We start from the raw sequence: 53,826 nt of genomic DNA on the forward strand, positions 1-53,826 counted from the left end.
AGCCGGCGGTAGAGGAGCTGATCGAAAAGACGGGTGACGGCTTCGGACTGAAACTTAAATCGGGCCGGCATCTGGCCGTGAAAGGCAGCTTCGAATCAGGCGGCCGAAAGCTGCTCGTCGAGTTCGGCTACAACCGCACTTTTTCAGCCGACAAAAGGCGCACGAAAGAGGGCTCCTGGACGAAGAACATGCGGCCGGACTACACCCTCAGTTTGTGGCCGGCAGAATTCGAGCCCGAGGCTGCCGAAGCCCAGGAACTGATGGTGCATGTGCACTTCGACGCCAAATACCGGGTGGACCGGCTGACGGAACTGTTCGGCAGTGATGATGCGGACGCGGAAGAGCGTCAGGAGCAGCGCGGCACCTGGAAACGCGCCGACATGCTCAAGATGCACGCCTATCGCGATGCCATCCGCCGCACCCATGGTGCCTACATTCTCTATCCCGGTAACGACGCTCCTGCCAAATTTGCCGGTTTTCGCGAAATTCTGCCTGGGTTGGGTGCCTTCGTGATGAAGCCGGGCAACGGCGATGCGGACCTCTGCAAATTCCTCACCGACGTTGTGGAGCACGTCTGCGACCGCGCCACCTCACGAGAGCGCGAGACGTATCATGTCTATCGAGTGCATGAAGAACCCGCCGAATATCAAGTGAGTCAACTGATACCGGAATACGAAACGAAATCTAAACGCCGCCATGCTCCGCCGGTTGAGACTTCCGTTTTGGTTGGCTGGTGTAAGGATGAAAAACATTTGAAATGGATTCGGCAGAGCAAGCTCTACAACTTCAGAATGGATACGGCACCCGGTTCATTGCGGTTAAAACCGGAAATTGCCGGGGCGAAATATCTGCTGCTTCATGGTGCAGGGTCTAACGCGCTGCCGGGGCTGTACCGCATTACTTCCGAAGGCCCACGCGTCATTTCGAAAGATGCGCTTGTCAAAAAGGGCTATCCCCATGAGCCCAATCACGATCACTATTTGATATCAGATGTTGAACTGGCTGCAGAGTTTGAAGGTTTTGAATGGGATTTCACGAAACTGGCCAGCCGGCAGAAAGGCAGAGAATCGGCATGGCCGTATCATGTTTCGCTTGCTGAGTTGATGACGGTAAAGCGAAAACTATGACCGATCTCACCACCACTATCAAACACTTCGCCACCCTCAACCGCGCCCCCGGCCCAACCTGGACCGACCCCACCAACGCAAGCGCCGCACAGGTCGCTCCTGTTGTTGGCGGTGCTGGACCTGGTTCACCGTGGTTTCATCACTTCGCCGTTCATCGCCGTCACCAGCGATCTGGTGGAGCTGAACGAGCTGTTCAACTCTACTGCGGCGGATCATCCCCCGCGGCCAAACCAGCAGCATCGCCGGATTCCATGAGGTACGTGCATGACCACGACAGATAACGCAATAGTCCTGTATCAAAGTCCGGATGGGGCGGCTTCTCTTGAAGTCCATCTTGATCATGAGACAGTTTGGTTGTCTCAAAAGCAGATGGCGGAGCTGTTCCATCGTGAACGAAGTGTTATTACCAAGCACCTGCGCAATGTTTTTTCAGACGGAGAATTGGATGAAAAAAGCAATGTGCAAAATATCCACTTTGGAATTCGGGGGACATCTTACTTAACTCCTTTGGCGAATTCGGGGGATATTGCAACTACTCGTTGTTGCCTTGACCTTACTGACGCAGAGAGGTATACTCCTCGCAACACTCCGAAATTTAAGGATTTATATACTGTTTGCCCTTAATGCAACTTATGGATTGAACCAAGATGAGGTGCTCAAATGATTGACCGTAACAATCCACTCATCCGCGAGGCAACCAGTCTTCCCCCGCTCGACAAGCTGCGACTGGTTGACTATCTCCTTGAATCCCTTGATATGCCCGATACTGAGCTTGAAAAGCTGTGGGCCGAGGAATCTTCCCGTCGATGGAAAGGGTATAAGGGCGGAGAGATAGGCTCTGTTTCTGCTGCCGAGGTCTTCGAAAAATACAAACCATGAATATCCGCTTCCTTGAACCTGCCCGGAACGAACTTGATGACGCGTTTGACTGGTACGAAATGGAGCAGAGCGGTCTTGGCCAACGCTTCCTTTCAGAGATCCAGTCTGCCCTGAAGCGGATCACCGTCTTTCCTGACAGTTGTGCTGTCATTGCTCCCGGCCTGCGGCGCTGCATGACCCGGAAGTTTCCTTATATGTTGGTTTACGGTTTGGAAAACGATACTGTTGTCATAGTTGCTGTTGCGCATATGCATCGTACGCCCCATTACTGGCAGGGCAGATAATTGAACCGGTTTCATCGCAGCGGCCAAGATATCGCCGTTCCATGACCTCACTAACCACCTCCATAAAACACTTCGCCTCCCTCAACCGCGCCCTCGGGCCCAACCTGGACCGACGCCACAAGCGCAAGGCCCTGCACAAGCCTCTCCTGCTGCTGGCGGTGCTGCTGGACCTGGTGCAACGCGGCATACTGGCGGCGGATCATCCCCCTCGGCCAGAACAGCAGTTTCACCGAAAATTAAGAGGTTAATGCATGGCCACGACAGATAACGCAATAGTCCTGTATCAAAGTTCGGATGGCGCGGCTACCCTTGAAGTTCGCCTTGACCATGAAACCGTCTGGCTGACCCAGGATCAGATGGCGGAACTGTTCGGCAGGGAGCGTTCAGTAATCACCAAGCATCTGCGCAATGTATTCAAAGAGGGGGAACTGGAGGAAGATTAAGTTCGTGCAAAATATGCACATACTGCCCTCCTTTATATTTCACTACAAACTGTCCGTGCTATCACCTTACCGTCATAATCCCATGACTATCCGAGCCATGCGATGCAGTTCCGTATTGGCCAGGGCAACGACCTTCTTCTTGACGGCCCGCGAGTAATACTCCTTTTCTGTTTTTGTCAGCGGAAGGCCATCCAGCTTTTTTCTGAATAACTCCTTCTGTTTTGGAGAAAAGAGTTGCGACAGGGCATATTCAAGCGACAGTTCTTCGTAGGTATCCTTACGCTGCCGATTCTTTTCGGCATCCTTCTCGAAGTACAACTCAAACGTTCCCTTGAGTCGTTCCGGCTGAAACTCCCTGCCCCCGAGAGAGAAAGACAAGTCATGGGCGAGTGCATTTCTCACTTGTTTCAGCCGTGATTTGTCCTGATCGGAAAATTTGTCCTGCATCTGCTTCATCCAGAAAAAGGAAAGATGATAGGATTCGTAGAGAGCTGCAGACAGGATCAGCAGCGTCCGGAAATCGTCTTTTTCCTCGTCGGTTGTCAGATTGTCGCATGTCCGCTGATAATCGAAGCGCAACTCCCTGGCGGCATTTGCGAGCAAGACCGGAAAAGCTTCCCAGAAGCGGGTTTCCGGGCTTTTCACGACTTCGGCAAGGGTCTGGTTGACATCGAACTCCTTACTGGTTTCCATAAGGGGTAATCCAAGTCGGGATAATCGCTCCAGCAGGTTTGTGTCATTCATACAGATTCTCCTCGCGAAGCAGTGCGACAAATCGGTCGATATGTACGCCAATACGGTCTACTGCTATATCGTAGCTGACCAGTTCGCGGTAATGGCTCACTAGTCGGTCGACATCAATCTGATCACGATGGGCCTTCACCAGGATCAGACAATCTTCAAAATCGACCCCCGTGCCACGCATCAGCTTGCTGGAGATCAGATCATAATAATTGAGTATCCCGATGTAGAGTCGGGAATACTCTTTCAACAGGTAATGATTATTTGGTGCCAGCGGCGTCTCAAGCAGTTCGGTTGTATGAATCTTTTTGCCGGGAAACAGGTCAAAGCGGAATATGTCTCCTTTCCGCAGCCACCCCCAACTGGTCTCCGGTTCGTAATCCAGACTTTTCAGCATCTTAATCAGATAGGCATACTCGGAGACGTTGGGAACCATGAAATCGACATCCTTGGTGGATGCCTTGACATCCAGCAGGGTCATTGCCGTTCCACCGCAGGCGATGAGGTGAACCTTCCTTTTCAGGAATCGGTTCCATTGTTCCAGAATATCAAGCAACTTTTGTTTGTTGAGCCGGTATTCCATCATTATCCTTTTTTTTAACAATTAATTGTATTTATTTATACAATTAATTGCATTTATTTGTACATATTTTTTAAATACGACAAGAGGTGAGAATATGGTAGGGCAGATCTCCTTGAATCCCTTGATATGCCCGATATTGAGATTGAAAAGCTGTGGGTTGAGGAATCTTCCGTCGGTGGGAAGGGTATAAGGGTGGAGAGATAGGCTCTGTTTCTGCTGCCGAGGTCTTCGAAAAAAACAAACCATGAATATCCGCTTCCTTGACAGGGTAGATAATTGAACGGTTTCATCGCAGCGGCCAAAAGATCGTCGTTCCACAACCTCACACGCCCTCCATAAACCCGTAACCCCACCCCCGGACAAGCCAGAAGAGACGCTCCAAACGCCTGATCCCGCACATAATAACGTCCCGCTGGACATAGTTTCCACTCGTCTGATAAAGTACGCAACTCATGAAGATCAAACGCCTCGAAATATCAGGGTTTAAATCCTTTGCCGACAAGGTCGTGCTCGATTTCCAGCAGGGTGTGACCGGTGTGGTCGGCCCCAATGGCTGCGGCAAGTCCAATATCGTGGACGCTATCCGCTGGTGCATGGGGGAGCAGTCCGCCAAAAATCTGCGCGGCAAGGCGATGGAAGACGTTATTTTCGCCGGCAGCGAGACGCGCAAACCGCTCGGCATGGCTGAAGTATCGCTGATCTTCTCCACCGAGGATGGACGCGCGCCGGCAAAATACCTGGATTACGCTGAGATTCAGCTTACCCGCCGGCTGTACCGCGACGGCGAAAGTGACTATCTGATCAACCGGACCCCCTGCCGTCTGCTTGATATTACCGAACTATTCATGGACACCGGTGTCGGTACCCGAGCCTATTCGATTATTGAACAGGGCAAAATCGGACAGATCCTGCATTCACGTCCGGAAGAACGGCGCTTTCTGATTGAAGAGGCGGCCGGGGTGACCAAGTTCAAGTCCCGCAAGCACCTGGCATTGAAGAAGATCGAAGGGACCCGTCTTAATCTGGCCCGGTTGGGGGATGTGCTGGGAGAAATTCGCCGCCAGCTGGCTTCTTTGCAGCGGCAGGCCCGTAAGGCTGAAAAATTTCGTGAATACCGGGATGAACTGCGGGAGATAGATTTATTTTTCACCACCCGGGAGTACCTTGAAACCAGGAAACGAAGAGAGTCGGCAGAGCAGGAACTGGCTAGCCTCAATGAACGATTCCGCGAAACATTTGCCGCTTCCAGTGTTGGTGAATCGCGAGTGGAAGAGGCGCGGCTTGCGTTGGTGGAGGCTGAAAAAGTTCTTGCTGTGACCCAGGAAGAAATCTTCAAGATCAGGAGCGAGTCGAGTGCTGCCGAAAGCGGTCTGGAATTCCAGCGCAAGGAGCTTTCTTCGCTGACTGCCAGGTTGGCCCGCCTTGAATCTGAAAGCAGTGAACTGGGAGGACGGCTGGCAGAATGCATCGAGCAGCGCGCCCAACTGGAGCTGCGGCGTGATTCGACTGGAACTGGCAGTGTTGACCTGCAGACGGAACTGCTTCAGGCAGAAGAAGAACTGGTTGGTTTTCAGCAGGGAGAGGTGGAGGTCAGTCAGAATCTGGAAGCCCGGCGTAAAGAACTGTTTGCCGCTTTGTCTGAATCGGCTCAATTCAAGAGTCGTTATGAGAATGCCCGCAAGAGACTGGCAACACTTTCCGAACGTCTGGAACGGCATGGCCGAGAGGGGATTCAGCTGGCAGAACGCCTTGAACTGGCCCAAAGACGTGCTGCAACAATCGATGCAGATTATGGCGGAGCCATTGGGGAGCAGGAATCTTACAGGGTTGAGTTGGCCGGGTTGCGGAAACGGGAAGATGAACTGAAATCTCGGCTGCCCGAAATGGAAAAAAAATGGCAAACCGCCCGGGATGATCTGAGCCGAAGTACATCACGCCTGCATTCACTGCGTGAGCTGGAAGCCCAGTTTGCCGGTTACGGGCAAGGGGTCAGGAATCTAATGAAAGCTTCTGAGCTTCGCCACCGTTTCAGTGGCGTTCTGGCTGATGCCGTGATTGCTCCCCCGGAGTTGGAGGCGGCACTTGAAGCAGTCTTGGCCGACCGTCTGCAGTGTGTGTTGTGCAGCAATGAAAGTGATGCTCTGGAATCTCTGGAATTCCTCAAGAAGAGCAATGGAGGCCGGGTTAGTCTGGCACTGTCGGTTGAGTTTGAACCTCAAGCAACCTCTGCAGTGGAGGGTGGGCAGCAACTTGATTCTCTGGTAGAGGTCTCCGGGCCATTTAGCGGCTTGATGCTGCGGCTTCTGACCGGCGTAATACTCGTGGATGGTCTTCCTGAGGCGCTTTCTCTTGCCCGCATACATCCCGGGCTGACTTTTGTTTCTCGGGACGGGGATGTGGTCAGCCTTGGCGGTGTTATTTCCGGCGGTTCTGCGGAACAGGTCAGGACAGGGATCATTCATAAAAAGCGCGAAATACGCGATCTGGAAGAGCGGGTGGAACTGCTTGAGCAGGATGTGGCGGGACTGGGGAGTGAACGTGATCAATTGCGCAGCCAGTCCCAGGAGGTGGCCGAAGGGCTGAAAAGCGTCGGGAGTCTGCTGCACCAGGCCGAATTGCGGCTGGCTGGATTAATCAAGGATCGCCAGCAGGCAGCGGATGAGATTGTCCGCACGGAAGAGCGGTTGGCTGTACAAAGTCTGGAGGCTGAAACCCTGCGTGAGGAGCACGAAGCTCTTGTGGGAGAAGAGACGCTTTCTCTGGAACAAATGAATACGACAGCTGCTGCCTCCCAGGGACTGGAGCAGGAGGTTAACAGGTTCAAAGAGGAGCTGGATGCCGGGCGGAGCAGGCTGGGACTCGCTCGTGAGCGGGTTACGGCACTGCGCGTGCGGGTTGCTACGCTTAAAGAGCAGCATGAAGCCCATCAACGGGGTCTTCTTGACCTGGAGCGGCAGGTGGATGACCTGCAGCGGCGTATGACCGCTGACCGGGAGGAAATGGAAAAAGGGGCTCTTGAGCGCAACCGCTTGCAGACTTCCATTGCTGAACAGAGCGAGCGGCTTGAAGCATTGGTGCTACGACAGGTTCGGGCTGAACAACAGCTGGCTGACGCACGATCTGGCTATGAAGCTGCCGGAGCTGTGCTGGCCGAAACCGAGGCAACCGTGAAGCTTTCCCGTGAAAACCATGATGCAGTGCGCCAGGCTCAATCGGATCTGAAGGTACTTTTTTCGACTCTCAGTATGCAGGCAGAGCATCTCGAACGAGGGGTAATGGAGAAAAGCCGCATTACCATCAGTGAGGCGATGAGCAGTTTCGAGTCTGTAGAGTTTGATGAAGCTGAGCGGAGAGGGCGACAAGTTGAGCTGCAGCGTCTTTTAGATGAGCTGGGTGAAGTTAATCTGATGGCAATTGATGAATGTGCGGGCATGGAGGAGCGCTTCACGTTCCTTGCGGCCCAGAAAGAGGACCTCGAGGAGTCGCTGCGTGGTCTGCAGCAGGCTATTCAGCGCATCAACCGCACGACACGTCAGCGATTTCAGGAAACCTACGCTTTGGTTAATGCAAAATTCCAGGAAGTCTTTCCGCGCCTGTTCTGCGGCGGGCGAGCTGAACTACGTCTGACCAATGAGGATGATCTGCTGGAGACCGGCATCGACATTATTGTGCAGCCTCCCGGCAAAAAGCTGCAGAACGTGACCCTGCTTTCCGGCGGGGAAAAAGCGCTGACCGCGGTGGCGCTGATTTTTTCGATTTTTCTGATCAAGCCGACCCCCTTCTGCTTGCTGGATGAAGTTGATGCGCCTCTGGACGATGCCAACATTGGTCGCTTCAATGACATGGTACGGGAAATGAGCGCGATCTCCCAGTTCATTATCATTACCCATAACAAGGCCACCATGCAGGTGGCTGACTCGCTGTACGGTATTACCATGGAGTCGCCTGGCGCTTCCAGAGTGGTGTCGGTACGGCTGAATTAATCAAGTATCGGGGGCCAGGAGCCAGGGACATGGGACTGGACAAAATTTTCCGATCCCCAGTCACTGTCCCTAGTCCCCTTTATCGGAGGTTTGATGCCGTACAAGCAGATTATGAAAGATCTTGTCGAAAAAGTCCCTGGGGCGACCGGTGCCATAGTACTCGATTGGGAAGGGGAGGCAGTGCAGGAATACTGCTACTGTGAACCGTATGAAATTCGTTTTGTGGCCGCCCACCAGGGGCTCGTTTTAAGCCAGCTTAGAGAGCTGCAGCAAACGGGACAGGGAGGAGCTATAGAGGAAGTTGTGGTAACCTCTTCAGATAGATCTCTGATTACCGGCTGTATCAACCAGGACTACTCGCTTATGCTGAGCATAGATCGCAGCTGTCCTGTGGCTTTAGCTCTACATCATTTTCGCACCACGATTACCGTACTCAGGAAGGAGATATGATGGAGCAGCAGGAGAAAAAAGGATTCTTTCGGGGTCTGTTCAACAAAATCAGTGGAAAACCCGAAGAAGTGCCTCCGGAGAATCAGCCGGTGGAGGAGGAACAACAGGTAGAGCAGCCTCAGGAGGTTCGACCCGAGCAGGAGGAGCTCCATCCTCCCCTGCCAGTGGTTCCCGTGGTTGAAGAACCGCCCGCGGTTGTGGAAACACAGGCCAAGCCCAGTTTTTTCGAACGGCTTAAACAGGGATTGCAGAAAACCAAAGATGGTTTGGTAGGACGCATAGATACTCTGGTGTTGGGGAAAAAAGAGATAGATGCCGATACTCTGGAAGAGCTTGAGGAGATTCTGATAACCTCCGATATGGGGGTAAAAACTACCCTTGAGTTGGTGCGCACGTTGGAGCAGCGTTTGAAGCGCAACGATCTCAAGGATGGTGCGGCCCTGCGAGCCGCTCTGAAGGAAGAAATTCTGCAGCGACTTGAGCTGCATCATGCTCAGTTGAATCCTTCAACCCGCCATCCTTTCGTAATACTGGTGATCGGTGTTAATGGAGTCGGCAAAACCACCACGATCGGGAAACTGGCCTCGCGTTTTACGAGTGAGGGCAAGAAAGTTTTGCTTGCGGCAGCAGATACATTCCGCGCTGCCGCAGCCGAACAGCTGGTGGCTTGGGGTGAACGTGCCGGAGTGGATGTCATTCGTCACAAAGAGGGGGCCGATCCTTCGGCAGTGGTTTTTGATGCCTGCAAGGCTGCCCTGGCGCGTAATGTTGATATTTTAATTGTTGACACGGCGGGACGGTTGCACACAAAAGTTAATCTGATGGAAGAGATGAAAAAAATTCGCCGGGTGATCGACAGGGAAATTCCCGGAGCACCACATGAGACCCTGCTGGTAGTGGATGCAGCTACAGGTCAGAATGCCATCTCGCAGGCCCGTCTTTTCAAAGAAGCGGCCGGGGTAAGTGGCATTGCATTGACCAAACTGGATGGTACGGCCAAGGGGGGCATCGTGGTCGCTGTCAGTCATGAATTTGCCCTCCCGGTGCGATACATCGGGGTTGGCGAATCAATAGAAGATTTGCGCGATTTTGATCCACGAGAATTTACGGACGCACTCTTTCTCGCCTGACAGAGGGGGCGCCAGGGTGCCATGAAAGGGGCTATGAAGCCCGCAATTTCACGTAATTGGCCTTGACTTCATCCTGGTTTACACGTATATTCAGCACCCCGAAAGGAGTCTTATTTATGAGTTCTGAATTGTTTCATGCCCTTGATGAAAAAGTCAGCGGCTTGTTGGAAAAATATGTATCATTGAAAGATGAAAATGCACTTTTGCTTGAAGAGATTGCTTCTCTCGAAGAGGCAAACAAGCGATTGCAGTCAGAGCGTGAAGGATTCAAGGCTGGTGTGGATGCCATTCTCAGCAAGTTGGAAGGCGTATGATAAGCCCGGGCGGTGACGCAGCATGAAGACATCTCACTCGGTCACCATTCTCGGAAGAGAGCTTTCGGTCAAAAGTTCTGCGTCAGCAACAAAAGTTCAGGCGGTTGAAGCATTCGTAAATGGCAGGCTTCAGGAGATCGGTGCCGCTCTCAAGAGCGGCGATGCTCAGCTGGTACTGATGCTGGCGCTGCTCAATACCGCTGAACAATATCTGGATTTAAGAGCATTGCAGGAGGCCCAGGCTCCGCTGCTGGAAGAGCGGCTGAAGGTGCTCCTTGAGAAGATAGATGCTGCCTGAAAAGGCTGGCAGAGGGACAGCGGCCGACACCTAAATGGTCAGGCCGAGCATGACGGAGATGTGCATTGGCCTTGCTGGTGCGAAGGTTCTTCAGGAAGACTTGATATATATTCGCAATACAATAATCAGCCCCGACAGGTATGGCTGCTTTTAGCCTGCTTGCTGAATCTGAGAAACAGAATATATCTTAAACAGAAAGGAAGGAATAGCTCCCCGAGCTCAGGAACCAGGCATAACCTCATTCCACCGCATCTTGCGAGCCATTCCCGCGACCTTTCTCCCTCCCTGACCATCCTTTCCAGCACTCTGCCGGACTCCCCACTATTTTAAAAAAGAAGTTCATTCGGAAGCTTTATGCCCAAGCGTACGCTTCGCCAACAGGTACTGGCACGACGCAAATCGCTTAGCCAGGAAGAATGGCGTGCTTCAAGTGATCTGGCCCAGTTGAACTTCCTTTCTCTGGAGGAATTCACCGGGGCGGAATGTGTCGCGCTCTATTCGCCGGCTCATCATGAACCTGATACGACGATGATTCTTGGTGCAGCGATAGCGGCTGGAAAGAAGGTACTTTACCCGGTCGTGTGTGGAAACCACATGGTTTTGCGGCAGGTAGAGGGGGCAACATGTCTCACCCGGGGGTGTTTCGGCATTCTTGAACCCTGTTCCGGACCGGATCACCAGGCGGATGAGGCTGATCTTATTGTTGTTCCCGGAGTCGTATTCGACCTGAATGGTCACCGTATCGGTTATGGGAAAGGCTTTTACGACCGCTTCCTGCAGCACCCCGGCAGGCATGCTCATCTGGTCGGGCTCTGCTATGATTTCCAGGTAATGGACGAAATGTCTCTGCCTGTCGATCAACACGATATTCAAATGGAGGTACTAGTTACAGATAAACGAATAATTCACTGCGGAAGTAACCGGCGCCATTAAATGGTCCGGATTCACATAGAGGAGGTTACAGATATGGAAAACGTAATAATGATTGTAATAACCCTGGTGGCAGCTGTCGGTGCGTATATCGCCGGTAGCAGGATAAGCAAGAAAGACTCCGGCTCCATCGTCCGGCAGGCAGAAGAACTGGCCAGCAAAGTACTTGATGATGCCCGTCGTGAGGCAGAGACCATTGCCAAGGAGGCAGAGCTCAAGGCTAAAGACGAAGCGCTGCAAATCAAGGATGAGTATGAGCAGGAACTTCGTGAGAAAAAGAAGGAGCTCCAGGGTCTTGAGAAGCGGCTTGGACAGAAGGAAGAAAATCTGGACAAGAAAGTAGCTCTGTTCGATCAGAAAGAGCTTGATATTCTTAAGAAGGAACAGATTTTTACACAGAAAGAACAGTCTCTTCAGCAACGTGACGAGGAGCTGAAGCAGGCTGCTGATGTCCAGCGGGCTAAACTGGAAACAATCTCCGGCATGTCAGCATCGGAAGCCAAGAAGGAGCTGATGGATGCCATGGAGGATGAAGCAAAGCATGATGCCGCTAAATTGATTAAAATAATTGAGGAAGAAGCACGCGAGACAGCCGATAAAAAAGCCAAAGAACTCATCTCCCTTGCTGTGCAGCGTTATGCCGGCGAATATGTGGCAGAGAAGACCGTCTCGGTCGTGCCATTGCCGTCTGATGAGATGAAAGGGCGCATTATCGGACGCGAAGGGCGCAATATTCGTGCATTGGAAGCAGCTACTGGTATCGACCTGATTATTGATGACACTCCGGAAGCGGTAATTCTTTCCGGCTTCAACCCTGTTCGCCGTGAAGTGGCACGTTTGTCCCTTGAAAAACTGATTGCCGACGGTCGTATCCATCCTGGCCGCATTGAGGAAGTGGTAGCCAAATCAACCGAAGAGGTTGAGCAGACCATCAAGGAAGCAGGGGAACAGGCAGCTTTCGACCTCGGTGTCCACGGAATCCATCCCGAGGTCCTCAAGCTCATTGGTCGTCTTCGTTACCGCACATCCTACACGCAAAACGTATACCAGCATTCTCTGGAAGTCGCCTTTCTCTGCGGCATCATGGCCGCCGAGCTTGGCGTCAACGTGAAGCAGGCCAAGCGTGCCGGACTGCTGCATGACCTTGGCAAGGCTGTTGATCATGAAGTTGAAGGTTCCCATGCCGTGATCGGTGCCGAGCTGGCCCGTAAATATGGTGAGTCTCCAAAGATCGTGCATGCCATCATGGCCCACCATGAAGATGAAAAACCGACCACTGTCCTGGCTGTTCTTGTTCAAGCTGCTGACGCCCTCTCCGGCGCCCGCCCTGGTGCCCGGCGTGAGATGATGGAAACTTATGTAAAACGACTGGATGATCTGGAGCGCATTGCCACCTCTTTCAGCGGGGTGACCAATTCTTTTGCCATCCAGGCCGGCCGTGAAATTCGTGTAATGGTGTCAAGCGATCAGATAACCGATGACCAGTCTCTGATCATGGCACGTGACATAGCCAAGAAGATCGAAGCCGAAATGACTTATCCAGGTCAGATCAAAGTTAACGTAATCAGGGAAACCAGGGCAGTGGAATATGCCCGTTAAAATTCTCTTCATAGGGGATATTATCGGCAAACCGGGACGTCAGGCGCTCTCACGCGAGTTGGACCGCCTGGTTGACCGGCACTGTATCGATCTGGTGATCGTTAACGGTGAAAATGCTGCCGGTGGTTTCGGGCTGACTACAGAAACAGTCAAAGAGTTGTTTGACATCGGTGTTCATGGCATCACCAGCGGCAACCATATCTGGGACAAAAAAGAGCAGGTGCCCATGGTGCTTGCTCACCCGCATGTCATCCGCCCGGCCAATTATCCTGATGGAGCAGCCGGTCGGGGCAGCATGATTCTGACCACACCGGGTGGAGTAAAGGTTGGGGTCCTGAATCTTGAAGGGCGCATTTACATGAAGAACCTTGAGTGCCCCTTCCGAGTTGCCGACCGGGAGATTGAATCCCTGCGACAGGAGACGGCTGTCATCTTCGTGGATTTTCATGCGGAAGCCACTTCGGAAAAGTCAGCCTTGGGATGGTACCTGGATGGTCGGGTCAGTGCGGTGATCGGCACTCACACCCATGTGCAGACTGCGGATGAACGGATCCTTACCCAAGGTACAGCTTACATGTCCGATGCCGGCATGACCGGTAGCTTTGATTCCGTGATTGGCATCGGCAAGGAAGAAGCTATCCGCAAGTTTATGACCCAGCTGCCGGTAAAATTCGAAGTGCCAAAGAAAGATATCCGTCTGAATGGTGTGGTTGTGGAAGTCGACGAAGCGACCGGCAACGCACTGGCAATAGAGCGTATCGCTGTAACCTGCTGAACTATATCACCCGAGGTTTCCAATAATGTCCGTAGCTGAACAGATGGCTGTAATCAAGCGTGGCTCCGTTGAAGTCCTTATAGAGAAGGAACTTGAGAGCAAACTGGAAAAATCACTTGCTGCCGGCGTTCCTCTCAAAATCAAGGCCGGGTTCGATCCCACCGCGCCTGACCTGCATCTGGGACATACGGTACTGATTCACAAACTGCGTCAGTTTCAGAAGCTGGGTCACGAAGTCAATTTCCTGATCGGTGACTTCACTGGCATGATTGGCGATCCCACCGGCAAGTCTGAAACCCGTAAAGTGCTGACCCGTGAAGATGTGCTTCGCAATGCGGAAACCTACAAGGAACAGGTTTTTAAAATTCTGGACCCCGAGAAAACAAAGGTAGTCTTCAACTCAACTTGGCTAAACGAGCTGGGCGCTGGTGGTATGATCGGTCTGGCCTCAAAATATACGGTTGCCCGCATGCTTGAACGCGACGATTTTCATAAACGGTTTTCTACCCAGCAGCCGATAGCCATTCATGAGTTCCTGTATCCTCTGATACAGGGATATGATTCCGTGGCACTACATTCGGATGTGGAACTGGGGGGCACGGATCAGAAATTCAACCTGTTGATGGGGCGTGAGCTGCAGCGTGAGTGGGGGCAGACACCCCAATGTGTTCTAACGATGCCTCTTCTGGAAGGTCTGGATGGTGTCAACAAGATGTCCAAATCTCTGGGGAATTACATTGGCATCAACGAACCTGCTGACGAGATATTCGGAAAGGTCATGTCTATCTCGGACGAGTTGATGATCCGTTATTACGAACTGCTTTCCGACATGCCGCTGGCTGATCTGGAGAAACTGAAGCAGGGTCTTGGCGATCGAACGATGCACCCCATGGCTGCCAAGAAGGCACTTGGCCGGGAAATTGTCTCACGCTTCCATGGTGCCGGCGCCGGTGAGATTGCAGAAGAAAATTTCGTAAAACGTTTCAAGCAGAATGAGGTGCCTGATGAGATGCCGCAGGTCAGTTATCGCCTGGCCGACGGCAGTGTATTGCTGGCCAAGGCAATGACAGAGGCAGGTCTGACAAAATCTAACGGTGAGGGTCGCCGCTCTATCGATGGCGGCGGGGTTAAGTTGAATGGTGAAAAAGTCAGTGATGTTAATTTGGAACTTTCCAGCGGCGGAGAATATATTGTTCAGATCGGCAAGCGTCGCTTTGCCAGAATAATGGTGGCCTGACCCGAATGATTCACCTTTCCAATATTACCAAGCAACATGGTTCACACCTCCTTTTCCGCGAAGCAAGTTTTCAGATTCTCCCAGGAACCCGCAGCGGCCTGGTTGGTCCTAATGGCGCAGGGAAGACCTCTCTTTTCCGTATTATAACCGGCGAGGAGGATGTTGATGGCGGCGAAATTTCCTGCTCGAAGAAAACAACCATTGGTTACTTTTCCCAGGACGTAGGCGACATGTCCGGCCGTTCCGCCCTCGATGAAGTTATGGCGGGCTCGGCTGAAACTATGCGTCTGGCGGGTGAATTGAAGGAAATGGAAGCAGCCATGTGCGAGCCGCAGTCGGACGATGAGATGGCTGCCTTGCTGGAACGCTATGGCAGTGCCCAGGAAGACTTTGAGCACCGTGGCGGCTACGATCTTGATACCCGTGCACAGACAGTGCTGACGGGGCTCGGCATTGGGCCCGACCGTTTTCATCTGCCTGTGGAATCCTTCAGCGGCGGGTGGAAAATGCGCATTGCCCTTGCCAGGATTCTGACCCTGAAGCCGGATGTGCTTCTGCTGGATGAGCCGACCAACCACCTGGACGTGGAGTCAATCATCTGGCTGGAAGAATGGCTGGCCAATGAATTTGATGGCGCACTGCTGATGACTAGCCATGATCGCGATTTCATGAACCGCATAGTAACCCGCATCATCGAGGTTGCTAACAAAACGGTAACCACCTATGGCGGCAACTATGATTTTTACGAGCGGGAGCGCGATATCCGCCTCGAACAATTGCTAGCCAGTCACAAACGTCAGCAGGACATGCTGGCTAAGGAAGAAGAATTCATCGCACGTTTTGCCGCCAGGGCTTCCCATGCTGCCCAGGTTCAGTCACGAGTGAAGAAGATCGATAAGATTGAGCGCATCGAGATTCCACCTGAGGAGCGTGCCGTTCGTTTTGAGTTCAACGAACCACCTCGCAGCGGAGATGATGTCGTGGTTCTGGAGGACTTGGGAAAAACCTGGGAAACGCATGACGGGCGCCAGCATCCTGTTTTCAGCGGTGCATCTGGAGTCATTCGTCGAGGAAACAAGATTGCCGTTGTCGGGGTCAACGGTGCCGGAAAGTCTACTTTTTTGAAAATGATAGCTGGACAGACCGAGCCTACCCAGGGCCAATTCAAGTTAGGTGCGAACGTGGAGCTCGGCTACTTCAGCCAGCATGCGATGGAGTTACTCGATCCACGCAAGACGGTTTTCGAAACCTTGCAGGACGCCATGCCTCTGGCTACCATTGGTGTGATCCGCAATCTGCTTGGAGCTTTCCTGTTTTCGGGCGATGCAGTGGATAAACGTATTGAAAATCTTTCAGGCGGTGAAAAGAGCCGCGTGGTACTGGCAACTCTTCTTGCGCGGCCGATTAATTTTCTGGTGCTGGACGAACCGACAAACCATCTCGATATCCGTTCGCGTGAGATCCTTCTGGAAGCGCTGAAGAATTTCAGCGGCACAGTGGTGCTGGTGAGTCATGACCGTCACTTTCTGCGCCTGTTGGTTGACAGGGTGTTTGAGATCGATCACGGTGAAATGCGCACCTATGAGGGCAGCTACGAATATTACTTGAGCAAGTCTCATCATGCTTAAGTCGATGAAATTTCCTCGACCCAGTTTTTCCAGCTGTATACAATTTATATTGCTACCCCATTTAATTTGTTGACATCCATTCGTCACATATGTATTTTCTAGTAATACCGGTGTTTCGCCGGAACATTAAAAGATTGTATCAGGAGAAGGTAAGCAAATGGTAAACGGAACAGTAAAATGGTTCAACGACAGCAAGGGGTTTGGGTTTCTTGAGCAGGAGAATGGCGAAGATGTTTTCGTACACTTTTCAGCTATCACTGGCGACGGCTTCAAATCACTTGCAGAAGGCGATAATGTAACTTTTGAACTGGTCAAAGGTCCTAAAGGCCTGCAGGCTGCCAACGTAACCAGAGTTTAATTTTAAACTCTTTTTTACGGTTTAAGAGCCTCGGAGAAATCCGGGGCTTTTTTTGTTGAACAGACTGCAGTCACAAAGGATGTTTTAAGCAAACTATGAGGTAGTAATGAGCGATTATATAGTTCGAGCACTGAGTACGTCGGGTGGCATCAGAATTCTGGTATGTACTGCAACTGATTTAACACGAGAAATTTGCACATTGCAGGGCGCTTCTCCCACTGTCAGCATAGCCATGGGACGTGGCTTGGCAGGAGGTGCGTTGATGGGAGCGCTGCTGAAGCAGAACCAACGGGTTGCCCTGAAGTTTGAAGGCAACGGCCCAATGCGCAAAATGATAATAGAAGCTGACAGTGATGGTGCAGTACGAGCCAGCGTTGGTGATCCTGCTGCAGATGTGGAACCAGTGGCGGGCCGTTGGAATGTGGCGGGTCTGCTGGGAAAAGCAGGATTTCTGACAGTATCGAAGGATTTGGGAGTAGGCGGAGAACCGTATCACGGTATGGTGCAGCTGCGGTCAAGTGAGATAGGCGATGATCTGGCATATTATCTGACGGATTCGGAGCAGGTACCATCTGCAGTAGGATTGGGTGCAAGTCTTGACGAATCGGGAAATATTTCGGTTTGCGGAGGGTTTCTGGTGCAGGCGCTTCCTAAAGCTGATCCAGCTGAGATCGATGAAATAATGGCGAATATAGGCTCTCTGCCACCAATTTCAGATCTTCTCAGAGAGGGAGGGCCAAAAAAGATCGTCGAGCAGCTCTTTGGTTCAGTTGCCTCAGTACTGCTTGAGACCAAAGAGATATTCTTTCGTTGCGGATGTTCTAGAGAAAAGGTTGATCGGGCCTTGATGACGTTCGGAAATGATGAATTGCGTGATATGTCCATCAATGAGAAAGGTGCCGAGATAACCTGTGAGTTTTGTCGCAAAACATACAGTTTTGATGCAGCTGACCTTGAGCGTATTATTGATGCGTCTGTACAAATGACTGCTGAAAAATAATGAGAAAGGTGCGATTGACCATCGAATACGAAGGGACCAGGTATGCCGGTTGGCAGGTGCAGCCAAACGGATTGGCCATTCAACAGGTCATGGAAGAGGCTTTAATGAGTCTACTGGGTGAACAGGTGAGGCTTCGTTCCTCAGGTCGGACCGATGCCGGAGTCCATGCTCTGGGTATGGTGGCTGTTTTTTCAACGACTAGTCATCTCCCCTTACGTGCATTCGTCGATGGTACCAATCGGTTTTTACCACCGGACATTGCTGTGCGTGAGGCAACAGAGGCTTCTTCCGATTTCAATCCGATTGCTCATGCTGTGAGCAAACACTACCGTTATACAATCTACAATACCTTCGTCCGTTCACCTTTGAGGCGATTCTCAAGTTGGCATGTCAAAGAGCCGCTTGATCTGGCAGCTATGCAGACCGCGGCCAGCAACTTTGTGGGGCGTCATGATTTTGCCTCATTTCGAGCATCAAATTGTGCGACAAAGACTACCGAGCGCAGGGTCGATGCTGTACATGTCAGCCGAGATGGTGCACTGGTTTATATTGATGTGATCGGTGAAGGTTTTTTGAAGAACATGGTACGGGTAATGGCTGGGACATTGGTTGACGTGGGCAGAAAGCGTTTCGCCCCGGAGTATATAGCTTGGCTGCTGCTTAATCCGGACAGAAAAAAGGCCGGCGTTACGGCGCCGGCCTGTGGTTTGTGTCTGATGGAAGTTTCATACGGTGAAAAAGTCGATCGTCTCGAGTAGCCTTATTTTTCCAAGAGCAGATTCTTGATCAGCCGCTCCATTGAACGGCCCATTTCATCGGAAAATCCCCTGTAAATCTCAACAACTTTTCCTTTCTTATCTATGAGGAACATGACTGGTACGGAACGAATTCCAAAATCTGTCTGCACAGTTTCACCAGCCAAAGCCACTGGATAATTTATGTGATGCTCGTCGCAAAAGCTTCGAAGAAGGCGTTCGCCATCTTCGTCAGCACTTAGACCTAATACCTGAAGTCCCTGTTTCCCATATTTGTTGTTCATTTCCACTAGGTGAGGAATAGATTTGCGACATGGAGCACACCAGCTGGCAAAGAAATCAATCACCAGAACGTGGTTGCGGTAATTATCCAGTGTGACTGTTTGCCCAGAGGTTGTTACTACTTTGAAATTGGGTGCCGGCTGACCTGTTCGCACAACTGCATGAGCCGAATTCGGCAGCTGAGAAAAAACTGCCAGCAGTATTAAAAGGACAAGTTGTATGGTTAGTCGGACCGGTTTCATGTTATTTATTGAGCTTTGGCAATCAGTGCTTCCAATTGAGACTTGGGCACTGCGCCAACGACCTGATCAACGACGACGCCACCTTTGAAGAGGATCAAGGTGGGAATGCCACGCACACCATACTTGCCAGGGGTAGCAGGATTTTCGTCTACATTGACTTTGCCAACCTTGATGTCGGCATGTTCATCAGCGACTGCATCAATTAAAGGAGCAATAGCTTTGCAAGGTGCACACCAGGTGGCCCAGAAATCGACAAGAACCGGGACCTCAGACTGAAGTACCTCACGTTCAAAATTTGCATCAGTGAATGCTACTACCTTTTCGCTGGACATGGATAACTCTCCTTAAAAAGAATAAAATTAACGATGAAATGATATACCAGGCAGGGAAAAAAGCAAGCCATATCTCGGACTGTGCCTGGTTGTAACGGTCTGGAAATGAGAGTATGATTTCACAAAAAAAGCAGGTACCAGGACAGAGATAAATGCCATATTTGCCGTTGAACATTGATGCAGAACAGCGCCAGATTCTGGTGGCAGGGGGAGGAGTAGTTGCTGCTCGCAAGGTTCGCGTGCTCCTAGAAACCGGCGCGCGGGTACACGTTGTTGCCCCGGAACTGGTGACGGATCTCAAAGTTCTTGTTGCAGCAGAAAGCATTACCCGACGTATTGGAAGCTACGAGCGATCGGATTTGAAAGGGCATTTTCTGGTGGTTGCAGCTACCAATGATGTTGAAGTCAATAGGGATATTGCTGCCGACGCCCGGGCAGAAGGTATTCTCGTCGCTGTGGCGGATGATCCGAGGATTGGTGACTGCCTCTTCCCAGCCATTTTACGACGCGGTAAACTGGAAATCAGTATATCCACCGCAGGAACCAGTCCCGCTTTTGCAGTGGAAGTCAGGAACCTTATCGCAGGAATGATAGATGTCGGATACGGACTCGCCCTTGATCAACTGGCGGCTGAACGTGAAAAGCTGTTGACGGAAGGGAATGGCAGCACTTACAATAAAAAGATTATGCGCTCCCGCGCCAGGGAGTTGATCAAACAGCTTGCAGAACGCAAGGATCGTGTATTATGACGCATTTCTTCTTTTCGCTGACGTTAGGCTTGTATGTATGCGCCACAGCAGCCTATCTTGGCTGTCTTTTCAAGGTATCCACCAAGCTGACCCAATGGGCAACCCGCCTGCTGGGAATTGGCTTCATCGCCCACATACTTTCTACAATTCATCTGGCAAATCAGGTAAAACATCTGCCGCTGACAGACATGCAAGGTGCATTATCTTTCTTCAGTTTGATGATCATCGGAGCATTTCTTTTCTTTGAGCGAAAGTACAAGGTGACGACCCTCGGATCTTTTGTTACGCCGGTAGCTTTGCTGATGTTGATTGTTTCCAGTGCCTTGCATGGTGGAGCACGTCAGTTACCACCTATACTGCAGAGCAATTGGTTCTGGTTTCACGCGCTCTTGGCTTTTGCCAGTTATGCCGCCTTTGCCATTGCCTGCGGGGTAGCCGTCATGTATCTGCTCCAGCGGTCTCTGCTCAAGAAAAAACATTTTAACGGACTGTTCCAGAAACTCCCACCATTGGAAACTTTGGATGAGATCAGTTATCGTTGTCTTGCAATCGGTTTCCCATTGTTGACAGTTGCAATCATCTCAGGGGCTATCTGGTCGGAAAAAGCCATCGGAAACTATTGGGAATGGGACCCCAAACAGACATGGTCATTAATCACATGGCTGATTTACGCAGCCCTGCTGCACGGGCGCCTTACCATCGGCTGGCGTGGCAAGCGTGCCGCTATCCTGTCGATCATCGGCTTTGTGGTACTTCTAGTCACCTTTTTCGGCATGAAGCACAGTATTACGTGGTAACGCAGAATACGTTCCTATAACAACTTTCAGGGAAACTTCAGCATAATGAATATTATCGTCGTCGGCCTTTCCCATAGAACCGCTACCGTGGAAATACGGGAAAAGGTTGCATTTTCACCTAACCTTATCGAAAAACCGCTGCGCACTCTGGTGTCTCTGGAAGGCATTGTCGAGGGAGTTATTGTTTCAACCTGCAACAGGGTTGAGATTTATGCAACCACTCGTGACATTGCCGGTGGCATTGCCCGCATTAAACGGTTTATGGCCGATCACCACCGGATTCCATTGGAATCACTTGAGCCACACTTGTACAGCTATCATTCCGAAGCTGCTATCCGCCATGTCTTTCGTGTTGCCTCCAGCCTTGATTCTATGGTCATAGGCGAACCCCAGATATTGGGCCAGATAAAAACTTCCTACGGTTATGCAGCTGAATATAAATCTTCCGGCATCATCCTCAACCGCTTCCTCCACAAAGCTTTCTCTGTTGCAAAACGAGTGCGTACTGAGACCAAAATAGCCTCTTCTGCCGTATCGGTGGCCTTTGCTGCTGTTGAACTTGCAAAGAAAGTACTTGGTGACTTATCCGACAAGACGGTCATGCTTGTTGGCGCCGGGGAAATGTGCGAGCTGGCGGCAAAGCATTTTATCAATAGCGGAGCCAAGGGAGTGATGGTCACCAATCGTACCTTTGAACGGGCCGAGCGGCTGGCCGATGAGTTCAAGGGTGAAGCGGTGCCATTTGAAGAACTGTTCCAGCACCTGCATCGCGCGGACATAGTGCTTTCTTCGACCGGGGCACCTCATGTAATCATAACACCCAAAGATGTGACTGACGTTGTCAAACGTCGTAAATTCAGGCCGATGTTTTTCATTGATATCGCAGTGCCGCGCGACATCGATCCAAAAGTTGACGATGTGGACGGTGCCTTTTTGTTTACTGTCGATGATCTGCAGGAGATCGTCCAAGCCAACCTTGCCCAGAGAAATCGTGAAGCCGAGAAAGCTGAAGAAATCATTGATCAGGAGATTGGCCAGTTTTACAAGTGGCTTTCTTCACTGGGGGTTACTCCTACGATCGTTGCATTGCGCAGCCGCTTCGATGAAATCCGGCGAACAGAACTGGAAAAAACCATTTCCGGCTGGAAAGAGTTGCCTCCTGACAGTGAGAAACGTCTGGAAGCACTGACCATGGCAATCATGAACAAGCTGCTGCATGCCCCAACCACTGCGCTTAAGCAGGCTGGACAGGGGGGGCGGGTTGATCTTTACGTGGATGCGCTACGTCAGTTATTCGACCTGCAGACCGGCCTCCAGGATGATGACGAGCTGGAACTGGAAGAGTAGCCGGATTTCGTGAAACTCCCTCCTCTCATAACCGGTGTTCTGGTCAAGCGTTACAAGCGGTTTCTGGCGGATGTCATTCTTGAGGATGGCAGCCTGACGACTGTGCACTGCCCCAATTCAGGCAGCATGAAAGGGTGTGCAGAGCCGGGAAGTCGAGTGTACCTGTCCCGCAGTCCTAATCTGAAACGGGCTCTCCCCCTGACGTGGGAATTGGTGGAATCATGCGGAGTATGGGCCGGCATCAATACCTGCCTTCCTAACAGGCTGACTCGCGAGGCGATTGAGAACGGTGCAGTAGTAGAACTGCAGGGTTATACCACCATTCGTCCCGAAGTCCCTTATGGCGAAGCCAGCCGGATTGATCTGTTGCTGGAAAATTCAGAAGGGCGCTGTTTTGTCGAAGTTAAAAATGTCACTCTTGTTGATGATAACCGTGCCTTGTTTCCGGACGCTGTCACCACTCGCGGGCAGAAACACCTGCATGAGCTGATGCGGGTGGTGCGGGAGGGAGACCGCGGCGTAATCTTTTTCACTGTTCAACGTAGCGATGGTCATTCCGTCTCACCGGCTGACTTGATTGATCCGGAATATGGGCGGTTGCTGCGTCAGGCGATTGAAAACGGCGTGGAGGCGCTGGCTTATCGGGCAGTGGTGACACCGCAGGAGATTGTGCTGACCGAGCGATTGCCGGTACTGATATAGGTTGTTGAAAAACAGCCATCTCGCCGCCGTCCTCTACAGCAACCTTGTGCGGCGTAGCGCTGCGGCCCTCACCCAATCCCTCTCCCACAGGAAGAGGGCAAGGCGTGCTCTCCCCCAGCGGGGGAGAGATAGAGAGGGGGCTGCCTCCGCGGGGCTTTCTCCGGGGGCGACGATCTGACTTCTGAGTAACTTCAACATAACCTACTGAAATCACATAAGCGGCACTACTGAAGTTACTCTGCGAAAAATCGGCCCCGAAGGGGGCGTAGGTCGCTATTTTTGAACAACCTATCTAAAAACCACTATCAAATAATTTAACCTCACAGAAATGGAGAAATGTATGGCCCCCAAACAATTGAGAATTGGAACTCGCGCCAGTCAGCTGGCCCTCTGGCAGGCCAACTGGGTCAAGTCCGAATTGGAAAAGAAATATCCTGGCATGGAAGTCACACTTACCAAGATCAAGACTATTGGCGATAAAATCCTGGATGTGCCTCTGGCTCAGGTAGGCGGCAAAGGCTTATTTGTGAAGGAAATCGAAGAAGCCATGCTGCGGGGCGAGATAGACATTGCCGTGCATAGCATGAAGGATGTGCCGACTGAATTCCCTGAGGGTTTAGGGCTGCACTGCATTACCGAACGCGAAGATCCGCGGGATGCAGTCATCTCTCGTAATGTTAAATTCGCGGATCTGCCGCAGGGTGCGCGCATCGGCACAAGTGCATTGCGCCGTCAGGCCCAGCTGCTGAAAGTGCGCCCTGACCTGCAGATGGTGATCATTCGCGGTAATGTGGAGACCCGCATCCGTAAGCTGACTGAGGATAATCTTGATGCTGTCATTCTGGCAGCTGCAGGACTTAAAAGGCTTGGTTTCACCGAGCAGGTGGCAGAATACCTTGATGTGGATCTTTCCATCCCGGCCATTGGCCAGGGTGCTTTGGGGATCGAGTGCCGTCTGGCGGACCCGGTGATTACTGAAACCATCGCCTTTTTCAACCATGCAGACACAAGTTATGCGGTGCGCGCGGAACGCGCCCTGCTGAAGCGCTGTGAAGGGGGCTGTCAGGTGCCCATCGCTGCCCATGGCACGGTACAGAACAACCAGTTGCGCCTGGTCGGTTTTATCGCCGCCGTTGACGGCAGTCGTTCTGTGCGTGGTGAAATAAGTGGGCCGGTGGAAGAATGTGAGCAGCTGGGAATCCGCCTGGCAGACCAACTGCTGGCTGATGGCGGCAAATGTATTCTCGAGGAAGTCTACCAGAGAGAGATATCGAGTCCCTCGCATCCATGAATTGTTCCAAAGAACATACAGGAGTTGTCTATCTTGTCGGTGCCGGCCCCGGCGATCCGGGGCTGATCACCCTGCGGGGAGTAGAATGTCTGCGGCGCGCAGATGTTGTTGTGTATGACTATCTCGCAAACGAGCAGTTATTGAATCATGCTCCACCAGCGGCAGAGCGTATTTATGCCGGCAAGATCGGCGGCAGGCACAATCAGGACCAGGAAGAGATCAACGCACTGCTGGTGGAAAAAGGACTATCAGGCAAAGTTGTGGTACGTCTCAAGGGAGGCGATCCCTTTGTTTTTGGCCGGGGAGGGGAGGAATGCGAGGCGCTGCAGTCAGCCGGTATCCCTTTTGAAGTTATCCCTGGTGTTACGGCAGCGGTCGGTGCGGCAGCATATGCCGGCATTCCCCTTACTCACCGGGATTACACCGCCTCAGTCACCCTGGTAACGGGGCAGGTAGGCAAGAATAAGGATGCATCCAGCATCGACTGGAAGCGCCTCTCCCTAGGAAATGGCACCCTCGTTTTTTACATGGGGATAACTACCCTGCACCGTAATATGACCCGCTTGATTGAGAATGGCCGCAATCCTCATACGCCGGTGGCGCTGGTTAGGTGGGGCACCACTCCTGAACAGCAGGTTCTGACCGGTACAATTGCCGATATTGCTGAGCGGGCCGCACAAGCCTGCTTCAAGCCTCCGGCAATTACTATCGTAGGTGAGGTGGTCAATCTGCGTGAAAAGCTGCGCTGGTACGATCGCCGTACTCTTTTTGGCCGCAGGATCCTGATCACCCGCGCTGCCGATCAGGCCGGAGAGTTTTCCAACCTGTTGACAGAACGAGGAGCAACGACTATTGAATGCCCTACCATACGTCTGATTGACCCTTGTCAGTGGGAACCTTTGGATAATGCACTACGGAATCTCGGCAGTTATGGCTGGCTGGTGTTGACCTCCGGCAATGCCGTGCGTTGTTTCTTCAAGCGCCTGCAGGTTCTGGGGTTGGATGCCAGGGCTCTTGCGACCTGCCGCGTCTGCGCGGTTGGTCCCAAGACAGCTGAAGTAATCCGCTCTTTCGGCATCACTTCCGATCTGATTCCAGCAGATTACAAGGCAGAAGGGGTCGTGGCCGAATTTGAACGAATTCCCATGAACGGTGTGCAAGTACTGTTTCCAAAGGCAGACGGTGCCCGGGACCTTGTGCCCCGCAAGCTGGAGCAGATGGGGGCCCGGGTCGACAGCCCGACAACTTATTGTAATATCCTTCCGGACAAGCTGCCGGCCGAAGCTCTGTTTGCCCTGGAAAGACGCTCCGTGGATTGTATTACTTTCACCTCATCCTCTACAGTGCAAAACCTGGCTAACATGCTGGGGACGGACCGCATGCTGGATATGCTTAAAGGGGTAGCTGTAGCTTCAATCGGCCCCATCACCTCCAAGACTTGTCGGGCAGTGGGACTTAAGGTGGATATAGAGCCTGAGGAATATACCCTGACTGCATTGACTGATGCGATAGATGCTTTTTTCTCAAACGAGGCGGGTTACATCTGACTACGTCAGCCTTGCCTTATTTCCGCGCGTAGATATTTCTATTCTCTCGTTTATCCTGTCTATGAACCATAACTCTGATAGTTATGGTTCGAATAAAAAAAGGGTTCAGGCTACGTGCCTTGAACCCTTAATTTTTTATGGTCGGGATGACTAGATTCGAACTAGCGACCCCCTGCTCCCGAAGCAGGTGCGCTACCAGGCTGCGCTACATCCCGAAGAGTGCTTTTTCTAGCATTCACCCTGAGTTTCTGTCAAGCGGAAAGACTCCATTGTGGCTCTCGAAAGCATTAGAGAAGGGGGGTAGTGAGTCTGTTATCGTCCATAACTAACCTCTCGCCATGTTGCACCTCCTTTGTTTTTTTTTGCTAGTATAAAGATTGCACCCCATAATCAGCCAGACAGGCGAGATCATCGTGATGTAATAAGGGGAAACCGATGGATGACAAGCTTGCAGTTCTGCTAAAGCGATTTGCCGTGGCTGCCGCTGCGCATCACGAGGCGCTCGAAGATATGGACGAGGATCGGGCAAATACACAGGCACGCATGGTTGCTGCCCTGAATGGGGCTCTGCTCCGCGAAGGACCGGGCGGCCAGGAAGGACTGCTGGCTTTGATGGAGAGCGCTATTCCCGTGGTAGCCGGCATGGCTGCCGTATATCTGCTTCATCTTTATCCCGATCGCTGTCTGGTGGTCTTGCGAAGGATTGCAGCAGAGCCCGGACTGCTGGGTTTCCGTGCAAGTGTGGCTGTGGAGCGTTGGGAATCGGGTGAATGGACTTCTTTGACATGACAATGTCTGCGGGACAAGGAACTACGGTGTCGCTGGTGGTGGTCGTGAGCCGTTAACGGATGCGCCGATTTTTCGGAAAGAGCGGTTGAATTAAGTCTCAATTCTTGTTTTTTTCAATGCTTTGAGATAGTATGCCGCCACTCAACCCCCCTGGGTAGGAGTGCTAACTCCACCTCGGTTGATTCCAAAGGGTGATGAGCCCATACATGACGTTGTGACAGGCCCAACCGGCATAAGTGGTTGGGTTTCCTTTAATCATGGATTTGAAAATGCTGAAGCCGTAGTCAAGATGACGACCGGAGGTTTCCTTATATGGCAGCAGACGACATCAAACAGCAGATCCGGCAGCTCCTTGTTGAAAGGAACGCCGTGCTGCTGGCACACAACTATATGCGCGACGAGGTGCAGGAAATTGCCGACATCACAGGCGATTCTCTTGCCCTTTCCATGGAAGCGGCCAAGACCGATGCGGATGTAATCGTTTTCTGCGGTGTCCACTTCATGGCCGAGTCAGCAGCCATTCTTTCGCCCGACAAGCAGGTGCTGCTGCCCCGCCCGGATGCCGGCTGTCCCATGGCGGACATGGTCACAGTCGAAGGACTGGAAGCACTGAAGCGTGAGCATCCGGGTGTTCCGGTGGTTACCTATGTCAACTCGTCGGCAGAAGTGAAGGCCCATTCCGACATCTGCTGCACTTCCGCCAATGCAACGTCGGTTGTACGATCCTTGACGGATAGCACGCTGATCTTCGTGCCGGACCGTAATCTGGGGCGTTACGTTGCCGGCCAGGTTCCTGATAAGAAATTCATTTTCTGGGAAGGATATTGCCCAACCCATGAACGGATGACGGTGGAGGCGGTGCTGCAGAAAAAAGCCGCTCATCCGGATGCGCTTTTCATTTGTCACCCCGAGAGTGCTCCGGCGGTCACCGCTTTGGCCGACCATGCCTGCTCGACAAGCGGCATGTATGACTACTGCCGTAAAAGCAGCGCGAAAAAATTCATCGTGGGTACGGAGGCCGGCATTCTCTACAAGCTTCGCCAGGAGAACCCGGACAAGGAGTTCATCCTCGCCTCGCCTGCCCTGATCTGTCCGAATATGAAGCTTACTTCTCTCGAAGATGTGCTCCATTCTCTGCAGACAATGACTCCTGTAGTACGTGTTCCCGAAGATGTGCGAGTAAAAGCCAAGGCTGCTCTGGATAGGATGCTGGCAGTGCCTCGCGACTAGATTCGATCGCCAATCCCGTTAAACCTAACCTCCCTCGACACTGCTGCAGGGAGGTTTTTTTATATTTGATACCACTTTAAAAATTGATCTAAATTAATAATAAATATATAACTTGCTGCCGGTATAGTGATTCTTCAAGCACATATGCGAGGAACTTATGAAGTTTCGGACACGGCTTCTGCTGGGTATCATGCTTGTTGTTCTGGTCAGCAATCTTCTGCTTTTCTCCCTCCTGTATCTTAAAACCCACTCTGCATTATTTAAAGAAATACAGACCAGCGCCATTTCCATAGTTGCTTCAAGCTCAGTACTCCTGGATGGTAACCTGCTTGCCGGCATCAAAGTACGGGAGGATGAATCTTCCGAGGCATACCGGAAGGTCGTGGAACAACTCAGGAGTATCCGTAACGCAAACAGGCGCAGTGATACCAGGGTAGCCTACTTGTACACCATGATGAAGTCTCCCCAAAATCCAGCGGTGATTGTTTTTGGTGTTGATTCGGAGGAAAAGCTTGAGGACAAGTCACACATTGGTGATGTGTACAAGGGGACCTTTGGCGGTGATTTCAAGATCGGGGACAATAATTTCGTAGATGATGTGCCGAGTAGAGATCAGTGGGGAGAATGGATCACGGCCTGCGCACCGGTGAAAAGCAGCAATAGCCAGGTAGTGTCAATGCTGTGTGCGGACCTCGATTTTGCGGATGTGAAAAAAAAGACAACCACCAGGCTTGTCATCTGCGGGGTTATTTCACTCGTTGTTACCATGGCCTTCGCACTGCTGACAGCAGGATTCCTTTCACGGCGTTTGAGCATGCCGATCCAGTCCCTGCTTGGTTCTCTCAAAGAAATTGGCAAAGGTAACTTTGAACATCGCATGGAAGCTCCGCAGGATAACGAGTTTGGAGAGGTGGCTCGAACGGTCAACTCCATGGTTGATGGCCTCAAGCAGCGGGATATGCTGAAAGGAGTGTTTGCCCGTTATGTATCAGACAAGATATTGGATTCGATGCTGGAGCGGGGAGAGCAGCCGCGTATCACAGGAGATCGGCGCAGGGTAACCGTACTTTTCTCGGACATCAGGAATTTTACTGCCCTGTCCGAGCAACTTAGTCCCGAGGAAGTGGTCAACATCCTGAATGAATATTTCGAGGCGATGGTTGACATCATCTTCAAGTATCACGGAACTCTGGACAAGTTCATCGGGGATGGGATGATGGTTGTTTTTGGTGCGCCGGAGGATGATAATTGTCAGGAAGAACATGCGATCAAAGCCGCTTTGGAGATGGGTCGTGAGTTGAGTCGATTGTGCGACAAATGGAAACATGGCAAAGACGCAGCGATCAGTATTGGCATAGGCATCAACACTGGAATGGCTATAGTGGGAAACATCGGGTCTCACCGGCACATGGAATACACTGCTATTGGTGATACGGTAAATCTCGCCTCACGTATTGAATCTCTTACCAAGGATGCCGGTCACTCCATCCTCGTGTCTGACTATACCTACGTGAGCGTCAAGAGCCAGTTCAGCTTCAGGCGCCTGGATGACTGCAAGGTCAGAGGGAAAAAGGACTCCGTGGTGGTGTATGCTGTTATGGGCGATACGTCCCCGGAATGACAGCGGCCTCCATAACCGTAAAATGGCGACCTTCGGGCCGCCTTTTTTTATCAGGTATACTTGTAGTGGGTGTTCATCTGTCTCAGAACCGGTGACGACTATGGCTCACACTAATATCGGGTGCAGCGGATTCAGTTATGACCACTGGCTGGGCACCTTTTATCCCGAAGGTTTGGCCAAGAAAAAATGGTTGGAGTATTACTGTTCAAAATTTTCTACTGTTGAACTGAACGTCACTTTTTACCGTCTGGTCAAGCCGACTACTTTTGAACAGTGGCGTGATGAAACACCGGCAAATTTCACATTCAGCGTCAAGGGCAGCCGCTATATCACGCATATCAAACGCCTGGCCCTGCCCGAAGATGCGCTGGAGCGGTTTTTTGAGGGAGTGCTGTACCTGGAAGGAAAATTGGCAGCAGTCCTGTGGCAGCTTCCACCTAATATGTCATCCGACCTGGATTTGTTTGCACGGTTCCTTGAAAGCCTCCAGCGCTACCAGGTCAGAAATGTCTTTGAATTCCGGCATGCAAGCTGGCTTTCAGATGATGTTGTTACCCTCTGTCGTACTCATCGTGTCTCACTCTGCATGGCCGATTGGCCTCCGTTTATCTCCACAACGCCGCTGACGGCAGATTTGGTTTATATCCGTCGCCATGGGCGCAATGGCAGCTACGATGGCCGTTATTCCCTGGAAGAGCTGGCTGCGGATGCACAACGCATTAGGAATTATATGAAAGCCGGCAAGGATGTGCTGATGTACTTCAACAACGATATGCATGGACATGCGCCGCGTAATGCCCTGGAGCTAATGGATCTGCTTGGGAAGAAGGATCGGGAATAATAAAAAAGGCGACCTTGCGAGGCCGCCTTTTTTATTATCCAATAGTGAGTCGTGCAGACAAAAGGAAGAGTGAAAAACGAAGAAGCGGCCGAAGAGGTCAGTGGCCGTGCGCCGCACAGTCTGACAGAAGTTCAACTACCCAGGCATTTATGCTCTTGCCATGCGCGGCAGCTTGTGTAGCAAGACGCTGGTGTAGCGCAGGGGGTACTCTCAAATTGAATTTTCCGGAAAAATGCTTGCGCGGCGCGACCCCGTCTTCAGCACACATTTCGAGAAAGGCATTGAGAGAAATCTCGCCTTCTTTCCGCAGATCATTAACCGTGCTGGCATAAAAGTCGGCACCCCCGTTAATCCCAATAAATTCTCCACGGAACATGTCGATTTCAGGGTCGTATGAAATGACAGCGTCATATCCGTTGATGTTCATGTTGTTCATGGTTTAACCCCATTTTCCTCGAGCCACTTCCGAATAGAAGCGATAGCTCCTTTGTCCGTATCCGGTGAGGGATGCGGGCGATGAAAGACACGACGATCACCAAAGAGACGCACCCCTACGCGGGAGCCTTCTCGCTCGGTGATCTCAGCGCCAAGCTCTCTGAAGAGAGCAAGAATATCTGGCCACTGAACGTTACCAGGGACAGGATGTGTAAAGATTGACTCAAGCGTTTTATGATGTTTTCGCTTCATGTTCTCTTAGTACCATTATTTAGTACCAGGGTCAAGCCAGAGCGTCTTAATAAGTACAACACTGATCGGTGATCTCTAAATCCGTTAGTGATACGTTCCATATTTCGCAACTTCGCTACGGAAAGAGGGAAGTGTCCTTAATTTTTTAATAGTTTTTAGTGATTTATCTGTTAGCAGGTTCCGGTCGATTCAGGTTTTATGCTCGATAAAAATATTGACGTGCGTAGGGGTGCGGGGGTAGTTAAGAAGCCTTCATCTGCAGGGTTGGTTGAAGAGTGGTTAGAGGAAGAAATGTTCCATTTGGGGGGATGAGCAGTTCACGCGCGTGCGCGCGTGAACTGCTCAATGCAGAGTTGGGCATTTGGGTAATGACAAATTGAATCGCAACTACCGCGAAATGGGAAAAAGATATTTGAAGGGGAACATGATGACCGGACATATGATTGACCTTCGCAGCGACACCGTGACCCGGCCGACGCCGGAAATGCACGCCGCCATGACGGCCGCGGAGGTGGGCGATGACGTGTGGGGTGATGACCCCACCGTCAACAGGTTACAGGCCGCCGTGGCGGAGCGTAGCGGCAAGGAGGCCGCCCTGTTTCTGCCTAGCGGCACCCAGAGCAATCTGGCGGCGTTGATGGCCCATTGCGAACGGGGCGACGAGTACATCGTCGGCCAGCTTGCCCATGCCTACAAGTTCGAGGGGGGCGGGGCGGCGATCCTCGGCTCCATCGTGCCCCAGCCCATAGAGAATGCGGCCGACGGTTCGTTGCCGCTGGACAAGGTGGCTGGCGCCATCAAGCATCACGGACCCGGCCTGGGGGCGCACTTTGCCCGCACCCGGCTGCTGGCGCTGGAAAACACCTTCAATGGCCAGGTATTGCCGGCCGACTACGTGTGCCAGGCCGTGGCCTTGGCCCGTGAACGGGGGCTTGCCACGCACCTTGACGGCGCCCGTATCTGTAACGCTGCGGTGGCGCAGGGGATCACCCTGGCGCAGGCCTGCGAGGGTTTCGATTCGGTGTCAATCTGTTTTTCCAAAGGACTGGGGACGCCGGTGGGGTCGGTGTTGGTCGGCCCGCAGGATTTCATCGAGCGTGCCCATCGCTGGCGCAAGGTGCTGGGGGGCGGCATGCGCCAGGCCGGCTTCCTGGCGGCGGCATGCCTGTACGCCCTCGATCATCACTTCGAGCGGCTGGCCCAGGATCACGCCAATGCCGAGCACCTGGCCAGGGGGCTGGCGAACATCCCCGAGGTGACGGTCACGGGGCAGGCGACCAACATGGTCTTCGCCGGTTTCCCTGAACAGCATTGCGCTCCGCTGGAGGCCTTTCTGGCCGGACGCGGCATGGTAATGCAGGTGTCGCAGTCATCGCGTCTTGTCACCCATCTCGACGTGAGCCAGGCGGACATCGATGCCTTTGTGACCGCAATCAAGCTGTACTTTGCCAAGGGCTGATCGTTAATCCTGGGAGTTGTTTAGGAACACTTCCATATTTCGGAGTTATTTTAGGGACTCTTCCATTTCGGAACATCCGGCAGGGAAGTGTCCCTGTTTTTTTTTCTAAAATCCGGGAACCTTTTTCATCCCCCATGCATCTACAGAGTAAGAGATATGAATGGAGGTCAAAGAGATGACTTCAACTGAATTGAATCCAGGCATGGCATCGGACATCGAGATTGTCCAGCGAGTTATCGGCGGCGACACCGCCAGCTTTGAGTTGATCATGCGCAGATATAACCGCCGGCTGTACCGGATCGCCCGCTCGGTGCTGCACAACGATGCCGATGCCGAGGATGTGGTTCAAGATGCCTATGTCAGAGCTTACCAGCACCTCGACCGCTACCAGGGCAGAGGGGCCTTTTCAGCCTGGCTGGCCAAGATTACCTTCAATGAGGCCCTGGGGCGCCTGCGGGGTGCCGAGGCCCGGACGCAGGTTTCATTTGATGACCCGGAGGAGAGCGAGGAGGCTAATTTTATGGCCAACTTAAATTTAACACTGCCCAGCCCGGAGATGAACGCGGCCCGGGGGGAAGTGCGCCGCCTGCTGGAATCGGCCATTGACGCCCTTCCGGATTCCTACCGGATGACGTTCATCATGTGCGGGGTAGAAGAGATGTCAATTGCCGAGACCGCCGAGTGCCTCGATATAGAGCCCGCTACCGTCAAGACCCGCTATCACCGGGCCCGCAAGATCCTGCAGCAGCAGCTTGCCTGCCTGGTTGACTCCACGGCGGGCGAGGTATTCGCATTCGACGGCCAGCGTTGTGACCGGATTGTCTCGGGTGTGTTCCTGAGACTCAATGACCTCAGGCGGAGCTAACGCTTGGGGCCGATATTGGAAAGGAGACGACCATGTTAGCGACTATTCTGAAAAAATCAGTTCTGATCACGGCAGTACTCCTGATGGCTGCCGCCCCTGCCATCGCCCATGAGGGCAAGCATATGACCAAGGAAACGCCCAAGGCGGTCGAGCTGCGGGAAACGCTGCGCGACCTGTGGGTGGGACATATATTCTGGGTGAGGAATGTGGCGTTGATGACTAGACTGGGAGATAAGGTGGGGGCCACGGTGGCCGAGGAAAATGTGGTCAAGAATGCCCGTGCGATTGCCGATTCGATTGCCCCGGTCTACGGCAAACCGGCTGCTGATAAGCTCTTCGGCCTCTTGGCCGGGCACTACGGCTCGATCAAGGAGTACATGGTCGCCGCCTATGTCGGGGATCAGAAAGGCAAAGATGTGGCGGTTGACAAGGTTAAAGCCAATGCCACCGAGATCGCTGGTTTCCTGAGCGGGGCCAACCCGAAATGGTCCAAGGACACCCTGGTGTCGCTGCTGTTTGCCCATGGCGGCCATCACATGGCCCAGATCGATGCCTTGATGGTCAAGGATTATGCCAGCGAGGCTCAGGCCTGGGATGTCATGAACAGTCATATGCTGATGATCGCCGATGCGCTCGGCCAGGGCATTGTGAAGCAGTTCCCGAAGAAGTTCTAAGCCATCTTAAGGCAGGACGGGGAAACAAAAAAGGCGACCTTGCGGGGCCGCCTTTTTTTGTATCCGGGATATGAAATTACTTCGCGTGGCTGTCAGCAATTGCTGTCAGGCGCCGCACCCTGTAAAGAGAGGCGCCTGCAGCGACCATAAGCAGGCCTCCGAGTACGAGGGGGTATTTGACGGCGAATATAAGCGGTGCCAGCATCAGGCGTACCAGCATCCGCAGCGATTCGTGCCTGGCAATAAAGTCGGCAACCGGCGGGCTCAGCTGGTAGTAAAGTGCCACAAAAGCGCGGCCAGGAGCATTGGTCAGAAGGACATGATCGCGGAAATCGCGCAGCACCTGGACTTGTGGGTGCAGATAGCTGCCATAGGCTGCCGTGGCGATGAAGCATCCGCCACCACCGCCACCGCCACCGTCGGTGGAAGCAGTACTTGGCTCTGTTACAGGGTTTATGGTGCCATCAGTACTGAAGGAAGCCACGTGGTTGTCTGCGTCGGTGGTGTTGGTAATTAGAAGCACTACTTCATCAGTAGCGGGATTAAGCGCTCCGAATCCCACTATGGTGTACGATGACCCGGCCCCTGCGTTGGTGCCGATTTCACTGATAGTTCCGGCCGTTTTTTTAAAAACTGCTGTCTGGATGCCGCTGGTCTTGGTGACGGTAATTGTCAAGTCGCCAATTGCCGCGGGTCTGAACTTGTAGTAGGCAAAGGAGTAATGCGGCAAAGTGATGGATGGTACCGGGCTGCTGGCCGTACTGTTAACAGGATAGGCGCTGTAGGTGCCAACCGGTACGTATAGATGGACACGGTTTTCGTCCGTGGGATTTGTCCAGCCCCTGGTATAAACACGCTTCGTAAAACCAAAAAAATCTGCACCAAGAGAAGTATTAAAGGGTGCTCCAATCAGCAGGGTTTCCAGAACAGGCACCATACGGATATCTGCGTTGTTTCCTGGAGGATCGAGCGTGGCAAGCCTGTCCCAGCTTGTTTTGATTACACCGGTGCCATGCTGTTCGGCAAGATAGCGGTTGAATATCCAGCGGCCATAGCCTGCGCCGGTTCCGGTGGCGTCGGTGCCGACGGCCAGATCCAGGCTGGCGGTAGTATTGTTGAGCCAGCCGGCAATATAGTTGTAGTTCTGACCGACATTGCCGTAGAGCTCAGCTTCCTGCCAGGTTGAGGTAGCTTCCGCATACCATACATCGAAGAAGAAATTGTATCCGTACTGGATCGCGTGGTGATACTCATGGGCTGCCGTGATTTGCAGACTCTCCAGAGGAGTGTATGGGCCTCCGGTGGCATCCGTATAGATACTGTCAGTATAGTTGTTGTCAATTTCAAGAAAGCTTGAGAATGCATGAAGAAAACCGGTGGAAGCGGCAGACGCATCTGATGTTGTAAGGCCATAGAGCCGCGCTGGCGCCAGATCTCGCAGGTACACGTGGTACCTACCGTCAACGGAATTGGTTGGTGCAAGGCGCCAGCCGCGACTGATATAGGCATTTGCCACCTCATCAAAAGTCTGAGCAACTGTCTGTACCCATAATATCGAGGGGACGGCATCTCCGCCTGCAGTGGTGTAATGGAGGGTGAATCTCCCAGAGGGAGATATGAGAGTAAATTTAGTTGAATCTGTACCTGTTAATACCGGCGCTGCCAACTGTTTTGCCAGCGTTTTTTGTGTAGTCGCCTCCAGTTTATTCCAGTCGCGCTGCAGTCCGTGCTTATCAGGGGTGCCACATTTCGGCAGAGCTGAATCAACCGCAGTGGGCAGGGCGACAGCCTTTTGTAGCGCAGTTGGAGTGGCAACACCGAACCTGGCAAGATACTGTTCATCCAGTACCCCGGCACAAGCCAGGGAAGCCAGAACAAGCGAGGTTGTTGCAGTGAGCCCCAGTCGGAGAAGAAATTTTTTCATCAATCCACCATCCTTTTGCCGCTTCGCAATGAAGCCAGCGTTGTTGTGCCGCTTTTGATAACAACTTCGATTGCAAGTGGCGGGGTGCCGATGCGATAGGTCCCGGCATCCAATACTGCCGTGAAATAACCAAGCTGGTCAGTCTCAACTGTTTTTGCCAACTTATTCCCGGAGAATATATTTACCGGTGCCCGAGAGGCAGGAACATGCCCTGGTCTTCCACCTAGTTTGCCGCCGCTGCTCTGAATATAGCTGATACCTGCCACAGCTCCCTTGCCGGCGGGGAGCGCAACGGCCTCGACCTTGGCTGGTTCCGTCAGGAGAACAGGGAGCGAACCGTCACGCACCGCTATAAAAGATCCTTCCCCTGGTTGACCTGCCACAAATTCCTGGCCATTAAAGTGGTAGTAGTTCCAAGTTGTTCCCTGCCGTTTTGCTGAAGCAGAGGCTGACAGGCAGAGTGCGATCACAATCAGTCCGGAAAGCAGAAGATTTAAGCCGTTTGACATTAAAATAAGCCCTTCAAGTTAAATTAACGACCGTGTTTTAGTATACTGCAAAATAGATGGCAGTGAAGTCAACTGGAATGAATTCGGGCTATCTTTGCTTGACAAATCAATCACCTGTCTATAAATGTAATGGTCCACTAAGACTCAAAGTTGTCATTTTTGAAATCAAAATAGAGAAGCGAGAGGAGTTGTCAATGGCTGAAAAATTCATCTTTACCTCCGAATCGGTATCAGAAGGGCACCCCGATAAGGTTGCAGATCAAATTTCAGATGCGATTCTGGACGCAATCCTGGCACAGGATCCCAGAGCCCGTGTGGCCTGCGAAACCATGGTCACCACCGGAATGGCGGTCATCGCCGGCGAAATCACCACTAATGCGGTGATTAATTATCCTGAAATAGCCAGAAATACCATCAAGGAAATCGGCTATACGGATTCTGAAATGGGCTTTGATGCCGATACCTGTGCAATACTGGTTTCTGTTGACAAGCAGTCTCCGGACATTGCCCAGGGTGTCAACGAAGGTGATGGTCTGCACAAGGAGCAGGGAGCAGGCGACCAGGGACTGATGTTCGGCTATGCCTGCAATGAAACCCCGGAACTGATGCCGATGCCGATCCAGCTCTCCCACCAGCTGGTGAGCAAGCTGGCTGAAGTGCGCAAATCGGGCAAGCTCTCGTTCCTGCGTCCGGACTCAAAATCGCAGGTTTCCGTAGAGTACGTTAACGACAAGCCGAGCCGCATTGATACGGTAGTTATTTCAACCCAGCATACTCCGGACGTAACTCACAAGCAGATCGAGGAAGGGGTCATCGAAGAGGTGATCAAGAAAGTTATTCCTGCACATCTGCTTGATGCCAATACCCGTTACTTCATCAACCCCACCGGCCGTTTCGTTGTTGGTGGCCCCATGGGAGACTGCGGTCTGACCGGCCGCAAGATCATCGTCGATACCTATGGCGGCATGGGTCGCCACGGCGGCGGCGCGTTCTCCGGCAAAGATCCTTCAAAAGTCGACCGTTCCGCAGCATACATGGGGCGCTACGTAGCCAAGAACCTGGTTGCCGCAGGACTGTGCGACCGTTGTGAAGTACAGGTGGCCTATGCCATTGGTGTTGCCCAGCCGGTTTCGATCATGGTGCATGCCTTCGGTACTGCCAAAGTTTCTGAAGAGCGTCTGGCAGAGCTGGTACGTGAAGTGTTCGACATGCGTCCCCGCGCCATTACCGAGCAGCTTGACCTGATGCGCCCGATTTACAAGAAAACTGCTGCCTATGGACATTTCGGCCGAGAACTTCCGGAATTTACCTGGGAGCGCACCGATAAGGCTGCCATTCTGAAAGAAAAAGCGGGCATTTAATCTCTACAGGATCGTCTACATAATATGCAGTGCACAAGAGCCGGGGCGTTGAAAGAATGCCCCGGCTTTTAAATTTCTGTTCTATTAATTTCTGTTCTTTAGTTGACAAAATAACGCTTGAAAAACTACTATATTATGATTGTTTGCAGGTTTATTCCTGCTCCTATTACCATTTAGGGGGAAGTGATGGCACAGACGTATAAGGTTGCAGTTTTGCCTGGTGACGGTATCGGGCCCGAAGTGATGGCTGAGGCACTCAGAGTGCTGGATGCCGTTGAAAAGAAACACGGTGTCACCTTTCAACGTACTCACGCAAATGTAGGCGGAGCGGGCATTGACAACGAAGGCAAGGCTCTGCCTGATACTACCGTTAATATTTGTAAGGCGAGCGACGCGATTCTTTTCGGCTCTGTTGGCGGCCCAAAATGGGAAACCCTGCCCCCGGATGAGCAGCCCGAGCGGGGAGCGCTCCTCCCGTTGCGGAAAATTTTCGGTCTTTATGCCAACCTTCGTCCCGCAATCATTTTCCCTTCCCTGACCGGCGCTTCATCGCTCAAGGAAGAGGTTATCAGCGGCGGCTTCAATATTCTGGTGATCCGTGAGTTGACCGGCGGTATCTACTTCTCCCAGCCCAAAGGTATTGACGGTGTTGGAGCAGCACGGGTAGGCGTGGATACGATGCGCTACAGCGTGCCGGAAATCGAGCGTATCACCCATGTGGCTTTCCAGGCTGCAATGAAGCGCGACAAGAAAGTCTGCTCCATCGACAAGGCAAATGTGCTTTCCACCTCTGTACTATGGCGCGAGATCGTCACCACTATTGCCAAGGAATATCCGGAGGTTGAGCTTTCTCACATGTATGTGGACAACGCCGCCATGCAGCTGGTCAAGTGGCCCAAGCAGTTTGACGTGATTCTCTGTGAGAACATGTTCGGCGACATCCTCTCCGATGAGGCGGCCATGCTTACCGGCTCCCTCGGCATGCTCCCCAGCGCGTCGCTGGCAGAAGGCACCTTCGGCATGTACGAGCCCTCCGGCGGCTCGGCACCGGACATTGCCGGTCAGGGGATTGCCAACCCGATCGCCCAGATCCTCTCCATGGGTATGATGCTCAAATTTTCTTTCGGCATGATCGAAGCTGCAGATGCCATTGATAAGGCTGTGGCTACAGTGCTGGACAAGGGCTACCGTACCCGCGACATATTCCAGAACATAGCCGGTGAAAAGCTGGTTAATACGAAAGAAATGGGCGACGCAATCATTGCCGCACTGTAAAGGCTATCGCCATGTTTTTCGTTATTGTCGGTGATATCCATCAAGCAGAGACTTTTGCAACCGGCTCGGGAATCAGGGAGATATCACGGCTGGAGAAACAGTATGGTAAGGGCCGCTGGCGTAAGCGCAAGGGAGTTGCTACAATTCGATTAGTCGAAGGCGGTTTGTTTGTTGCTGAGATTCACTGGTATGAAGCGACCGGAATTGGCAAGAAAGAGTTTAAAATCAAACAATTGCTCCGGGAGGTATCAGAGGGCCATGATGAAAAACAGTCGTAAACTGTTTGTCTGCATACACAATGAAGGTTATGCCGTATCCCTTGATGTTAGAAAAATTTACCAAGGAGTTACGGATGTTGATGCCGAGCGAATGGGGCTGATTCGGGTCATCGACGAATCGGGCGAAGACTATCTCTATCCCAAGGCATGTTTTGCCCCGATTTCTTTGCCGGTATCTGTGCGTCAGGAGTTGAAGCTGGCAGCTTGAGTTATTGTGGTGGAAATCCAACTTATAGATAAATATAAATATGTCTTTGCTAATAAATTAACTGAAAGGAACCATGACTATGAAAGTCGGAATAATTGGTTGGCGCGGTATGGTTGGCTCGGTGCTTATGCAGCGGATGCAGGAGGAAGGTGATTTTAATACCGGTATTGAGCCGGTCTTTTTCACCACCTCCCAGGCAGGACAGCCTGCTCCCATGAATGCTGGCACTCTGAAGAGTGCTGATGATATTGCTGAACTGAAAAAACTGGATATTATTCTCACCTGCCAGGGTGGCGATTATACCAAAGCTGTTCATCCTGAACTGCGCAAGCAGGGCTGGAACGGTTACTGGATCGATGCCGCCTCAACTCTGCGCATGGAAGACAATGCGGTCATCATTCTCGATCCGGTCAATCGCAATGTGATTGATGCTGCACTGGCCAACGGCCAGAAGGATTTCATCGGCGGCAACTGCACCGTCAGCCTGATGCTGATGGGGTTGGGCGGACTCTTCCGCGCCGGGCTGGTTGAGTGGCTCTCTTCCATGACTTATCAGGCAGCCAGCGGCGCCGGGGCACCCAACATGCGCGAACTGCTCTCCCAAATGGGGGGCCTGTATGGTGTTGTGGCGGAAGAGCTGAAAAACCCAGGCTCAGCTATTCTTGAAATTGACAAAAAGGTTACCGCCACCCTGCGCGATGGCTCCTTGCCCACCAAGGAATTCGGCTTTCCCCTGGCCGGCAGTGTGCTCCCCTGGATTGACCGCGAGGTGGAGGATGGCCAGAGCCGTGAAGAGTGGAAGGGTTTCTCTGAAACCAACAAGATTCTCGGCACTTCTGCACCGATTCCGGTGGATGGCATCTGCGTTCGGGTCGGCGCCATGCGCTGTCACAGCCAGGCCATCACTATCAAGCTGAACAAGGACCTGCCGATCGCCGAGATCGAGAGCCTGATTGCCAATGACAATCAGTGGGTAAAGCTGGTACCCAATACCAAGGCTGACTCGCTGAAAGATCTGACCCCGGCGGCTGTATCCGGTTCGTTGACCGTGCCGGTCGGTCGCGTGCGCAAGATGAAGATGGGGCCGCAGTACATTCAGGCATTCACCTGCGGCGACCAGCTTCTCTGGGGTGCGGCAGAGCCTCTGCGCCGCATGTTGCGTATTCTGACCGATAAGTAAGCTTAACTAATAACCACTTTAGGATCACAAACAACATGAGTAAATTGTGGAATATCGCTGTAGTCGGCGCCACCGGCGCTGTTGGCGAACAGATAATCGAATGCCTGGAAGAACGTGATTTTCCGGTAGGTACAATCAAGTATCTGGCTGGTGCAGGCAGCGCTGACCAGATACTTGAATTTAAAGGCAAAGCGGTCATGGTGGAGGAGTTGAACCAAGACTCCTTCAGTGGCACTGATATCGTCTTTTTTGCTGCAGAAAACGAGATCTCCCGCGAATTCTGTCCATTCGCCTCGAAAGCCGGCGCCATCTGCATTGATAGCTCCAGCGCCTGGCGCATGGACTCCGATGTGCCGTTGGTGGTGCCCGAAGCCAATCCCCATGCAATTGCCGGTTACACCCGCAAAGGCATCATCGCCAACCCCAGCCCTGCTACCATTCAGATGGTGGTGGCCCTGAAGCCGCTGCACGACTTTGCCACCATCAAACGCATCGTGGTTTCCACCTACGAGGCAGTTTCCGGTGCAGGCAAAAAAGGGATCGACGAACTGCACGGGCAGATTACATCCATGCTGCAGGGACTCCCTGTCGACTCAGAAGTTTATCCCCATCGTACAGCCTTCAATTGTCTGCCCCAGGTCGGCGTCTTCGGAGATAATGGCTACACCGAAGAAGAGATGAAGCTGGCAAACGAGACACGTAAGATCATGGAGGCGGAGATCAAAATCACCGCCACTGCCGTGTTCGTGCCGGTTTTCTATGGCCATTCGGAATCAATCAACATTGAGACCCAGGCCAGGATTACTGCAATCAAGGCAATGGAGCTGATCGGCCGGGCCCCGGGATGCGAGCTGGTGGACGACGCTTTCAATCAGGAATACCCCATGCCGATCAATGCTGCCGGCCAGGATCTGGTGCATGTCGGCCGTATCCGTCAGGATGATTCCGTTGAAAACGGACTCAACCTCTGGGTGGTGGCAGACAACATCAGGAAAGGTGCTGCCATTAACGCAGTGCAGATTGCTGAGATCCTGATCGAAAAATATCTGAAGTAGCGTATTAAGAAATAACATTTTCTCCAGTAAACGCCCCCTGAGCGGGGGCGTTTTACGTTTCTGCCCTCCATCCTCCATAACTTACTGTTGCACCCCGGAATTCGTAATGAAACAGACACAGATGAAACCTGAACTCCTGGCCCCGGCCGGGTCACTGGAATCCTTTTTTGCCGCCATGGAAAAAGGGGCTGATGCGGTTTATGCCGGCTTGCGGGAATTTTCAGCGCGGGCTCGTGCCAAAAACTTTACCCTTTCCCAGATGGAGCGCATGCTCGGGTATGCCCATGCCAACGGCAAAAAGATCTACATCACCCTGAATACGCTGGTCAAGGAACAGGAACTGCCCCAGCTGGTGGATACTCTCGCTAGCTTGGCCGAGATGCGTGTGGACGGAGTGATCGTTCAGGATCTGGCTGTGGCGCGGGTGGCAGCCCGTCATTTTCCTTCCATTCCGCTGCATGCCTCCACCCAGATGACGGTACACAACACGCCGGGCGTTCGCGTGCTTGGGGAGTTGGGTTTCCAGCGTGTGGTGTTGGCGCGGGAGCTGGCCCTTGACGAAGTGGCAGCCATTGCAGCCGCCACCCCGGTGGAGATCGAAGTCTTTGTCCACGGTGCGCTCTGCTTCGGCATCTCCGGTCAGTGTTTCTTTTCCTCCTACCTTGGCGGCCACAGCGGCAATCGCGGGCGCTGCGCTCAACCCTGCCGTCGGTTGTACGATCACCGGGGCAAACAGGGACACTACTTTTCCACCAGCGATCTGTCGGCAATCGACATGGTGCCGGAGCTGATTGCGGCGGGAGTCAAATCCCTCAAAATTGAAGGGCGCATGAAATCGGCCGAATATGTCGCCAGTGTTGTTGAGGCGTATCGTCTGGTCATTGACGCCCCTGAACATGGCCGCAAGGAGGCCCTGAAAAAGGCCAAAGACATACTCAAGTTTTCCTTTGGCCGCACACCCACCAAAGGCTTCCTGGCATCCCAACAGCCGGATGATATTGCCAACCCCTGGCAGAAGGGTGGCACCGGCCGTTTCGTTGGGCAGATCAAGACTTTGAAGGGCAAACGACTGAGTTTCGAAACCCGTGATGCCTTGCATGTGGGGGATCGTCTGCGGGCGCAACCCAAAAGCGACATGGCGGGACAGGCCTGGACGGTACGCGAGCTGTTTGTGGGGAACAAAAAAGTGATGGAGGCACGGGCAGGCAGCCTGGTGGAAGTGGAGACGCCATTCCGGTTCAGCGTCGGTGATTCCATCTACAAGGTCTCCTCGCGGGAAGCCTTTACCATGAGTGAGAACGCCTGCCTGCGTCGACTTGAATCGGTAAAAGGGGATAAATTTCCCTGCCGGTTGCAGGTTAAGCTGGATACTCTGCCAGAGAGTGCAGGATACAGCCTCAACATCATCGCAGATGCCAACGGCCTGCGTCATGAATGCAGCTTTGCGCTTGGCCAGCTGGAACCGGGTCGCAGCAGCGATATGCAGTCGGTTCTGGAAGGACAATTCGCCAAAGTTGGCGATGCACCATTTCGATTGGAATCGCTGGAGGCGCCTGATTTTCCTGCGGTGCTGATTCCCGCCGCAAGCTTCAAAGAGGTGCGCCAGCAGCTATACCGTGGCTTACATGAACTTGTCTCCACCAGCGGCACCCGCCAGCAGATTGCAACTGCCCGCAAGGCTGCCCTGGCCGATGTGAAGGCTCGGCACACCTCGCCCCAGCAGCCAGGTCGCGAGTCATTGGTGGTTGTCATGGACCAGTCGCGGGAGTGGCGTTTTCCCCTCCAGCATGGTGCCGATGCAACCATGTTCCCGCTTTCCAAGGCGGTTATCCATCAGCTCCCATCCACGGTTCCCCGCATGCGGGGTTCGGAAGACCGGATCATCTGGCAGCTGCCGTTCATCATCTTTGATCGGGACATCCCCTTGTACCGCGATACCATCCGGCAGTTGTACGGAGCAGGATTCCGCCGCTTCGAAGCCGCCAATATCTCCCACTTCAGTATGCTGCGAAAGTTCGAGGGACTGCACATCTCCGCGTGGCACCGCTGTTTTTCCCTTAACAGTCAGGCAATGCTTGCTTGGCATGAATTGGGTGCGGAAATGCTGACCCTGTATATCGAAGATGATGCTACAAATATGACAGATCTGCTTGCGGCTGCAGTACCTGTTGAGCGGCGGGTGATTGCCTATGCTCCGCTGCCGGTGATGACGACCAAGATCCGCATCAAGGATGTGCACAGCAACACTCCGCTGCGCTCTGACCGGGGCGAGGAGTATCGTGTCAGCAGCCGTGATGGACTGCAGACCATAAGCGCTGCTCAACCCTTTTCGCTAACCGCCCGTCATGGAGAGCTGCGCCAGAAGGGGTGCAGTTCTTTTCTTGTCGATTTACGTGACGTTCGGCGTGAAGAGTGGCTTGATGTGCTGTCCGCTTTCAAGTCCAGTCGCGCTCTGGCTGGAACTACGGAATTCAACTATGCAACGGAGTTGATCTAGATGAAGCACTTTTTGATCGCATTACTGCTGCTGTTGGTCTGCACCGCTGATGCCTTTGCTGCCCGGGTAATTGAAGGGGTGGTACGTGCGGTCTATGACGGAGATACCCTGCTGCTTGCCACCCGCGAGGATAGCCGCCTTAAGGTGCGTCTCTACGGCATCGATGCTCCCGAGACGGCAAAACCGGATAAGCCGGGACAGCCATTCGGAGCGGTGGCAAAGCGTACTCTCTCCTACAAGATCATGGGAAGAATGGTTTCCGCGGAAATAGTCGATGTGGATCAGTACCAGCGGGCCGTGGCGGTGATTCGCCATGGCGGCCGGGATATCAACCGCGAAATGGTTGCCGAGGGGATGGCCTGGGCCTATCGCCAGTATCTGAAAGCGCCTTATGCTTCGGAATACATCGGATCAGAGGAAGCTGCGCGTGCCCGCCACAAGGGACTTTGGCGCGACACAAACCCCTTGCCGCCATGGGAGTTCAGACAGGCCCTCAATGGTGGCCGGCGGCATCGGCGGTAGGACTTCTGTTTTCAATCCCTGTTCAGCTGATTAAACAGCGGTCATTCAAGCTGCTGGTTAGGCGCGTATATCAAAAGGTCACTTTCCTCTGGAAGTGGCCTTTTTCTTTGGGAAATGCAGGAGGAAAATAGCAGAAGCAATTAAAGTTGTTAATTAAAATAATTTGTTATAGGCTTGCATGCCCTCATGGGATGGCTGAATCCATGAGTAATGTGAAGTTGGCAAAGGGGATAAAATGCCAGTTTACTTAAATTGTAGTGCAGGCAATGGCAGACCGGCAGCCAGAGTGGGAGATAGCGTCAGTTGTTCTAAGCACGGTACTGTATCGATTGTCTCAGGTTCACAAAACACTCAGCATGATGGCAAATCAGCTGCTCGTGTGGGAGACAAGACCTCTTGTGGCGCTACGATTTTAGAAGGGAGCGACTCAGTTCTTATTAATGGCAAGCCGGCTGCATTTGTTGGTTGCGCCACTACTCACGGCGGAAAGATCACCAGCGGATCGCCGACAATATTTGTTGGCAAGGCAGAGATCGGTACTGATCTGGACAAAGACCTTGAGCCATACAGTATGAGTTTGGATTTAAGCACGATGCACGAGGCAGGCAATCATAATGATATATCTTATGATCGTATTGCCGTTGAAATTACAAAGCCCGACGGGACTTACATAACCACAATCAGCACAGATGAGCATGGCATCACCAGCCGTTTTTATACGAAAGAGCAGGAAGAGATTATCGCCTGGGCAGATTTCGGACATTGGGAGGTAAGCGAAGAGTTTGAGGTAATCGATTGCGATGATGCGGAGGAAATTAAGTGAACTCTACGATGTTTTATACCGTTAAAAAAGGAGACTCGTTAAGTGGAATCGCCCGTCGTCATGGTACTTCCATTGAGCAATTGCAGAAAATCAACAGGATACGCAATCCAGATAGAATAAAAGAAGGTCAGGTCATTGCGTTGAAAGCAAAGGCCGTGTGCAAAGTGGACGTTCAACTGCTGGACCATGAACGCAATCCGATGAAAAACGCTAAAGTCCGCTTAGAGTACAGCGGCAAAAGCAAACAACTTTCCAGCGGAAATAACGGCAGATTACCGAGCATAATCACTAACACTCCTCAAGATGTGGTTAAAATTTCAATAGCGCGCATGGATGGCACGTGGAAGCAAATCACGGAAATTGCTTCGGATTGGGGCAATAAACTTGTCACGCTGGTCAGTCCTAAGGTCATGATTGAAACCAAAACCATGCCGCATCCTAAAGGCGCGAATGGAAAACCTAAACCTGATCCAGGAAGAGCAAACAAAACGCCTGTTACCCCTCCAAAAAAACCTGAGGCGACAGATGCCAAAGGCAAATCACATGGCGATTATGGGGATGGTAAAGGACCAAAATCAGAACATCAAAATGACGAAAATGGTATGCCGATAACAAAAATGACCAATGACCAGGTTGGATTGGATTTTCTGGGTGGGTATACCGGAGCGAAAATAACGGAAGATGATTATGAAGATGCTGCAAAACAGTTAGGTTGTGAGGTAGCGGCTATTAAGGCTGTCGCTGAGGTAGAAACAAAGCAGAGAGCATTCGACGAGAAAAACAGACCTACCATCCTTTATGAGCGGCATCAATTTGCGAAACATACTAATCCTGAAAATAAATACAACAAAATCAACCCTGATATTTCAAGTTCAATAGCATATACCTGCGAAAGGAAAACCAAAGGAGGAAGTGTAATACCAAACGACGAGAGGTACGGAGCTTATGGGGAAAATCAATACAAGAGACTTGCAAAAGCGTACTCATTGGAAAAAGAGGCTGCATTAAAAAGCTGTTCTTGGGGAAAATTTCAGATTATGGGTTTCAACTATAAGGCAGCGGGTTTCAATTCGGTCTTATCCTACGTGCAAGCCATGTGTATTTCAGAGCGAGAGCACCTGAAGGCTTTCGTAAAGTTGGTTAACGCGGATCAAATTGAAAAAAATGCACTTATTAACAAGGACTGGAGGAGATTTGCGAGAAAGTATAACGGATCGAGTTACAAAAAGAATAAATACGACACAAAATTGCAGGAGGCATACAAAAAATATGCAAATTAAAATCATAATATTTACACTTGTTTCTATTTTAAATTGTTTAAATGTGCTTGCTATAGAAAACCCTCCAATAAAGGCTAAGGTAAATCCTATTGATGAAACTATAGCAAAGAAATTCATTCGTAATAATGCAGGTCATATAAATCTTAAAAATCTGAAAAGTTCAGTCAATATTGAACCAGAACAATCTTTTAAAATAAATATAAGATCGAAAGATATATACATCGTTTCTGCACATAGAAGAACGCCTAGTGATGACAATTTGTTCACCTGTTCTGTTTTATTGTTTGACCAGTCTGGGGTTATTAAAAGCGCTTTTGATACAATGGGTAATGATGATGAAAAGAGGCCTTGGTATTGTGATTATGTGGAGGCAATGTCTTTCAAGGATTATTATCTTGATGGGTCCTTGAAGATAATCGGGCTGTACAGAGGTACAGCGCCAAGTAGCGAGCATTTTATTTTACCCGTAATTATGAAGCTAAATTTTAATAAGCCTTCTTTGGAAATTGACGAAGAATTGACAAGCAAACTGGAAGATGCGGATGTTACTACTATTCAAGGGGTTAGGTCTTACTTGAAAAAGCATGAAAAGAAGGATTGAGTGCAGATATCCTCTATCCTAAAGCAAGAAATGAAAGTGGAGGTAGTAGGTTTTAAAAGATATGCGAAATAAAACAATTCTACTCATAATCTGTTGTATGTTTAATTGTCTTCAAGCATTTGCTTTGGAAAATAAAACTCAAATCAATGTAAAACCAATTGATAGGGCTATGACTGAAAAACTTATTATTAGCCTGGTAGATAATAATGATTACATTGAACCGGATGATCAATCTTTTCAGTTAACTATTAAACCCAAAATTTTTTACATAATTTCAGGCACTCGAGAATCTAAAATAAGAGCAAATCTTCATAGATGTGGCATTTTACTTTTCGATGAGGGAGGAAAAGTTAAGAGTGTGTTTAGCACCTTAGCGCCTAAAAATGATGAAAGTTTCTGGACCTGTGACGGCACTGAAGCCATATCATTTAAAGATCATTACCCTGATGGCAGCCTTAAAATAATTGTTCTTTATAATGTTACACCTCCTAGCAACGAGCGCTTCATCTTGCCAGTAATATTAAAGTTTGATTTAAAGAACTCCTCTTTGGGAATTGATGAAGATTTGACCAGAAAGCTGAAAAATGTTGATATTACAACAATTCAAGAGTTCGGTCTTTCTTGAAAAACACGAAAAAAAATGAGTTTGCCTTAGAAAAATAGAAGTAGAATTGACTTTATTCCATTGAATGGACGTATTTTAAATTATATAATCCTGAAAGTTACAAAGTTAATCGGTGTAATACTAAAGTGGAAAAAGCATACAAAGTGTTAAGTACAATTTTCGTATTTATACTCCTTCTATTTGCGTTACCAGTATTAGCAGAAGAAGATATTTACATCCCCATGAATAAACTTCCTCATGAAGTAAGACCGTTTGTTACAAAAGGAATGAAAGCTTTGTCTTTTGTTAGTGCCGATCTGAATGGAGACGGTTTTAAAGATTTTATACTTGTTTTAGAACGGCAGAAATCAAACCATGCTGACATAGTTGATAGACAGAGACCTTTTTTATTGCTGATACGTCAGTCAGACAAAAAACTAAAAGAATGCAAGCGTAATGACAGGATTGTCTACTGTTCCACCTGTGGTGGAATGATGGGAGATCCATTTCAGGAAGTACGGGCAGGGAAAAAGACATTTACTGTATCGCAGTCTGGAGGAAGTGCATGGCGTTGGAGTGTTGACTATACTTTTAACTATTCTCGATTGGATAAAACTTGGCAACTTGTGCGAGTTAAGGAGGAAAGTTTCCATGCAAGCGATCCAGATAACGGGAAGACGGAAGTATTTATTCCAAATAAAGATTACGGCAAGATAGACATTGCAGATTTTAATCCTGAGAAATGGAAGGGCCAAGGACAAAAATAAGCATAGATTCTCAGGGGATTAGCTATTCAACTACCGGAGGCCATCTAATGCGACAGATTCTGATAAATCAACCGCGCCACCAGCGCCAGCACCATGGTGATGAATACCGGTCTGATAAATGCTGTACCCCGGGTGATGACCAGTCTTGATCCGATTCTGGCACCCATGAATTGTCCGATCCCCATTACAATTCCTTCCAGAAACCGCACCTGCCCGACTGAAAGAAAGAAGACCAGCGCCACGAAATTGCTGGTGAAGTTCATTACTTTTGTGGTGGCGGTTGCTCTCAGCATTGAACAGCCCAACAGCATCATTAGCGCCATTGTCCAGAACGAGCCGGTTCCCGGACCGAAAAAACCATCGTAAAAGCCGATCGACAATCCAAACACAAAATAGAATGGTCCCTGCTTCATGCGGGCGTGGGAATCTTCCGCACCCAGTTTGGGGGAGAGGAGCGTGTACAGTGCAATCAGGGCCAGGAGCCAGGGGATCAACTGTTTGAGAAGTGTTGCATCCAGAAGTTGCACCGCCCAGACACCAAGTGCCGCACCGATTGTCGTCCAGATGATACCGGTCCAGCAGTCACTCATCTTGACTGTTCCCGCCCGGACAAAGTGCAGCATGGCGCTGCCGGAGCCGAAGGATGCCTGCAGCTTGTTGGTTCCCAGCGCAATCTGGGGGGGCAGGCCGATGCCCATCAGCACCGGTACTGTGATCAGTCCTCCGCCGCCGGCGATGGAGTCGACCAGGCCGGCGACAAAGGCGGCTCCAAAGAGCAGCGCCAGTTGGATTTCAGCAGACACTTCGTTCAGATCGCCTTGCGCCAGGCAAGACGTCCTTCCAGCCAGCGGGAGAGGGAGGTGAAGGCATAGCAGAGGATGAAGTAGACGATGGCGATGAAGACGAAAATTTCAGTCGGGAAGGCCATGGTGCGGTTATTGATCTGGGTCGCAACGTGGGTCAGTTCCGAAACGCCGACAATGAATGCCAGCGACGTATCCTTGATCAGCGAGACGAACTGGTTGACGAACGAGGGAATCATGTTGCGCAGTCCCTGGGGCAGGATGATGTAGCGCATGGTCTGCCAGTGGGTCAGCCCTGTGGAGATGGCCGCTTCAGTCTGTCCTTTGGGGATGCCTTCGATACCGGCCACGACGATGCGCGACATGTAGGCCGAGGTAAACAGGGTCAGGGCCATGATCACGGTATTATTCTCGGCCACCTTGCCGAAGAGGGCCGGCATCAGAAAGTACATCCAGAAGATGACCATCAGTAGTGGCATGCCGCGGATCAGGTTGATGAAGGCGAGCACCGGATAGCGCACCACCGGGTAACGGGAGATGCTTAAAAGCCCCAATAGGAGGCCCCCGATGAAGGAGAGGACGCATGAAACAGCAGCCAGATACAGTGTGAGGCCGACCCCTCCCAGGGGACCATGGGGGAAGCGGCCGATCATGAAATAGGTGAAATTGTCGGTGATGACCGATATGTTGAAGAACTGTTCCATCTCAGGCTGCCTTATGTAGGTTGAGGACTTTTTCGTTGTACAGATTAACCAGTGAGGTAATCACGATCGAGAGCACCAGATAGACGACGGTGGCTGCGGTAAAGGCTTCAAAGCCCTTGAAGGTGTAGCTTTCCACCTGGCGGGCCTGGTAGGTCATCTCCATGACTCCGATGGTCATGGCCAGGGATGAGTTCTTGGCCAGGTTGAGGAACTGGTTGACCAGTGGTGGGATCGTAATGCGCACCGCCTGGGGCAGGATGATATACTGCATCGATCGCAGGTAAGAGAAGCCGGCGCTGCGGGCGGCTTCCATCTGTTCCTTCGGAATCGAGAGTATGCCGGAGCGGATATCCTCGGCGATAAAGGCGGAGGTGTAAATGGTCAATGCGATGACGCCGGCAGCAAACTCGAAATTGGTGCTGACCAGCCAGTCATTGATGACGGCAGGCAGGATCTTGTAGGAACCGAAGTACCAGAAGAAGATCTGCACCAGCAGGGGAGTGTTGCGGTAAAACTCCAGGTATGCATGGGCAATCCAGCGTATTGGCCGGCTGTGTGACATGCGCATGATCGCGATCACCAGCCCCAGGATGAAGGCCAGCACAATTGAGATACATGACAGCTTGAGCGTTGTGATCAGACCTGAGACCAGCCAGTCAAAGTATTTGCCGGAGGTAACGACCGACCAGTCGAATTGGTAGTTAAGCACGAAAAACCCCAGTGAAGTGTGAAGAAGCGGGGGGTGATGAAATATCATCACCCCCCAATGTGTTTTTGTTATTTGTCGGCAGTGATCTTGAAGTTGCGGTTCAGGTGGTACTGGGTCTGGGGGCCAAACCACTTGTTGAAGATGGCTTTGGCTTCGCCGCTCTTTTCCATTTCCAGGAGGGTCTTGTTGACGAAATTGACAAAGTTGGTATCGCCTTTGCGCATGCCTAGACCGTACGGCTCATCGGAAATCTGGAGATTCGGGATTTCGAAATTTGCCTTGTTGGGTGCTTTGGCGAGTATGCCGGCCAGAATAGCTTCGTCGGTGGTCACGGCGGCTACCTTGCCCTGCTGGAGCGCAAGGAATGCCTGGGGGTAATCATCAAAGGAAAGCACGGTGGCGGAAGGAATCGCTTTCTTCACATTCTGCTCGGAAGTGGATCCCTTGGCTGTGCCGATCTTTTTGCCCTCCAGATCTTTCAGGCTCTTGACGCTGCCTTTTTTGGTGATAAACTTCTGGCCGGTGAAGAAGTAGGTATGGCTGAAATCGATCACCTTGGCGCGCTCGGGATTCTTGGTCATCGTAGCTGCAATGATGTCTATGTGGCTTTCCTGCAGCTGCGGCATGCGGCTTGCGGAAGTGACCGGCTTCAGTTCAACTTTGACTCCCATCTTCTTGGCGATTGCATTGACGAAATCGATGTCATAGCCGACGATCTGGCGGCTCTTTTCATCGATGTAGCCGAAGGGGGGCAGCGAATCCTTTACGCCGGCGACCAGCACCCCTTTTTTCTTCGCATCAACCAGTGTGTCGCCTGCCAGGGCCGCCTTGGCGGTGATCGCGGTAAGTACCGTGACCATCAACATTGTTACCAGTTTCTTCATCTGTGTTTCCTCCTTTTAGTGGTGGGTACTGCAGAATAACCGGATTTGCTGTTTGACTTCAGGGACATTCGCACTGCATCGGTGTCAAGAGCTGGCGCAGGAACTGCTGGGCGCGCTCATGCTTCGGATTGCCGAAAAACTCATTGGGGGGAGCCTCTTCAAGTATGGCGCCATGATCCATGAAAACAACCCTGTGGGCAACCTCGCGGGCAAAGCCCATTTCGTGGGTGACAACCACCATGGTCATGCCGGAAAGCGCCAGATCCTTCATGACCGCCAGCACCTCGCCGATCATCTCCGGATCAAGAGCTGAGGTTGGCTCATCAAACAACATGATGCGCGGCTTCATTGCCAGGCCGCGGGCAATGGCGACACGCTGCTGTTGTCCGCCCGAGAGTTGCAGTGGATAGGCGTCACGCTTTTCAGCCAGTCCGACCCGCTCCAGAAGGGCCATGGCCTGTTTTTCGGCTTCTGCCCGGGGCGTTTTGCGGATCTTGATCGGAGCAAGGGTGATGTTGTTGATTACTGAGAGGTGCGGATAGAGGTTGAACTGCTGGAAAACGAAGCCGATTTCAGCACGCAGTTTGTTGATGTCCGCTTTCTTGTCCGACAGATTGATGCCGTCAACAATCAGCTCGCCCTGATTAATCGGTTCCAGCTGGTTGATGGTGCGGATCAGGGTGGATTTGCCCGAGCCTGAAGGACCGCAGACTACCAGAACTTCACCCGGCGTAACATGCAGATTAATATCATTGAGCACATGCAAAGTTTTAAACCATTTGTGGACACCTTTGAAGGTGATCATTAGAAGTTCTCCTGAAACACTTTTTGAATAGAAGTCAAACAGATATAGCGTATACCACGTAACCTGTCCCGCTTCAACGCAGAAACATTAAAATGCAGACGGATGGGATTGTCAGGATTTATCCTTTGGCAGTTTGTTCGTCAGCCTGAGCAGGCCATCAAGAATGGTCAGCGGATGGGGTGGACATCCGGGGATGTACAGGTCTACCGGCAGGATGCCCTCTATGCCGTTGCGTACTTCCGGAGAATTCATGAAGGGCCCGCCGCTGATGGCGCAGGCCCCGCAGGCGACCACTATTTTGGGTGCAGGAATCGCCTCATAGGTCATCATCAGCGCCTCGTACATGTGTTCCGTCACCGGCCCGGTTACCCAGAGTCCGTCTGCGTGGCGTGGTGAGGCAACAAACTGGATGCCGAAGCGTCCCACATCCCAGCCGATGGTGGAGAGTACATTGGTGTCTGCCTCACAGGCATTGCAACCGCCCGCAACCACCGAGCGGAATTTGAGTGAGCGTCCGAACAGGGAGAGCAGTTTTTTCTCCAGCGCCTGGGCCATGCAGCGTGGCTCTCCTTCCGTTACAATCAGATCTTCCCGGCGATTTGCTGCCAGAACCGCATCATTGCTGAACTGTACTCCTCCCTGACAGGCCTGCACGCATTCCGGACAAAAGAGACATTTTCCCAGATCGATTGACAAGCGTGGCGTGGATGAAATTGCTCCTGTCGGACAGGCGGCAGCACATGCCAGGCATCCGGCAGGACAGGCAGCGCTGTTCAGCCGCGGATAGCCGCGAAACCGCTCAGGAAGCTGAATCGGCTCCCTGGGATAGCGTGTTGTGCGATGTCCCTGCTTGATGCGGGAGACTATTGCGTGGATCATATGGTTCTCCGGAAAAGATTTGTTGAAAAACAGCCATCTCGCCGCCGTCCTCGAAACCCGCCTTGTGCGGCGTAGCGCTGCGGCCCTCACCCAATCCCTCTCCCATAGGGAGAGCAACTGTGTTAGGTGTCAAGAGGTGTTATGTGTGTTGCATGAAATTCGGGTCCCACGGCACCATGTTTTTCAGCA

The 53,826-nt window shown here is 51.8% G+C and carries 61 protein-coding genes and 1 tRNA gene (1 of these 62 only partly in view); 47 read left to right on the top strand and 15 right to left on the bottom strand.

All coding sequences use genetic code 11. The features are described 5' to 3' along the window. The 7 genes in view from KJB30_RS03180 to KJB30_RS03210 are tightly spaced (at most 41 nt apart) and all read left to right on the top strand, a layout consistent with a single transcriptional unit that may run on beyond the window. Positions 1-1,127, top strand: the 3' portion of a protein-coding gene (locus KJB30_RS03180) for a nuclease domain-containing protein (RefSeq protein WP_281415452.1). It extends 250 nt beyond the left edge of the window; 1,127 of the gene's 1,377 nt are visible here — the last part of the coding sequence; its start codon lies off the left edge, out of view; the stop codon is at positions 1,125-1,127. Further along, entirely contained in the window at positions 1,124-1,408 is a 285-nt protein-coding gene (locus KJB30_RS03185; RefSeq protein ID WP_246545448.1) for a hypothetical protein, read from the top strand. The genes KJB30_RS03180 and KJB30_RS03185 overlap by 4 nt, the downstream gene beginning before the upstream one ends. Next, a complete protein-coding gene (locus tag KJB30_RS03190; protein WP_214296489.1) occupies positions 1,392-1,751 on the top strand; it encodes a virulence RhuM family protein in 360 nt (119 codons plus the stop codon). The genes KJB30_RS03185 and KJB30_RS03190 overlap by 17 nt, the downstream gene beginning before the upstream one ends. Positions 1,752-1,787: 36 nt before the next feature. Then, the gene (locus tag KJB30_RS03195) at positions 1,788-2,006 is read left to right on the top strand and encodes an addiction module protein (protein ID WP_214296490.1); all 219 of its coding nucleotides are present in this window, start codon (positions 1,788-1,790) and stop codon (positions 2,004-2,006) included. After that, on the top strand, positions 2,003-2,290 hold the full coding sequence (locus KJB30_RS03200; RefSeq protein ID WP_214296491.1) for a type II toxin-antitoxin system RelE/ParE family toxin: 288 nt from the start codon (positions 2,003-2,005) through the stop codon (positions 2,288-2,290). The genes KJB30_RS03195 and KJB30_RS03200 overlap by 4 nt, the downstream gene beginning before the upstream one ends. 41 nt (positions 2,291-2,331) lie before the next feature. Continuing rightward, positions 2,332-2,538, top strand: a complete 207-nt coding sequence (locus KJB30_RS03205) for a hypothetical protein (RefSeq protein WP_214296492.1) — start codon at positions 2,332-2,334, stop codon at positions 2,536-2,538. Between the two features lie 3 nt (positions 2,539-2,541). Then, complete coding sequence (locus KJB30_RS03210; RefSeq protein ID WP_246545449.1) at positions 2,542-2,733, top strand: virulence RhuM family protein; 192 nt, start codon at positions 2,542-2,544, stop codon at positions 2,731-2,733. A 72-nt stretch (positions 2,734-2,805) separates the two neighbouring features. Here the strand turns inward: KJB30_RS03210 and KJB30_RS03215 are convergent, their stop codons facing one another. Both KJB30_RS03215 and KJB30_RS03220 read right to left on the bottom strand, forming a co-directional pair. Continuing rightward, positions 2,806-3,477, bottom strand: a complete 672-nt coding sequence (locus KJB30_RS03215; protein ID WP_214296493.1) for a hypothetical protein — start codon at positions 3,475-3,477, stop codon at positions 2,806-2,808. After that, positions 3,470-4,060, bottom strand: a complete 591-nt coding sequence (locus KJB30_RS03220) for a DUF6036 family nucleotidyltransferase (RefSeq protein ID WP_246545450.1) — start codon at positions 4,058-4,060, stop codon at positions 3,470-3,472. Before KJB30_RS03220 ends, KJB30_RS03215 begins: the two co-directional genes overlap by 8 nt. A gap of 449 nt (positions 4,061-4,509) precedes the next feature. Between KJB30_RS03220 and smc the strand changes: the two genes are divergently transcribed. From smc to truA, 13 genes are all read left to right on the top strand, one after another. Next, positions 4,510-8,040: a chromosome segregation protein SMC gene (gene smc, locus KJB30_RS03225; protein ID WP_214296494.1), complete on the top strand. Its 3,531-nt coding sequence runs from the start codon at positions 4,510-4,512 to the stop codon at positions 8,038-8,040. Positions 8,041-8,133: 93 nt separating this feature from the next. Then, positions 8,134-8,490, top strand: a complete 357-nt coding sequence (locus KJB30_RS03230) for a roadblock/LC7 domain-containing protein (RefSeq protein ID WP_214296495.1) — start codon at positions 8,134-8,136, stop codon at positions 8,488-8,490. Then, positions 8,487-9,620, top strand: coding sequence for a signal recognition particle-docking protein FtsY (ftsY, locus tag KJB30_RS03235; protein ID WP_281415446.1), 1,134 nt, complete (start codon positions 8,487-8,489; stop codon positions 9,618-9,620). Before KJB30_RS03230 ends, ftsY begins: the two co-directional genes overlap by 4 nt. 116 nt (positions 9,621-9,736) lie before the next feature. Then, the gene (locus KJB30_RS03240) at positions 9,737-9,934 is read left to right on the top strand and encodes a cell division protein ZapB (protein WP_214296496.1); all 198 of its coding nucleotides are present in this window, start codon (positions 9,737-9,739) and stop codon (positions 9,932-9,934) included. Between the two features lie 22 nt (positions 9,935-9,956). Then, positions 9,957-10,232 carry a cell division protein ZapA gene (locus KJB30_RS03245; RefSeq protein ID WP_214296497.1) on the top strand — a complete coding sequence of 92 codons (276 nt, stop codon included), beginning with the start codon at positions 9,957-9,959 and terminating at the stop codon, positions 10,230-10,232. A gap of 354 nt (positions 10,233-10,586) precedes the next feature. Next, positions 10,587-11,165 (top strand): 5-formyltetrahydrofolate cyclo-ligase, encoded by a 579-nt coding sequence (locus tag KJB30_RS03250; protein ID WP_214296498.1) that lies wholly within the window; start codon positions 10,587-10,589, stop codon positions 11,163-11,165. A 33-nt stretch (positions 11,166-11,198) separates the two neighbouring features. Next, on the top strand, positions 11,199-12,761 hold the full coding sequence (rny, locus tag KJB30_RS03255; protein ID WP_214296499.1) for a ribonuclease Y: 1,563 nt from the start codon (positions 11,199-11,201) through the stop codon (positions 12,759-12,761). Beyond that, entirely contained in the window at positions 12,751-13,536 is a 786-nt protein-coding gene (locus tag KJB30_RS03260; RefSeq protein WP_214296500.1) for a TIGR00282 family metallophosphoesterase, read from the top strand. The genes rny and KJB30_RS03260 overlap by 11 nt, the downstream gene beginning before the upstream one ends. A 25-nt stretch (positions 13,537-13,561) precedes the next feature. Further along, complete coding sequence (tyrS, locus tag KJB30_RS03265; protein WP_214296501.1) at positions 13,562-14,773, top strand: tyrosine--tRNA ligase; 1,212 nt, start codon at positions 13,562-13,564, stop codon at positions 14,771-14,773. Positions 14,774-14,778: 5 nt separating this feature from the next. Further along, a complete protein-coding gene (locus KJB30_RS03270; protein WP_214296502.1) occupies positions 14,779-16,401 on the top strand; it encodes an ABC-F family ATP-binding cassette domain-containing protein in 1,623 nt (540 codons plus the stop codon). 157 nt (positions 16,402-16,558) lie between these two features. Beyond that, positions 16,559-16,759 (top strand): cold-shock protein, encoded by a 201-nt coding sequence (locus tag KJB30_RS03275; RefSeq protein ID WP_214296503.1) that lies wholly within the window; start codon positions 16,559-16,561, stop codon positions 16,757-16,759. 106 nt (positions 16,760-16,865) lie between these two features. After that, on the top strand, positions 16,866-17,759 hold the full coding sequence (gene hslO, locus KJB30_RS03280; protein ID WP_214296504.1) for an Hsp33 family molecular chaperone HslO: 894 nt from the start codon (positions 16,866-16,868) through the stop codon (positions 17,757-17,759). Next, on the top strand, positions 17,759-18,517 hold the full coding sequence (gene truA / locus KJB30_RS03285) for a tRNA pseudouridine(38-40) synthase TruA (RefSeq protein ID WP_214296505.1): 759 nt from the start codon (positions 17,759-17,761) through the stop codon (positions 18,515-18,517). The genes hslO and truA overlap by 1 nt, the downstream gene beginning before the upstream one ends. Positions 18,518-18,519: 2 nt before the next feature. Here truA and KJB30_RS03290 read toward each other — a convergent pair whose 3' ends face one another. Together KJB30_RS03290 and trxA are read right to left on the bottom strand one after the other, a co-directional pair. Continuing rightward, the gene (locus KJB30_RS03290; RefSeq protein ID WP_214296506.1) at positions 18,520-19,038 is read right to left on the bottom strand and encodes a TlpA disulfide reductase family protein; all 519 of its coding nucleotides are present in this window, start codon (positions 19,036-19,038) and stop codon (positions 18,520-18,522) included. A gap of 5 nt (positions 19,039-19,043) precedes the next feature. Next, positions 19,044-19,370 (bottom strand): thioredoxin, encoded by a 327-nt coding sequence (gene trxA, locus KJB30_RS03295; protein ID WP_214296507.1) that lies wholly within the window; start codon positions 19,368-19,370, stop codon positions 19,044-19,046. Positions 19,371-19,522: 152 nt separating this feature from the next. On the opposite strand from trxA, the gene KJB30_RS03300 reads away from it, so the two are divergent. From KJB30_RS03300 to cobA, 6 genes are all read left to right on the top strand, one after another. Further along, positions 19,523-20,119, top strand: a complete 597-nt coding sequence (locus tag KJB30_RS03300; protein WP_214296508.1) for a precorrin-2 dehydrogenase/sirohydrochlorin ferrochelatase family protein — start codon at positions 19,523-19,525, stop codon at positions 20,117-20,119. Continuing rightward, on the top strand, positions 20,116-20,916 hold the full coding sequence (gene ccsB / locus KJB30_RS03305; protein WP_214296509.1) for a c-type cytochrome biogenesis protein CcsB: 801 nt from the start codon (positions 20,116-20,118) through the stop codon (positions 20,914-20,916). The genes KJB30_RS03300 and ccsB overlap by 4 nt, the downstream gene beginning before the upstream one ends. A 45-nt stretch (positions 20,917-20,961) precedes the next feature. Then, positions 20,962-22,263 (top strand): glutamyl-tRNA reductase, encoded by a 1,302-nt coding sequence (hemA, locus tag KJB30_RS03310; protein ID WP_214296510.1) that lies wholly within the window; start codon positions 20,962-20,964, stop codon positions 22,261-22,263. A 9-nt stretch (positions 22,264-22,272) separates the two neighbouring features. Then, the gene (gene sfsA / locus KJB30_RS03315) at positions 22,273-22,965 is read left to right on the top strand and encodes a DNA/RNA nuclease SfsA (protein WP_214296511.1); all 693 of its coding nucleotides are present in this window, start codon (positions 22,273-22,275) and stop codon (positions 22,963-22,965) included. A gap of 340 nt (positions 22,966-23,305) precedes the next feature. Next, on the top strand, positions 23,306-24,256 hold the full coding sequence (gene hemC / locus KJB30_RS03320; RefSeq protein ID WP_214296512.1) for a hydroxymethylbilane synthase: 951 nt from the start codon (positions 23,306-23,308) through the stop codon (positions 24,254-24,256). Beyond that, positions 24,253-25,803 carry a uroporphyrinogen-III C-methyltransferase gene (gene cobA / locus KJB30_RS03325; protein ID WP_214296513.1) on the top strand — a complete coding sequence of 517 codons (1,551 nt, stop codon included), beginning with the start codon at positions 24,253-24,255 and terminating at the stop codon, positions 25,801-25,803. Before hemC ends, cobA begins: the two co-directional genes overlap by 4 nt. Before the next feature lie 138 nt (positions 25,804-25,941). Here the strand turns inward: cobA and KJB30_RS03330 are convergent. After that, a tRNA-Pro gene (locus tag KJB30_RS03330) sits at positions 25,942-26,018 on the bottom strand. A gap of 220 nt (positions 26,019-26,238) precedes the next feature. Between KJB30_RS03330 and KJB30_RS03335 the strand changes: the two genes are divergently transcribed. The 4 genes from KJB30_RS03335 to KJB30_RS03350 all read left to right on the top strand — a co-directional run bounded on the left by KJB30_RS03335 (position 26,239) and on the right by KJB30_RS03350 (position 30,284). After that, positions 26,239-26,592: a hypothetical protein gene (locus KJB30_RS03335; RefSeq protein ID WP_214296514.1), complete on the top strand. Its 354-nt coding sequence runs from the start codon at positions 26,239-26,241 to the stop codon at positions 26,590-26,592. A 312-nt stretch (positions 26,593-26,904) separates the two neighbouring features. Then, positions 26,905-27,822, top strand: coding sequence for a quinolinate synthase NadA (nadA, locus tag KJB30_RS03340; RefSeq protein ID WP_214296515.1), 918 nt, complete (start codon positions 26,905-26,907; stop codon positions 27,820-27,822). Between the two features lie 157 nt (positions 27,823-27,979). Further along, positions 27,980-29,443: an adenylate/guanylate cyclase domain-containing protein gene (locus KJB30_RS03345; protein WP_214296516.1), complete on the top strand. Its 1,464-nt coding sequence runs from the start codon at positions 27,980-27,982 to the stop codon at positions 29,441-29,443. 100 nt (positions 29,444-29,543) lie between these two features. After that, entirely contained in the window at positions 29,544-30,284 is a 741-nt protein-coding gene (locus KJB30_RS03350) for a DUF72 domain-containing protein (protein WP_214296517.1), read from the top strand. 97 nt (positions 30,285-30,381) lie between these two features. Here the strand turns inward: KJB30_RS03350 and KJB30_RS03355 are convergent, their stop codons facing one another. Next, a complete protein-coding gene (locus KJB30_RS03355; protein ID WP_214296518.1) occupies positions 30,382-30,720 on the bottom strand; it encodes a type II toxin-antitoxin system HicB family antitoxin in 339 nt (112 codons plus the stop codon). Continuing rightward, positions 30,717-30,863, bottom strand: coding sequence for a type II toxin-antitoxin system HicA family toxin (locus KJB30_RS18615; protein ID WP_496198520.1), 147 nt, complete (start codon positions 30,861-30,863; stop codon positions 30,717-30,719). Before KJB30_RS18615 ends, KJB30_RS03355 begins: the two co-directional genes overlap by 4 nt. Between KJB30_RS18615 and KJB30_RS18620 the strand changes: the two genes are divergently transcribed. From KJB30_RS18620 to KJB30_RS03375, 4 genes are all read left to right on the top strand, one after another. After that, positions 30,801-30,941, top strand: a complete 141-nt coding sequence (locus tag KJB30_RS18620; protein WP_496198521.1) for a hypothetical protein — start codon at positions 30,801-30,803, stop codon at positions 30,939-30,941. The genes KJB30_RS18615 and KJB30_RS18620 overlap by 63 nt on opposite strands. A 454-nt stretch (positions 30,942-31,395) precedes the next feature. Next, positions 31,396-32,430, top strand: a complete 1,035-nt coding sequence (gene ltaE, locus KJB30_RS03365) for a low-specificity L-threonine aldolase (protein ID WP_214296520.1) — start codon at positions 31,396-31,398, stop codon at positions 32,428-32,430. Between the two features lie 160 nt (positions 32,431-32,590). After that, positions 32,591-33,295, top strand: coding sequence for an RNA polymerase sigma factor (locus KJB30_RS03370; protein ID WP_214296521.1), 705 nt, complete (start codon positions 32,591-32,593; stop codon positions 33,293-33,295). 32 nt (positions 33,296-33,327) lie between these two features. Further along, complete coding sequence (locus KJB30_RS03375; RefSeq protein ID WP_246545451.1) at positions 33,328-33,969, top strand: hypothetical protein; 642 nt, start codon at positions 33,328-33,330, stop codon at positions 33,967-33,969. Between the two features lie 76 nt (positions 33,970-34,045). Here the strand turns inward: KJB30_RS03375 and KJB30_RS03380 are convergent, their stop codons facing one another. Beyond that, complete coding sequence (locus KJB30_RS03380) at positions 34,046-35,893, bottom strand: MXAN_6640 family putative metalloprotease (RefSeq protein ID WP_214296522.1); 1,848 nt, start codon at positions 35,891-35,893, stop codon at positions 34,046-34,048. Beyond that, positions 35,893-36,402: a hypothetical protein gene (locus KJB30_RS03385; RefSeq protein WP_214296523.1), complete on the bottom strand. Its 510-nt coding sequence runs from the start codon at positions 36,400-36,402 to the stop codon at positions 35,893-35,895. Before KJB30_RS03385 ends, KJB30_RS03380 begins: the two co-directional genes overlap by 1 nt. A gap of 194 nt (positions 36,403-36,596) precedes the next feature. Between KJB30_RS03385 and metK the strand changes: the two genes are divergently transcribed. From metK to KJB30_RS03450, 13 genes are all read left to right on the top strand, one after another. After that, positions 36,597-37,763: a methionine adenosyltransferase gene (gene metK / locus KJB30_RS03390; RefSeq protein ID WP_437179719.1), complete on the top strand. Its 1,167-nt coding sequence runs from the start codon at positions 36,597-36,599 to the stop codon at positions 37,761-37,763. Positions 37,764-37,949: 186 nt separating this feature from the next. Then, on the top strand, positions 37,950-39,038 hold the full coding sequence (gene leuB / locus KJB30_RS03395) for a 3-isopropylmalate dehydrogenase (RefSeq protein ID WP_214296524.1): 1,089 nt from the start codon (positions 37,950-37,952) through the stop codon (positions 39,036-39,038). Between the two features lie 11 nt (positions 39,039-39,049). After that, complete coding sequence (locus KJB30_RS03400) at positions 39,050-39,316, top strand: hypothetical protein (protein ID WP_214296525.1); 267 nt, start codon at positions 39,050-39,052, stop codon at positions 39,314-39,316. Continuing rightward, positions 39,297-39,524, top strand: coding sequence for a hypothetical protein (locus tag KJB30_RS03405; protein WP_214296526.1), 228 nt, complete (start codon positions 39,297-39,299; stop codon positions 39,522-39,524). The genes KJB30_RS03400 and KJB30_RS03405 overlap by 20 nt, the downstream gene beginning before the upstream one ends. Before the next feature lie 79 nt (positions 39,525-39,603). Continuing rightward, a complete protein-coding gene (gene asd, locus KJB30_RS03410) occupies positions 39,604-40,704 on the top strand; it encodes an aspartate-semialdehyde dehydrogenase (RefSeq protein ID WP_214296527.1) in 1,101 nt (366 codons plus the stop codon). A gap of 35 nt (positions 40,705-40,739) precedes the next feature. Continuing rightward, complete coding sequence (locus tag KJB30_RS03415; protein WP_214296528.1) at positions 40,740-41,759, top strand: aspartate-semialdehyde dehydrogenase; 1,020 nt, start codon at positions 40,740-40,742, stop codon at positions 41,757-41,759. Positions 41,760-41,865: 106 nt separating this feature from the next. Then, the gene (locus KJB30_RS03420; protein ID WP_214296529.1) at positions 41,866-44,256 is read left to right on the top strand and encodes a peptidase U32 family protein; all 2,391 of its coding nucleotides are present in this window, start codon (positions 41,866-41,868) and stop codon (positions 44,254-44,256) included. Then, a complete protein-coding gene (locus KJB30_RS03425; protein WP_214296530.1) occupies positions 44,257-44,778 on the top strand; it encodes a thermonuclease family protein in 522 nt (173 codons plus the stop codon). A gap of 235 nt (positions 44,779-45,013) precedes the next feature. Continuing rightward, positions 45,014-45,601, top strand: a complete 588-nt coding sequence (locus KJB30_RS03430; RefSeq protein ID WP_214296531.1) for a PAAR domain-containing protein — start codon at positions 45,014-45,016, stop codon at positions 45,599-45,601. After that, positions 45,598-46,881 (top strand): LysM peptidoglycan-binding domain-containing protein, encoded by a 1,284-nt coding sequence (locus tag KJB30_RS03435; protein WP_214296532.1) that lies wholly within the window; start codon positions 45,598-45,600, stop codon positions 46,879-46,881. Before KJB30_RS03430 ends, KJB30_RS03435 begins: the two co-directional genes overlap by 4 nt. Then, the gene (locus tag KJB30_RS03440; protein WP_214296533.1) at positions 46,871-47,482 is read left to right on the top strand and encodes a hypothetical protein; all 612 of its coding nucleotides are present in this window, start codon (positions 46,871-46,873) and stop codon (positions 47,480-47,482) included. Before KJB30_RS03435 ends, KJB30_RS03440 begins: the two co-directional genes overlap by 11 nt. Positions 47,483-47,606: 124 nt before the next feature. After that, on the top strand, positions 47,607-48,107 hold the full coding sequence (locus tag KJB30_RS03445) for a hypothetical protein (protein ID WP_214296534.1): 501 nt from the start codon (positions 47,607-47,609) through the stop codon (positions 48,105-48,107). A gap of 125 nt (positions 48,108-48,232) precedes the next feature. Further along, positions 48,233-48,853 carry a hypothetical protein gene (locus tag KJB30_RS03450; RefSeq protein ID WP_214296535.1) on the top strand — a complete coding sequence of 207 codons (621 nt, stop codon included), beginning with the start codon at positions 48,233-48,235 and terminating at the stop codon, positions 48,851-48,853. Between the two features lie 44 nt (positions 48,854-48,897). Here the strand turns inward: KJB30_RS03450 and KJB30_RS03455 are convergent, their stop codons facing one another. From KJB30_RS03455 to KJB30_RS03480, 6 genes are all read right to left on the bottom strand, one after another. Beyond that, positions 48,898-49,656, bottom strand: a complete 759-nt coding sequence (locus KJB30_RS03455) for a TSUP family transporter (protein ID WP_214296536.1) — start codon at positions 49,654-49,656, stop codon at positions 48,898-48,900. Positions 49,657-49,661: 5 nt separating this feature from the next. Next, positions 49,662-50,360, bottom strand: a complete 699-nt coding sequence (locus KJB30_RS03460) for an amino acid ABC transporter permease (RefSeq protein ID WP_214296537.1) — start codon at positions 50,358-50,360, stop codon at positions 49,662-49,664. A gap of 1 nt (position 50,361) precedes the next feature. Further along, positions 50,362-51,069: an amino acid ABC transporter permease gene (locus KJB30_RS03465; RefSeq protein ID WP_214296538.1), complete on the bottom strand. Its 708-nt coding sequence runs from the start codon at positions 51,067-51,069 to the stop codon at positions 50,362-50,364. A gap of 68 nt (positions 51,070-51,137) precedes the next feature. Beyond that, a complete protein-coding gene (locus KJB30_RS03470; protein WP_214296539.1) occupies positions 51,138-51,953 on the bottom strand; it encodes an ABC transporter substrate-binding protein in 816 nt (271 codons plus the stop codon). A gap of 58 nt (positions 51,954-52,011) precedes the next feature. After that, positions 52,012-52,758 carry an amino acid ABC transporter ATP-binding protein gene (locus KJB30_RS03475; RefSeq protein ID WP_214296540.1) on the bottom strand — a complete coding sequence of 249 codons (747 nt, stop codon included), beginning with the start codon at positions 52,756-52,758 and terminating at the stop codon, positions 52,012-52,014. A 111-nt stretch (positions 52,759-52,869) separates the two neighbouring features. Further along, positions 52,870-53,637, bottom strand: a complete 768-nt coding sequence (locus KJB30_RS03480; RefSeq protein ID WP_214296541.1) for an NADH-quinone oxidoreductase subunit B family protein — start codon at positions 53,635-53,637, stop codon at positions 52,870-52,872. Between the last annotated feature and the right edge of the window lie 189 nt (positions 53,638-53,826).

Origin of the sequence: Pelotalea chapellei (assembly GCF_018531195.1) — a bacterium.
GTDB classification, from domain to species: domain Bacteria; phylum Desulfobacterota; class Desulfuromonadia; order Geobacterales; family Pseudopelobacteraceae; genus Pelotalea; species Pelotalea chapellei.

Excerpts from the sequence above, each read along its gene's own strand:
- KJB30_RS03185 (WP_246545448.1), top strand. The coding sequence starts at position 1,124 with ATGACCGATCTCACCACCACTATCAAACACTTCGCCACCCTCAACCGC.
- KJB30_RS03190 (WP_214296489.1), top strand. The coding sequence starts at position 1,392 with ATGACCACGACAGATAACGCAATAGTCCTGTATCAAAGTCCGGATGGG.
- KJB30_RS03195 (WP_214296490.1), top strand. The coding sequence starts at position 1,788 with ATGATTGACCGTAACAATCCACTCATCCGCGAGGCAACCAGTCTTCCC.
- KJB30_RS03200 (WP_214296491.1), top strand. The coding sequence starts at position 2,003 with ATGAATATCCGCTTCCTTGAACCTGCCCGGAACGAACTTGATGACGCG.
- KJB30_RS03205 (WP_214296492.1), top strand. The coding sequence starts at position 2,332 with ATGACCTCACTAACCACCTCCATAAAACACTTCGCCTCCCTCAACCGC.
- KJB30_RS03210 (WP_246545449.1), top strand. The coding sequence starts at position 2,542 with ATGGCCACGACAGATAACGCAATAGTCCTGTATCAAAGTTCGGATGGC.
- KJB30_RS03215 (WP_214296493.1), bottom strand. The coding sequence starts at position 3,477 with ATGAATGACACAAACCTGCTGGAGCGATTATCCCGACTTGGATTACCC.
- KJB30_RS03220 (WP_246545450.1), bottom strand. The coding sequence starts at position 4,060 with ATGATGGAATACCGGCTCAACAAACAAAAGTTGCTTGATATTCTGGAA.
- smc (WP_214296494.1), top strand. The coding sequence starts at position 4,510 with ATGAAGATCAAACGCCTCGAAATATCAGGGTTTAAATCCTTTGCCGAC.
- KJB30_RS03230 (WP_214296495.1), top strand. The coding sequence starts at position 8,134 with ATGCCGTACAAGCAGATTATGAAAGATCTTGTCGAAAAAGTCCCTGGG.
- ftsY (WP_281415446.1), top strand. The coding sequence starts at position 8,487 with ATGATGGAGCAGCAGGAGAAAAAAGGATTCTTTCGGGGTCTGTTCAAC.
- KJB30_RS03240 (WP_214296496.1), top strand. The coding sequence starts at position 9,737 with ATGAGTTCTGAATTGTTTCATGCCCTTGATGAAAAAGTCAGCGGCTTG.
- KJB30_RS03245 (WP_214296497.1), top strand. The coding sequence starts at position 9,957 with ATGAAGACATCTCACTCGGTCACCATTCTCGGAAGAGAGCTTTCGGTC.
- KJB30_RS03250 (WP_214296498.1), top strand. The coding sequence starts at position 10,587 with ATGCCCAAGCGTACGCTTCGCCAACAGGTACTGGCACGACGCAAATCG.
- rny (WP_214296499.1), top strand. The coding sequence starts at position 11,199 with ATGGAAAACGTAATAATGATTGTAATAACCCTGGTGGCAGCTGTCGGT.
- KJB30_RS03260 (WP_214296500.1), top strand. The coding sequence starts at position 12,751 with ATGCCCGTTAAAATTCTCTTCATAGGGGATATTATCGGCAAACCGGGA.
- tyrS (WP_214296501.1), top strand. The coding sequence starts at position 13,562 with ATGTCCGTAGCTGAACAGATGGCTGTAATCAAGCGTGGCTCCGTTGAA.
- KJB30_RS03270 (WP_214296502.1), top strand. The coding sequence starts at position 14,779 with ATGATTCACCTTTCCAATATTACCAAGCAACATGGTTCACACCTCCTT.
- KJB30_RS03275 (WP_214296503.1), top strand. The coding sequence starts at position 16,559 with ATGGTAAACGGAACAGTAAAATGGTTCAACGACAGCAAGGGGTTTGGG.
- hslO (WP_214296504.1), top strand. The coding sequence starts at position 16,866 with ATGAGCGATTATATAGTTCGAGCACTGAGTACGTCGGGTGGCATCAGA.
- truA (WP_214296505.1), top strand. The coding sequence starts at position 17,759 with ATGAGAAAGGTGCGATTGACCATCGAATACGAAGGGACCAGGTATGCC.
- KJB30_RS03290 (WP_214296506.1), bottom strand. The coding sequence starts at position 19,038 with ATGAAACCGGTCCGACTAACCATACAACTTGTCCTTTTAATACTGCTG.
- trxA (WP_214296507.1), bottom strand. The coding sequence starts at position 19,370 with ATGTCCAGCGAAAAGGTAGTAGCATTCACTGATGCAAATTTTGAACGT.
- KJB30_RS03300 (WP_214296508.1), top strand. The coding sequence starts at position 19,523 with ATGCCATATTTGCCGTTGAACATTGATGCAGAACAGCGCCAGATTCTG.
- ccsB (WP_214296509.1), top strand. The coding sequence starts at position 20,116 with ATGACGCATTTCTTCTTTTCGCTGACGTTAGGCTTGTATGTATGCGCC.
- hemA (WP_214296510.1), top strand. The coding sequence starts at position 20,962 with ATGAATATTATCGTCGTCGGCCTTTCCCATAGAACCGCTACCGTGGAA.
- hemC (WP_214296512.1), top strand. The coding sequence starts at position 23,306 with ATGGCCCCCAAACAATTGAGAATTGGAACTCGCGCCAGTCAGCTGGCC.
- cobA (WP_214296513.1), top strand. The coding sequence starts at position 24,253 with ATGAATTGTTCCAAAGAACATACAGGAGTTGTCTATCTTGTCGGTGCC.
- KJB30_RS03335 (WP_214296514.1), top strand. The coding sequence starts at position 26,239 with ATGGATGACAAGCTTGCAGTTCTGCTAAAGCGATTTGCCGTGGCTGCC.
- nadA (WP_214296515.1), top strand. The coding sequence starts at position 26,905 with ATGGCAGCAGACGACATCAAACAGCAGATCCGGCAGCTCCTTGTTGAA.
- KJB30_RS03345 (WP_214296516.1), top strand. The coding sequence starts at position 27,980 with ATGAAGTTTCGGACACGGCTTCTGCTGGGTATCATGCTTGTTGTTCTG.
- KJB30_RS03350 (WP_214296517.1), top strand. The coding sequence starts at position 29,544 with ATGGCTCACACTAATATCGGGTGCAGCGGATTCAGTTATGACCACTGG.
- KJB30_RS03355 (WP_214296518.1), bottom strand. The coding sequence starts at position 30,720 with ATGAACAACATGAACATCAACGGATATGACGCTGTCATTTCATACGAC.
- KJB30_RS18620 (WP_496198521.1), top strand. The coding sequence starts at position 30,801 with ATGAAAGACACGACGATCACCAAAGAGACGCACCCCTACGCGGGAGCC.
- ltaE (WP_214296520.1), top strand. The coding sequence starts at position 31,396 with ATGATGACCGGACATATGATTGACCTTCGCAGCGACACCGTGACCCGG.
- KJB30_RS03370 (WP_214296521.1), top strand. The coding sequence starts at position 32,591 with ATGGAGGTCAAAGAGATGACTTCAACTGAATTGAATCCAGGCATGGCA.
- KJB30_RS03375 (WP_246545451.1), top strand. The coding sequence starts at position 33,328 with ATGTTAGCGACTATTCTGAAAAAATCAGTTCTGATCACGGCAGTACTC.
- KJB30_RS03380 (WP_214296522.1), bottom strand. The coding sequence starts at position 35,893 with ATGAAAAAATTTCTTCTCCGACTGGGGCTCACTGCAACAACCTCGCTT.
- KJB30_RS03385 (WP_214296523.1), bottom strand. The coding sequence starts at position 36,402 with ATGTCAAACGGCTTAAATCTTCTGCTTTCCGGACTGATTGTGATCGCA.
- metK (WP_437179719.1), top strand. The coding sequence starts at position 36,597 with ATGGCTGAAAAATTCATCTTTACCTCCGAATCGGTATCAGAAGGGCAC.
- leuB (WP_214296524.1), top strand. The coding sequence starts at position 37,950 with ATGGCACAGACGTATAAGGTTGCAGTTTTGCCTGGTGACGGTATCGGG.
- KJB30_RS03400 (WP_214296525.1), top strand. The coding sequence starts at position 39,050 with ATGTTTTTCGTTATTGTCGGTGATATCCATCAAGCAGAGACTTTTGCA.
- KJB30_RS03405 (WP_214296526.1), top strand. The coding sequence starts at position 39,297 with ATGATGAAAAACAGTCGTAAACTGTTTGTCTGCATACACAATGAAGGT.
- asd (WP_214296527.1), top strand. The coding sequence starts at position 39,604 with ATGAAAGTCGGAATAATTGGTTGGCGCGGTATGGTTGGCTCGGTGCTT.
- KJB30_RS03415 (WP_214296528.1), top strand. The coding sequence starts at position 40,740 with ATGAGTAAATTGTGGAATATCGCTGTAGTCGGCGCCACCGGCGCTGTT.
- KJB30_RS03420 (WP_214296529.1), top strand. The coding sequence starts at position 41,866 with ATGAAACAGACACAGATGAAACCTGAACTCCTGGCCCCGGCCGGGTCA.
- KJB30_RS03425 (WP_214296530.1), top strand. The coding sequence starts at position 44,257 with ATGAAGCACTTTTTGATCGCATTACTGCTGCTGTTGGTCTGCACCGCT.
- KJB30_RS03430 (WP_214296531.1), top strand. The coding sequence starts at position 45,014 with ATGCCAGTTTACTTAAATTGTAGTGCAGGCAATGGCAGACCGGCAGCC.
- KJB30_RS03440 (WP_214296533.1), top strand. The coding sequence starts at position 46,871 with ATGCAAATTAAAATCATAATATTTACACTTGTTTCTATTTTAAATTGT.
- KJB30_RS03460 (WP_214296537.1), bottom strand. The coding sequence starts at position 50,360 with ATGGAACAGTTCTTCAACATATCGGTCATCACCGACAATTTCACCTAT.
- KJB30_RS03470 (WP_214296539.1), bottom strand. The coding sequence starts at position 51,953 with ATGAAGAAACTGGTAACAATGTTGATGGTCACGGTACTTACCGCGATC.
- KJB30_RS03475 (WP_214296540.1), bottom strand. The coding sequence starts at position 52,758 with ATGATCACCTTCAAAGGTGTCCACAAATGGTTTAAAACTTTGCATGTG.
- KJB30_RS03480 (WP_214296541.1), bottom strand. The coding sequence starts at position 53,637 with ATGATCCACGCAATAGTCTCCCGCATCAAGCAGGGACATCGCACAACA.